The sequence below is a fragment of the Bradyrhizobium sp. 25ACV genome (genome assembly GCF_054863005.1).
In genome coordinates this window covers 57,672-113,069 of sequence record NZ_JAVAYO010000011.1, presented here as the reverse complement: position 1 = coordinate 113,069, position 55,398 = coordinate 57,672, and the positions used below count along the sequence as shown (strand labels likewise).

Sequence of the window (55,398 nt, the reverse complement as noted above, 5' to 3'; positions counted from 1 at the left end):
CGAATTTGCTGCGCCGGCGATCGACCCGGAACACGCCGACATACTCCCAGCCCAGGCATTTCGTGGTGCCTGTGGCCAGCAGTTCAGCAATGGCGCGTGCGCTCGCTGCCTTGTTCAAATCGTCCTTGAGTTTGCGCAAGGCGCGTGCCTGGGCATGTTCCATGGCGGCGTCTGCGGCCTGCAATATCTCCTCGACGCCGAGATTTTGCAGCGTGCGCAGATCCGAGGCGGTGTATTTGTGCTTGCGGGACAGCAGAGCCAGCGAACTTCCAAACCGGCCTCCGGCTTTGCGGATCGGCAATACGATCATCGACTCGAATTCGTCGGCGATGATGGCCTTGCTCACCGGGTTGTCCATTTCCTCCGGATTGAGGCGCTCGACGAACGCGGCCAAATTGTTGTCCCACGTCTTGCCCTGCTCGAGCCAATCGATCACGCCGGGCGGCACCTTGAACCAACGCGTGCTCCACTCCCAGCGGGGTCTTGGAAAGACAGTGACCGCTCGCCAATAATCGCTGAGATCGTTGTAGACCCCGAACGTGCTCATTTCGAATGGGATGACCTTGCCGATGACCTGGAGCGTTGCCTCGATGATCTCTTGCGGATCATCGTGCTCGGCTAGAATTGTCTTGAGTTCGCGACGGGCGCGATCTTCGGCAAGAGGAGCGAACAGCACCAATAACCCGGCCGAGCTGTTCGGTGCTTCCATGTAGGGCGTTCCGGTAACCCTTGCCAGAACAGAACGACCGTCTTTCGGGCGGAGCCTGACGAAGCTCGAGAAGCCTGTCTGCTTGGTGATCCATTCGGCGGACGGGTTCGTCGTTCCCTCGTCCTCGGGTCCGAATACGAGGGAGAGCGACATCTCCTTGAGTTCTGGCTCCGAGAAGCCGAGAACCTGCACCGCGCGCTCGTTCGCGAACCGGATCTTGCCTGTCAGGTCGGTGCGGAGCACGCCATCCTGCAAGGCGTCGAGGCGGCTCTGTTCAGCGCTCTGGTCGAGCAGGAGTGCGTAATTGCCCGGCTTTCCGTCTTCGTCGCGCAGCGGGCCGATCTCGACTCTGACCTGACGAACCGCTTCGTCGGTCTGGATGTCTGCGCGCAAGCTCGTGTTGTGATTTGCCCGGAGGGCCATGCACACATCGGCTGCACGGGATCCGAACAACCCGGAGAAAGCCGCGCCGCGCCTGCCGGGAATGAGCTTGTCGAATGCGGCGTTCGAATAGACGATGCGGCCATCGTTCGCCAGTTCGACGAAGGGAAGCTCGCTGTAATGTGCGGCTTCATCGAGCGCGTCATATCGATCCGACAATACGCTCAGCATGGTGTTTTGCGACTGCAGGATTTTAGCGACGGTCTGAGCGTCGAAACCAAACTCCGAAACGAGCATCCGCGCTTGCTCGTCGACCAGAGGCTGCAGCGCGGTCGTCAAGCTTGTCTGCCGACTACGGAGCGCGCCGATCACATGGCGTCGTATGCTCTCCTCCGACGTCAACAAGCCGGGGTCCCAGTCACCTGAGACCAGCGATGGCGTCGCACGGAGTTCCTCCATAACAACCTCGCTCGCTTACGCAACTGAAGGCGCCGAAAGGAGGTCGGGAAACAACTCTTTTCGGTCTACTCGATCTCGGCGAAACGGCGCCGACCGCGCGGTAATCAGGTCGCAAATAGTCTGGCTATCAATCCAGACTAGAAGCAACGAAGGCGGGCGAAGTATGAAATGGTTCACAATGGGGGCATTTGAATCGAGCGGTCGTACGCACGAGGCCCCGGCGGGGATAGCGATGACTATCCCGGCAGTCGGATCATCGATTGCAGGTTGTGGAGCGAAAAAGCGTCAGCCTGGCTGCGCCATGTTGGCTCACGTGCAATCAGCGCCGCTCAGTTCACGCGCGTCCAGGTCTGGCCGCCGCAGAACATACCGCCGAAGGCGCAGCCCTGAACGCGCAGGCGGTCGGTGCCCTTCATCGCGATCGTGGAATCGTAGGTCGAGCCGGAGTTCGGATCGAGGATGCGGCCGGACCATTTCTGGTCCTTGCCGGGCTTCATGTTGATCAGAACCTGCTCGCCATTCTGGTTCGATTTGCCATCGACCGAATAGCCGCAGAGATTGCTGCCGCATTGCTCGATGCGGACCTTGCCTTCCTTTTCCTCGGTGAGCCAGACGCCGAGCGGCGAGCTGAGATCGCGTGTGGCCGCGGCTGCCGGAGCCGGCGTGGCTGCGGCCGCCTGGACGGGAGCGGCGGCAGGCGCCGGAGCGGGCGGCGGAGGCGGCGCCGATGGCGCAGTAGCGACGGTCGGAGCGGGCGGTGACTCCACGGCGGGTGCTGCCTGCTGCTCAGCGGGCGCAGGGGCCGGAGGTGGCGCAGGCGGCGGCAGCACGGCCGTATCAGCCGGCGCGTTGGTGGCGGTCGTGGTCGGCGGTGGCGCCGGCGGTGGTGGCGCAGGAGGCGGCGCCACGGCCGCAGCCGCGGGCGCCTGCACGGCTGCGGGCGGCGCGGCGGGAGCGGGAGCTGGAGCGGCTGGTGCCTGTGGATCGACCGTGGCCTGCTGCGGCGCCTGCTCGTTCTTCTTGGCCTTCTTGGCCTTGGCCTGGCCGGTGTTGTCGTACACGCCGGGAATCTGCACCGTGCCGCGGTCCGGATCGATGCGGATGGTGCGCCCGCCATATTCGAAAGTGTACTGGGCTTGAGCAGCTGTGCTCGCCAACAGGAATGCGGCCGTGGCCAACAGCTTCCTCATTTCCATCTCCTAAGCAGATAGTCCCCGGACACGCTTACGCCCCGGTTCGATCTTCAAAAGTGATCTAGATCACTGTCCTCGGTATGAGTCGTGCGCGCGCCGATCTTGGTTCAATAACGCCGAACTCTGCCCGGAGTTGGGCAGGGCGGCCCCGCGCCAATGTGGCGCGCCCGACCGGCGAAAATTCAGCGCGCCGCGTCTACTTCCGCGGACAGCCCGCATTGGCGGCCTGGTGGGCGCGGGCAAGCGCTGCGTCGTTCGCCTTATCGGTATGAACATCGACCGAACCGACGAGGCAGGCCTTTGTGCCGCTGATCGCGAACACGGAGAGCTCCTGGAGCTCCTTCTCATCCTCGCCGACCTGTCGCCAGGTGCGGATCACCGCGGCCCTTGGCACGCCGGCTCGCATGATCCATTGCACCTTTTCGCCGAACGACTTGCCGGCGCCGCGCCATTGCGCGGTCGGCCCGGGCACCTTCTCGATCGCGCTCCGAGGCGCAATCGTGACTGATACGATGTTGCCTTCGTCGGCAAAGCTCACCACGTAACCGGCCGGACCCGGGCAGGTCCACAGGCCGAGTTCATTTGTCGACTCGTCCTTACAGGCCGGCCCTGTCGCGGGCGTGAACTCCGTCTTCGCGACCGCACCGTGGACACCGCCGATCCCGAGCGCGATTGCGATTGTCAATTCCCGCCGCATTGCTAGTCGAACCACGCTGCATAGATCTTCTTGTAGCTGCCGTCTTCCATCGAGATATGCAGCCATTGGTCGACGAAGGCCTTCAGCGCCATGTCGCGCTGGAGCCAATAGGCCTTCTCGGAGAAGTCGAACGGTTTTTCGGGATGCACCGCGCAGAGCACGCCGGCGTGCTGCTTCTGCTGGTAGCGCGTCTCGGAGGCGTCCGTCATCATCAGATCGGCGTTGCCCTTGGCGATCTCGTCGAAGATCACGGTATTGTCGGAGAAGACGGTGATCTCGGCGTCCTTGATGTTGGCACGCGCAAAGCGCTCGTTGGTGCCGCCGGGATTGACGATCACCCGGGTGCCCTTCTTGTCGATGTCGGGAAGCGACTGGTACTTGCCGACGTCGGCGCAGCGCGTGATCGGCGTCTTGCCCTCGCGCATGATCGGCGTCGAGAAGAAGCCCTTCTTTTGCCGGTCGAACGTGACCGACACGCCGCCCATGGCGACGTCGAACTGGTCGGCCTCGAAGTCCTTCATCAGCTTCGGCCAGGCCGTCGGCACGAACTCGACCTTGACCCCGAGGGCCTTGCCGAGTGCCTCAGCCATGTCGGCATCGAAACCGCTGAACTGCTGCGTCGCCTTGTCCAGATAGGTGAAGGGCTTGTAGTCGCCGGTCATGCCGACACGCAAGGTGCCGCGCTTGACGATCTCGTCGAGGCGTGAGGGCGCCTGCTGCGCGTGAGCTGAAAGGTTTGCCAGCAACGCCACGGCCGCAGCCGCCAAGATTCGAACAGCCATCATCTCTTTTCCACCCCTGCGCGAGCTGTCATTGTGTCGCTCGTTAAGGCGTGGATTTAGACCAGATGCGCGCTCCTGGCGAGGCGGAATTGAAAGGAATCTCGACGTGACGATCTCGATGTACGAGGCCTCTGTCGGCCTCTTCGTGCCGAATTTACGCAACCTGTCGGGACTGCTCGACAAGGGCGTGGCCTATGCGGAGGCCCGCAAGTTCAATCCGGCCGTTCTGCTCGGTATGCGGCTGGCCCCGAACATGTACGATCTGGCGCAGCAGGTCGGCGAGGCCTGCCGGCATGCGGTGGTCGCCCCGGCCTTGCTGGCGGAGCTCGAGCCGGTCGCGCTGCCGGCGCTGGAGCACGACATGGCCGGGCTTCAGGCGCGGATCGCAACCTCGATCGAGTTCATCGAAAGCCTGCCGCGCGCGGAGATCGATGCCGCGGCGGAACGGAATGTCTTCTTCAGGCTGAAGAACGGGACCGAGCTGCCCTTCACCGGGCGAGCGCTGCTACTGACGTTCAGTGTCCCGCAGTTCTTCTTTCACGTCACGACCGCCTACGACCTGCTGCGGCATGCAGGCGTCGAGCTCGTGAAGAAGGATTATCTGGGAAGGAAGTAGTTGCCGAGGCTCGGCGTACGCCTCTCCCTTCGGGAGAGGTGTACGGAGACCTGCGGCCGGAGCGCTAGGCTTCGCCCTTGCGCTCGTAATCAGCGAGCGAGCTGCGGCCGGCGATCTCGCTGCGCAACTGCTCGAAGCGCCTGTTCGCCTCGTCCTCCTGGACGTCGACGAAATGCACCGCGGCCTCGCTCGTCATGGGGCCGCTGACCACGGGCGTGGACTGTTCGCCGATGGTCTCGTGGACGTAATACTGGCCGTCATCGCCGCGATGGACCGTCCATTTCAGCCGGATCGCGACCATCGGGCCGGGGCCGACCTTGCTATAGCCGTCGGCGTCGGTGTGCTCCGGCACCAGCGGCTGCTCTTCGACCATTGGATGCTCGTCGACTGGCTGATGCTCGTCGACCGACGGATGCTCGTCGACAGCCGAATACTCATCGACGACCTGATGCTCGTCGGGGTCCACGTGCTCGCGCTCTCCGGCAACCACGATCTCCGTCTCGGTCTTGCGAATGACGAGGACGGGCTCGGGGTGCTCCAGGATGCTGGCGATGGTCGCCAGCGCGTGGTCGGTCGGGTCGATCTCTGACAAGGGTTGATCCTCCAGCTCGGCGCGGCCGGCTAGTCCTGTCCCGCTGCCGCCGCGCTTCCGTCACCATTACGCGCGCTTGATTAAGGCTGAGTTGGGGCTCGATCTGCACCAAAATGGGACGCATTCTGGCCTTCCGAAGGCGGGTAGATTAATCCGCCCGCCTTCGGCTTGTTCAGCCCAGCACGTCCTGATTGATGATGTTCTGCCGGATGGGATCGCCGTCCAGCACGCTCAGGATATTGCGCGCGGTCTGCTCGCTCATGCGGCTCACCGCCTCCACCGTGACGCCGGCGACGTGCGGGGCGATGATGACGTTGGGCAGCGCGAACAGCGCGTTGCTGACCGGCGGCGGCTCCACCTCGAACACGTCGATGCCGGCGCCGGCGAGCTTGCCGGAGACCAGGGCGTCGTACAGCGCGGCTTCCTTCACGATGCCGCCGCGCGCGGTGTTGATGAGATAGGATTTCGGCTTCATCCGGCGGATTCGCGCCGCATCGAACAGGCCGACCGTTTCCGGCGTCTTCGGGCAGTGGATGGTGACGAAATCGACGTGAGGCAGCGCGGCGTCGAGGTCAGCGACGGGCTCGCAGCCGGCAGCCTTGATCTCGGCGGCGGGCTTGTAGGGATCGTAGACCTGCACGGTCATTTCCATCGCCAGGCACCGCTTGGCGGTACGGCTGCCGATACGGCCGAAGCCGATGATCAGCACGGTCTTGCCGTAGAGATCGAACGGCAGCATGCCGAGCCGGTCGGCCCATTTGCCGTCCTTGACGCAGGCGTGCAACTCGTTCGCGCGCTTGGCCAGCGTCAGCATCATGAAGAGCGCCTGCTCGGCGACCGAGGGCGAGTTGGCGCTGCCCGCGACCATCAGCGGCACCTTGCGGCGGGAGAGGGCGGGCACGTCGACGGCGTCGTAACCGACACCGATGCGGGTCACGACCTTCATGTCCTTGGACGCCTCGAGCTCGGTCTCGCCGAAGGCGGTGGCGCCGAGCGCCACGCCATGGACTGGCGCATGGCTCTTCAGCAAGGCCTCGAAATCCCTGGCTGAGATCAGGTTCGCAAACTCGACGAGCTCGATATCGTCCCGCTGGGTGAGGAGGGCGCGTGCCCCTTGCGACAAAGTTTGTGTAACGAAAATCTTCTTCTTGTTGGTCGCCATCGTCCCCTGCCTGCGCGAGTTTCTTGGACCGGCGTCACAACACGACGCCGGTCGCCTCGTTTAGCAGGTGCATGTTATTGAGGTCCATCGCCAAACGCATGGGTGCCCCGTCCTTGGCGCCGGCGTTGGGATCGACGCGGCCGCAGATCGGCGTGCCATCGAGCCCGAAATAGACCAGGGTCTCCATTCCCATCGGCTCGGTGACGTCGAGCACGGTGTCGAAGCTCTCGACGCCCGGCCCCAGATGCGCATGCGACTCGGTGAGATGCTCGGGCCGGAGGCCGAGCAGCAGCTTGTCGGTGCGCGGCAGCGCGTTGTAGCGCGCCGCGCGGGCCGGCGGCAGCGCGAACGCGATGCGGTCGGTGAGCCGGATCTGGAGCGTGCCGCCGGCGTCCTCGAGCCGGCACGGGATGAAGTTCATGGCGGGCGAGCCGATGAAGCCGGCGACGAAGCGCGTGGCCGGCTTGTGGTAGAGCTCGTTCGGGGTGCCGATCTGCTCGATCTTGCCCTTGTTCATCACAACCACACGGTCGGCCAAGGTCATCGCCTCGACCTGGTCGTGGGTGACGTAGACCGTGGTGGTGCGCACCTTTTGGTGCACCTTCTTGATCTCGATCCGCATCTGCACGCGCAGCTTGGCATCGAGATTGGACAGCGGCTCGTCGAACAGGAAGACTTTCGGGTTGCGCACGATGGCCCGGCCCATCGCGACGCGCTGGCGCTGGCCGCCGGAGAGCTGCTTCGGCTTGCGGTCGATCAGGTCGGTGATGTCGAGGAGGCGGGCGGCTTCCGTCACCCGCGCCTTGATCTCGGCCTTGGGGTAGTGCTTCAGGCGCAGCCCGAACGACATGTTCTCGGCGACCGTCATGTGCGGATAGAGCGCGTAATTCTGGAACACCATCGCGATGTCGCGGTCTTTCGGCGGCACGTCGTTGACGACGTCGCCGTCGATCATAATGTCGCCGTCGCTGATGTCCTCGAGGCCTGCGATCATCCGCAGCGTCGTCGACTTGCCGCAGCCGGAAGGCCCGACCAGCACGATGAACTCATGGTCGGCGATATCGAGATCGATGCCGCGCACGGCTTCGACATCGTCGTAACGCTTAACTACCTTCCGCAAAGCAACGTCAGCCATGAGACATCAACCCTTTGTCGCGCCGGCGGTCAGGCCGGCAATGTAGTAGTCCATCAGGAAGGCATAGATGACCAGCGGCGGCGCAGCGCCGAGCAGCGCGCCGGTCATGATCTGTCCCCAGTTGAACACGTCGCCCTTGATCAGCGTGGTGGTGATGCCAACCGGCAGCACCAGTTGATCCACCGACGTCGTGAACACCAGGGGATAGAGGAACTGCGCCCAGGACACCGTGAAGGCGAAGATGGTGGCGGCGATCAGGCCGGGCAGCGCGACGGGAATGAAGATCCGCGTCAGCGTCTGCAGCCAGGAGGCGCCATCGATGAGGGCCGCCTCATCCAGCTCCTTCGGGATCGAGGCGAAATAGCCGATCATGATCCAGGTGCAGAACGGCACGGTCAGCGTCGGATAGATGAACACCAGCACGTACCATCTGTTGAGCAGCGTGATGCCGGTCAACTCCTGGACGCCCCCGAGCACCTTGAACAAGGGGATGAACAAAAGGCTGTCCGGAATCAGGTAGGTGAGGAAGACGCCGGTGGCCAGCGTCGCCGAGCCCCAGAACTTCATCCGGGCCAGCGCGAAGGCCGCGGGAATGCTGATCATCATGGTCACGATCACCACGATGATCGAAATTATCGACGAATTCCAGAAGAAGCGCAGAAACTGGTTCGAGCTCAACAGCTCGACATAGTTCGATAGCGTCGGGTGAAACACCCACCACGGGTTGGTCGCCGCCGAGATCTCCGCGCTGCTCTTGAGCGAGGTGATCAGCATATAGACCGGCGGCGTCAGGAAGAAGATGGCGAACAGCACCAGGAAGAAATAGGACCAGCGCAGCGCCCAGACGCGGTCGCGGCTCATGCTGCCGTATTTGACCTTGCGGGACGGTCCGGCCTTGTCGATTGCGAGAGTGCTCATCAGGCTTCGTTTCCGCGTTTGTTGACATCACGCAGGATGAAGATCGCAGCGACCGCCAGGATCGGCACCATGAACAGCGAGACGCAGGCGCCGAGCGGAATGTCGCTGCTCTGGATGCCGACCTGGAACGCCCAGGTGGCGAACAGATGCGTCGTATCCAGCGGGCCGCCCGACGTCAGGATGCGCACGATGTCGAAATTGGCGAAGGTGACGATCAGCGAGAACAGGGTGGTGATGGCGATGATGTTGCGCATCATCGGCAAGGTGATGTGCCAGATCTTCTGCCACCAATTGGCGCCGTCGATCTCCGCGGCCTCGTACAACTGATCAGGCACGGATTTCAGCGCCGCCAGATACATGATGAGGAAGAACGGCGCGCCGTACCAGACGTTGACCAGGATGACGGAGAAGCGCGCCCAGAAGGTGTCCCCGAGCCAGGGGATCGGGCCGACGCCGAAGAAGGACAGCGTGTAGTTGAAGGCGCTGTAGGAGGGATCGAACAGCCACAGCCAGGCCAGTGTGCTCATCGCGGGCGGAATCACCCAGGGGACCAGCAGCATGCCGCGCCATTTGCGCTGCTTCTTGCCCGGAATGTTGTGGACGAAATGCGCGACGATGAAACCGATCAGTGCCTTGAAGACCACCGCGGTGATGGCGAAGATGCAGGACTGCCGCACCACCATCCAGAACGTCTCGCGCTTGAACAGGAAGGTGAAGTTGCTGAGGCCGACGAACTTGGTCATCGCCTTGTTCAGCGTCGCGAGGTAAACCGAGTAGAAGGCGGGGTAGAGCACGAGCAGGGCGATCAGAAGGATCAGCGGCAGCGTCAGGAAGAACGCCACCGTCGATTTCCGCCCGAGCGCGTTGCGCAGGCTTGATCCCTTCCGCGCGCCCCTTGCACGGACGACGCGACCTTGCTCGACGACGACATCGGCCATCTCAGCTCCCTTGAGTCAGCGCTGTTGAGCCAGCTTCTTTGCAAACTGTCCAACCGCGAAGCCGGCCATTGGGTCGGCTTCCCGGTCATGCGAATCCGATGACGGGATGCAGGCGGCTCACGCAGATGGCGTGAACCGCCCGGCACACCCCGGCTAGCTCCGCATGAAGCCTTCGCACTCGCCCTCGGCCCAGGCGAGGGCCTGATCCATGGTCTCGCCGCGCGCAAAACGCAGCGCCATCTTGGTCAGCGTCGCCTGGAAATAGATCTGCTGCGCGATCTTGGGCGGTGCCGGGGAGGCCGCGATCGACAGCGTCTGATGCTTGTAGGGATCGGGATAGTGAAACAGCGTTCCCTGCGGCGGTCCTTCCTCGGCCCATGTCTTGAGCTTGGTCATGTTGGCGTAGGCCGGCAAGTCGTAGCCGCCGCTGACCGCGACGAACTTCTCGATCGACGACGGCGAGGACATGTGAACGAGCAGGCTCTTGGCCACCTCCTTGTTCTTGCCGAAGCTCCAGACACCCCAGAAGTAGGGCAGGTACGGTGCGAACCGGCCCTTCGGACCGGACGGGAAGCCGTGCGTCCAGCACTGCTCGGCAACCTGCGGCGCATCGCGCTTGGCGACGGCCCAGGCGCTCGGCGGATTGAGGATCATCGCGCCGCGGCCGGAGATCAGCCATTTGTTGTTCGACGCGTCGTCCCAGGACGGCGCATCCGGCGGCAGGAAGGCGATCAGCTTCTTGTAGAACTCCATGGCCTGGCGAACCTGATCGGTCTTCACCGTGATGTCGCCCTTGGCGTTGACGAGCTCGGCGCCGAACGACTGGAAGATCGCGCCGGCGGTGTCCACGCTGTCGGTGGTCTCGCCGAGACCGATGCCGAACGGAACGCCGGCCTTGTGGCAAGCCTCGGCAGCCTTCAGGAAGGTCTCCATGGTCCAGTTCTCGACCTTGGGCGGGCCGCCGGCCGGATACATCTCCTGCACGTCGATGCCGGCATGCTTCTTCATCAGATCGATGCGGGAGCAGGGGCCCTTGATCTGGCTACCGGGTGTCGCGGGCACCGCGAGCCATTTGCCGCCCGACTGACCGAGATATTTGACGGTGCCGTTCACCTCACCGTTCTGCTTGAGGAGCGGCTCCATGACGTCGTTGAGCGGCTCGAGATTCTCGGAATAGGCCTGCGGCCACCAGCTTGGCATCTGCAGGATGTCGTGACCGGACTTGGCCTGGGCTTCGGCCGCAGCGGTCAGCTCGATCTTCTTGTTGTTGCTGGTGATGTAGTCGATGGAGACTTCGACCTTCTCCTTCGCGGCCCATTCATTGACGAGATCGGTCGAGGCCTTGTTAGCGCCCGGCACCCAATGGTCCCAGAAGCCGATCGAGAGCTTGCCGGCGGCGTAAGCGCCCCGGACATAGGGCGCTGCGATCAGCGCCGCGGAGGACATTGCAGTGGCAGCCACAAATTGACGTCGCGTCAGTGTCTTGCGTGACATCTCGTTTCCTCGCCTGGGTGTTTGTTGTTGGAGTTTCCTCTAAAACTTCTTTTCCGAGTTCTTGTTGTTGGATTTTCTTATTGATGCCGTCGGCCCAAGTGAACAATTCACGCAAGCCGCAGCAAATTGGTAGCGCGATCAGATCATGATTGACCGCGTCTGTCGAGAAAGCCGAACGGCTTGCGCCTAGAACTAACGTTGCGTCCTCGAACGCGGCAGCGCTGTGCCGGCGGTGAGCTGCGATCGCTTGTTTTGCGACGCACACTTCGCGAGAACCGGCCTGGAACGATCCGTGCGCAATTACGCCGCAGTTTCGAATAAGCCTGCATAACCGCTTCGCGCGAAAGACTTTTCGGGCGTGGACAGCATTCAGCCTCGTCTGGACCGCGACGCGGCGGAAACGATAGAGTTGCAGCTGGCGGGTGACTCCGCCCCAACAGGCCAGTCAGATCGACGATGGAGACGAGAATGATCAACCCGGCGCCGTCTGCGCGGCTTCACATGCGGCGATGGCTCGCGCTGGGGGCCGTACTTACGCTGCTGCTCGGTGCGGCCGCGGTGGCCCAAGCTCAAGGCTTGGTCAAAGGCGTTCAGGACGGCGCGGCGGCCGGAAACAAGGCGGCTGGTCCCGTCGGTGGCGTGCTCGGCGGTGCAATCGGCGGCGTGGTCGGCGTTTTCACCGGCGTGCTCGGCGTCGGCAACAACAATGGCAATCAGGCCCCGGCCGCCAAGGATGCAGGCAAAGACGCCAAGCAACAGGGCGCGGCCAAGGACAAGGATGCCAAGGACAAGGATGCAAAGGGCGCCAAAGCAGGCAAGGGCGCCAAGGCGAGCAAGGAGGCCAAGAACGCACCGCAGGGCAAGGACAATAAGGATGTCACCGTCCTCACCCAGACCGGCGCGCCGCAGCAGACCGCCGAGCAGATCGTCGCCAACAGCGATTCCTATATCGAGCGGATCAAGACTCAGCTGAACCTTACGGCTGATCAGGAGAAGCACTGGTACGGCTTCTCGAGCGCAATGCACTACCTTGGGCATAATGGTGCAGAGCGGCTCAACTTGCGGGTTGCGCGCGCCAAGCGGGATCCGCCCGACGACATTATCGAGCAGATGCGCAACGAGGCGCAGTTCCTGATTGACCGCGCCGCCGACCAGCGCAATGTCGCCGACGCCGCTGAGCCGCTGTTTTCGAGCCTCGATGACAAGCAGAGGCAGGTCTTCATTCAGGAGATGGTGCGGCTGAGCCACGAGCGAGGATTGGATTGATCAAGTTGAATCGGATCGGGCGCGTGTGAATTAACGGCGCCCTCCACGAATTCGTGAATCTTCTCCGCAATTGAGTTATGATTAGTTTGGCAAGCTGACTGCGGGGTTGATATGGCGGACGGACTCTCCGTTTTCCTGGTCGAAGACGAGGCGTTGATCCGGATGATGATCGCCGACATGGTGGTGGAACTCGGCCACCACGTCGTCGCGGAAGCGGACAATGTCCGGGACGCGAGCGCGTTCGCCATGACCGCGCAATACGATATGGCCATCCTCGACATCAATCTGATGGGCGTCTACGTCGATCCCGTCGCCGACCTGATTGAACGTCGCGGAAAGCCGTTCATGTTCGCCACGGGGTACGGTCCGGAACTGCTGCCGTCCTTGCTCCGGCGCAGACCGATCCTGCGCAAGCCGATCGCAATGGATCAGCTCAAGGCGATGATCGATTCCATGTTTCCGGGAGCCCCGGTCAAAGCGCCGCACTAAGTGACGGCAAGGCACCGCACCGGTAACGGCGAAGACGCCGCACTGAGTGACGGCGACGACGCCGCACTGAGATAGCCCAACGAAAATGGCCGCCCGTCAGGGGCGGCCATTTGGCGAGGGAATCTGTCACGGTCTCACATCAGGCCAGCGCCGAGGTCGATGCCGTACGCCATCAGGCCGAACGAGGCGACCAGGCCCGTGCAGCAGACCAGCAAGATGGTCTTGAAGGACGAATCGGCGAAACGCGTTTCGACGACGGCCGGCATCGCGGCGATCGAAATCATGCTCATGTTCATTGCCCCCTTGTTGACCCTGAATTGCATCAGGTGAGGGAACCCTTAGAGCAAAAAGTTTGACGTCGGATTGCGAGGCATCGTTAACGGAAACGCAAACAAATCTCGCATTCGCAGCCGCCGTGATGGATTGCAAGTCTCAGTTGCGGCCGTTCTTCAGCACCCTGGCAATGGTGTGGGCCGTCATGGCCGCGCGGTCGGAAGCGCGCTGGGCGGCCAGCCGGTCTCGGGCCTTTTCCTCGATCAGAAGGTCGATCAGCGCAAGCCGCTTGTCTTCGTCATCCGCCTCGCTCAGCAGGCGATGATAGCGGTGGTAGTCGAAACCCAAATCCTGCTTACGCATGTCACGCCCCCGCAACTACGCCACACACAAACACACGGCAGGATTGTTTCTCATCCGGAACACGCAGGCAAGCACGTTCCTTCGTGGAACCGCGCGTGCGCGGCAATCAGCTGTGTATTAATGGAACCATGAGCAGGGAGGACGACCGACTTCAGTTTGGATTGGAATCGGCGAACATCTTCAAGCCGACGAAACTCGCGTCTGGCTTGGTCACGAGCTTGGTCGGGATGTTGCGCAGGTAGTCCTGGAAGCGCCCCTTTGCTTCGAAGCGCGCCCGGAACGCAGAGGCGAGAAGGAACTCGGGGAAGCGCGGCACGATTCCGCCGGCGACGTAGACACCGCCGCGGGCACCGAACGTCACCGCGAGATTGCCGGCGACCGACCCAAGGATGGCGCAAAACATCTCCAGCGTTGCGCGGCTGACGGGACAACTGTCCTCCAGCGCGGCCTTGGTGATGGCGGCGGCGTCGCGATGCGGCACCTGGGCGCCGTCAACCTCGGCCAAGGCCTCGTAGAGGTTTTGCAGCCCGGAACCCGAGAGCGCGCCACGCTCGATGGAGACGTGGCCAAGGCGTCGGCGCAAGCACGCAATCACACGTTCCTCGCGCTCGTTCTCCGCCGGCAGGGTCGCATGTCCTGCTTCGGTGACGACGGCGAGGCGCGCGCCATGGCGTTCGACCAGACAGGAGACGCCAAAGCCGGTTCCGGGGCCGACCACCAGCCACGGCTCTCCGGGCAGGCCATCCTGTCCGCCGAGCGGGATCAGATCGGCAGGCCGCAAGGCGGGCAGGGACCAGGCCACCACCTCGAAATCGTTGAGCACATGGACGCTGTCGAAGCCGAGAGCCGGCTGCAGCTCGTTGCCGTCGATGACCCAGGGACTGTTGGTCATGACGCAGCGGTTGTTGGTGACGGGACCCGCCACGGCCAGCACGGCTCTTTGCGGTTGCTCGCCGCCGGACCGGCGCGCCAGCACGTCCGCGATGGCTTCCCGGACGGTCGGGAAGTCGGCGACCTTCACATAATCGATCGGTCCGGTCTGGTCGCCGTTGCCCAACTCGCCACCCAGCTCGCCGTGGCCCAATTCGCTCCGGATCAGCGCGAAGCGCGCATTGGTGCCGCCGATATCGGCGAGAAGTATCTGTCCTGTCTTGCCGATATTCATGACTTCGTGGCCGCCGCCGCCTTGCGGCACGACAACCCTGTCCTCCAGTCCTTCGACCCGATCCGCGCAGTCACGGACAGTGCGAGAATCCGCCCTTGGGTGCGCCTAGTCAACACGGACGAGGCCAAACCGTTGCATCATGGCGGTCTTCCCATGACCAATTCGCGCGGGGCTTCGTACGGCGTGGGCGGTTGCGAAGCTGTGCAGGAAGGCCGACACTCAGGGGACTTGTCCGGCGCCGGCGCGCCGGGCACATCGAATGAGACCGGCGATGAAGATTTCCGACCGCGACGTGCTGCTGGTGATCGACGTGCAGAACGATTTCTGCACCGGCGGAGCGCTTGCCGTTCCCGGCGGCGAGAAGGTCGTCCCTGCCATCAACCGAATCGCCCAAAAATTCGCCAATATGGTGCTGACCCAGGACTGGCATCCGCGCGACCACGTCTCGTTCGCGCCGAACCATGCGGGCAAGCAGCCGTTCCAGACCATCGAGCTCGACTACGGCACCCAGGTGCTCTGGCCGGCGCACTGCGTGCAGGGTACCTCGGGTGCGGAGTTCCATCGCGATCTCGACGTGGTCAGGGCGAGCCTCGTGGTGCGCAAGGGCTTTCGCCGTGGCATCGATTCCTATTCGGCGCTGTTCGAGAACGACCAGCGGACGCCGACGGGCCTCCTTGGATATTTGCGCGAACGCGAGCTGAAGACCGTGTTCGTCGCCGGCCTCGCGCTGGATTTCTGCGTTCGCTTCTCGGCGGAGGATGCCCGCAAGGCAGGGTTCGAGGTTGCCGTCATCGAGGACGCCTGCCGCGGCATCGATCTCGACGGCTCGGTCGCCGCGGCCCATCGGAGTTTTCGCGACCTCGGCATCTCCATCGTGAGCCTCGAGGCGTTCCTGTGACAATCGTGAGATAGCCATGGTGAAGCAGGCCGGCAAACAGAGCGGCGCGCAAGGACCCGTCCCGGACGACCCGTTGCTGTGGCCGTTTGCAGCGGCGCGCCTCGCTATGGACAGCTGCTTCTGGTGGCTGGAGCGCGGTCCGGCGGAGCAGGACGATAGCACTCTGCCCTGGACGACCCCGAGCACCGTCGCGCTGGAGCTCACGACCATGCGCCTGCGCGATTGCTCGCAGGCGCGGTCCGGTCAGCCGACGCTGGTCTGCGCGCCCTATGCGCTGCATCGTGCCCTGATCGCCGATTTCGCCCCCGGCCACAGTGTGGTGCAGTCGCTGCAAACCCGCGGCATCGACCGGGTCTATCTCACCGACTGGCGGTCGGCGACGCCGGATATGCGCAATCTCTCGATCGACAGCTATCTCGGCGATCTCAACGTCGCCATCGATGAGATCGGCGCGCCGGTCGATCTGGTCGGCTTGTGCCAGGGCGGCTGGCTGTCGCTGCTTTATGCGGCGCGCTTTCCGGCCAAGGTGCGGCGGCTGGTGCTGGTCGGCGCTCCCGTGGATCTGTCGATCGAGTCCTCGTTGTGCCGGCTCACCCGCAACGCGCCCGAGATGGTCTACGACCAGCTCGTCGCACGCGGCGGCGGCAATGTCCGCGGCGAGGAGATGCTGCGCTTCTGGTCCAAGGCGCCGGACCGCGACGACATCGTAACGGCGTTGCAGAGAGACCTGTCGGACGAGGAGGGCGCGGCGCTGCTCGCGCGGTTCGACCGCTGGAACGCCGAGACGCTCGATCTGCCGGGCAAATATTATCTGGAGATCGTCAACCGGATTTTCCGGGAGAACCAGATCGCCGCCAGCAGTTTCGTCGCTCTTGGCCGCAGGATCGATCCGAAGGACGTCAAGGCGCCGGTCTTCCTGCTGGCCGGGCTCGACGACGAGGTCGTGCCGGCTGCACAGGCGCTCGCCACAGCCGGTCTCGTCGGCACGGCGCCGGCCCTCATTGCAGCGGCTTCCGAGCCGAGCAATCACCTCGGCCTGTTCATGGGCGCGCGCACCCACGCGCACGCCTGGCCGCGGATCGCGGCGTGGCTGCGCGACGATCTGTCCGGCGTGCTGGCCCGCAGCGCCTGAGCCCGCCAAGGGCGCTGGGCAGATGGCGCTGGGCAGACCGCGGCGCAAATCCGTTATGCATGACGGCGGATGGCCTGCACGGGACCGGGTCGATGGGCTACATAGGGTCTGGAGCTGACGGCTTCGGCAGCGAAGAGATTAAGGGTACTGCGCTCGATGACTTTCCACTCGATCTACGCCCACGGATTTGCGCGCGTGGCGGCCTGTGTCACCACGTCCCATGTCGCCGATCCCTCGGCCAACGCGAAGGCCGTGCTGGCGGCGGCCAATGCCTGCCATGAGCAGTCGGTGGCGGTCGCGGTGTTTCCCGAGCTGTGCCTGTCCGGCTATGCGATCGAAGACCTGGTCAAGCAGGATCCGCTGCTCGATGCGGTCGAGCGCGGCCTCGTAGGCCTCGTCGAGGCCTCCGCGGGACTGATGACGGTCCTGATCGTCGGAGCGCCGCTGCGCTTTGGGCATCGCATCTACAATTGTGCCGTCGTCATTCACCGCGGCAACATCCTCGGCGTGGTGCCGAAGACGTACCTGCCCACCTACCGCGAATTCTACGAAGGGCGGCATTTCGCCTCCGGCGCCGGCATGGTCGGAGAGACGATCGCGTTCGGCGGGCTGCATGCGCCGTTCGGCGTTGACCTCTTGTTTGCGGCCGAGGACGTTCCGGGCCTCACCATCGGCGTCGAGATCTGCGAGGACATGTGGATTCCGGTGACGCCGGCCTCGGAGCTGGCGCTTGCGGGCGCGAGCGTGCTGATCAATCTCTCGGGCAGCCCGATCACGATCGGCCGGGCGCGCTCGCGCGCGCTTCTGTGCCAATCGACATCGGCGCGCTGCCTCGCGGCGTACGTCTATTCGGCCGCTGGGGCCGGGGAATCGACCACGGATCTTTCCTGGGATGGCCAGACCTCGATCTACGAGAACGGCGTGCTGCTCGCCGAGGGCGAGCGGTTCCGCCAGGGCGGCCAGATCACGCTGGCCGACGTCGATCTCGATCTGCTCAGGCAGGAACGTGCCTCGATGGGGACGTTCGATGACAACCGCCGGCAGCGCGAGGCGTTTTTCCGCAAAGTGACATTCGCCCTGAAGCCGCCGGCCGCCGACATCGGCTTCCTGCGCAAGGTCGAGCGCTTTCCGTTCGTGCCGAGCGACGAAAGCTTGCTCGAGCAGGATTGCTACGAGGCCTACAACATCCAGGTCGCCGGCCTCGTGCAGCGCATGCGCGCGACCGGCACCAAGCGCGTCGTGATCGGCGTGTCGGGCGGGCTTGATTCCACCCATGCACTGATCGTCGCCGCCAAGGCAGTCGACCTGCTCGGCCTGCCGCGCGAAAACATCCTGGCCTACACCATGCCGGGCTTTGCCACCGGCAGTGAAAGCAAGACCCATGCTTTGGCGCTGATGCAGGCGTTGCAGACGAGTTGGCAGGAGCTCGATATCCGCACCACCGCGACGCAGATGCTGAAGGATATCGGCCATCCCTTCGGCAACGGCCAGAAGGTCTACGATGTCACCTTCGAGAACGTGCAGGCGGGCCTTCGTACGGATTACCTGTTCCGGCTCGCCAACCATCACGGCGGCATCGTCATCGGAACCGGCGATCTCTCCGAGCTCGCGCTCGGCTGGTGCACCTATGGCGTCGGCGACCAGATGGCACATTACAACGTCAATGCCGGCGTGCCGAAGACACTGATCCAGCACCTGATCCGCTGGGTGATCTCATCGAAGCAGTTCAGCGACGACGTCAACCGGACGCTTGGCTCGATCCTGGCCGCCGAGATCTCGCCCGAGCTGGTGCCGGTCGAGCCCGGCCAGAAGCCGCAGAGCACCGAAGCATCCGTCGGCCCTTACGAGCTGCAGGATTTCAACCTGTTCTACACGCTGCGGTTCGGCATGCGTCCGTCCAAGATCGCCTTCATGGCGCAGCACGCGTGGAAGGACGTCGCCAAGGGCGAATGGCCGCCGGCATTCCCGAGCGACCGGCGCAAGGCCTATGATCTCAAGGACATCCGCCGCTGGCTCGAGGTGTTCCTGCGCCGCTTCTTCGCCTTCAGCCAGTTCAAGCGCTCGGCGATGCCGAACGGCCCGAAGGTCTCGGCGGGCGGCTCGTTGTCGCCCCGCGGCGACTGGCGCGCGCCGTCGGATTCGAGCGCGGCGGCTTGGCTCGAGGATCTCGAGCGGAACGTGCCGAACTGATCGAAGCGGCGGATCGTTGGGGAGATGATCTGATGTCGGCAGGGGATGGAGCGGAAGCGGAAGAGGCCAGGGTCGTCAACGGCCTCTACATCTTCGACATCGAGATGCGCGACGGCAAGCGCGGGCAGGCGAGGGGCGTCGTCGTGCTGTGTGACGGACGCATCATGGGCGGCGACAGCTATTTCTACTACACCGGCACCTACACCTTCCGGAACGGCAAGTGGCGGGGCGACATGATCGTCAATCAGCACACCGAAGCGGTCGGCAGGACGCTTGCGTTCGGCGGCAGGGAGGTCACCTGCGGCTTCTCGGGCGACTACTCCGCCGGCGGCGCCGAGGTCGAAGGCATGGCACTGGTCGGCAAGACCAGCGTGACATTCACGGCCCGCCTCACATTGAAGGACGCGATGTAAATCCGCGTGATCGGCCCTCGTTCCTGCTCAGGAACCTTCGCACCCACTGAGCGTTCGCGTCTGTTATTGCGAATTGTCGAGGAGAGGGACCATGCGTCAACACTTGATGTTATCGACTGCGGCCGTCGGGCTCATGCTCGCGTCCGGCATCGCCTACGCCCAGGCGCCCGGTGAGCTCAGAGACGAGCCAAAACGGACCGAGGAACCGGCGAAAGGCGCCGCGCCCCAGCGCGGTGGTGGTGCAGCTCAAGAACGGGTCCAAGAGCGCGCCCAGGGCGCCCAGGAGAAGGTGCAGGGCGCCGGCCGCGAGGAGAAAGGCGGAGGCCGCCGTGCGGAGGAAGAGAAGGGACGACCGGGCACCGCCGCTGAACGCGGCCAGCCCAATGCGAAAGAGCAGGCCCAGGAGTCTCGCGAGCCATCGCGAGATCGCAACCGTGAAGCCGACACGGCGAAACAAGGTCGCGAGACCGGCAAGAGCAGCGCCGAGACGAAGCAGGACAAGTCTGCGCCGCAGAAATCAACCGCCGAGTCCGAGAAATCCAAGACCGGCCCGGCTGGCCAGCAGAACGAGCGGACGGGAGCTGCGGCCAACCAGAAAGAGCAGAACCAGCCTCCGCGCAATGCGGCCGAGCAACAGCCGGCGCAACAGAACAACCGGCCGGCCACCGCGACGGACACGAACCGCGCAGCTCCGACCAACAATGCGCAAACCGCGCCTTCCGGCACGCAAACCAATCAAGCCAATCAGACCACCCAGACCAACACGCAGGTTGGTCAGCAGACCAGCGTGACCACCGAGAAGCAGGTGCGGATGTCTGAAACGGTGAGTCGTGCGCGGTTGGCGCAACCCGAGCGCAACCTGAACATCTCGATCCGGGTGGGGGAGACGATCCCGCCGCGCGTGCGTCTCTACCGGCTGCCGCCGGAGATCGTCACGATCGAGCCCCAATATCGGGATTACGAGTATTTCGCGACCGACGATGACGTCGTCATCGTGGAGCCGCGGACGCATCGCATCGTCAGCCAGGTGCCGCGCGATCCGTCGCGAGCCCGCGCGCAGATGGGCGGCGCGGCCTCGTCTAACGTGGCAGCCGCTGGCAGCGCAACGAGCAATAGCGTGAATTGTCAGATCATGCGGCGTGATGCGTCGGGCAATGTCGCCCAGGCAGAGCCGTCAACTGTCGGCTCGACCGCGCGCACGGATTCGCTGAGCGTGACGGTTCAGATGCCGGATGGCAGCTCGTCCGCACCGGTCGCCCTTGGGGCGGCCGCCGGCAATATCGTGGTCGCGACGCAGGGGCAGGGCGATTGCACGGTGACGATCGAGCCGCAAACGCGCTGATCGAAAGACGACGCTGAAACGACAACGCGCCGCCCGGATGCCCCAACCGGACGGCGCGTTGCTGTGTTCAATCTGAAAGTTTCGAGGTCCGGAGTGCCTAGGAGTCCGGACCTCGTCACCTTGCCCCAGCCTTCAATCCCCCGCCCCATGTGGTCCCCCAACCCCATGTAGCGCGATCAGAGGGTGATGCCCGTGGAAGTGGCCGCCGATCGATGCACGCGATGTACGTGACATCGCCATAGGATTCCATTCCGGATCACTACGGACATAGATACCGCTTGCCATGTGCCCGTTCTGCATCGGTGGTCTGATCGCTGTTGCCTGTCCGCGGCACACGATCGGCAGGATGTCCACATCTCCTCGGCGCCGCGCAACCTCGATTTCACGGGCCTGTCATTGAACTGGTCTAGCGCTGCTCCCGTCATCGCTGACGGCGAAGGAGCAAGCCATGTCGAAGCCGGTGCTGGGCGCCGCATTGTCCATCAAATCGATCCCCGCGCATCGCGACTGGCTCCTCGACCGGCAGCGCGATCTCGAAATCCAGGATTTCTTCCGCGCCGATCTTCTCGACAGCGATTGGCGCAGCACGGCGGGCGAGATCAAGCAGATGCTGTCGGGCCATACCGGCCGACTCGGCATCCACGGTCCGTTCTGGGGCTTCAAGATCGACAGCCACGATCCGATGATCCGCCAGGCCGTGACCAAGCGCCTGCTCCAGGGCCTCGATGCCGCCGAGTTCCTCGGGGCGACGCAGATGGTGATCCATTCGCCGTTCACGACCTGGGATCACAACAATCTCGATCTCTATCCTGACAATCGCGGCAATCTCGTCGAACGCGTCAAGGCGACGCTCGCCGAGGTGATAGCCCGCGCCGAGACCATCGGCTGCGAGATCGTCATCGAGAACATCGAGGACAAGGATCCGCGCGACCGCGTCCGTCTCGCCAGGGCGCTCGAAAGTGCCAAGGTCCGCGTCTCGCTCGACACCGGGCATGCGAACTACGCCCACATCTCCACCGGTGCGCCGCCGGTCGACTATTACGTCGAGACCGCCGGCGACATGCTGACCCATGTGCATCTCCAGGACACCGACGGCTTTGCCGACCGGCACTGGGCGCCGGGCGAAGGCAACATCCCCTGGGTCGCCGTGTTCCGCGCCCTGGGACGGCTGAATTCCAACCCGCGGCTGATCCTCGAACTCCGCAACCACGACGACGTCCGCGCCGGCGCAGCCCATCTCGCGGCGCTCGGTCTCGCCGAATAACCGCATCATCTGGGGCTACCGCCATGAGCAAATTCACCCGTCGCACCATCCTGAAAGCCGGCGGCGCTGCCGCAAGCACGCTGCTGCTGCCGCGTTTTGCCATCGCGCAGGGCGACAACCGTCCGTCGGTGACGATCGCCGTGCAGAAGGTGACGAATGCGAACGTGCTCGACGTGCTGCGCGAGCAGTCCAATGTCGGCGAGCGCGTATTCTTCTCCTCGATCTGGGAAGGCCTGATCTCCAAGAACTGGCGCGGCAACCTCGAGGCCGTGCCCGGCCTTGCCACCGAATGGCGCCGCATCGACGACCAGACCGTCGAGGTGAAGCTGCGCCAGGGCGTCAAGTTCCACAACGGCGACGAGCTCACCGCCGAAGACGTCGTCTTCACCTTCAGCCGCGAGCGCATGTTCGGCGAGACCGAGGCCAAGAGCCGCTCAACCATCCAGGCCTTCGAGAAGATCCCGACGCCGCGTCCGGGCAAGGAATTGCCGCCGGACGTGCCGGCCGTTGCCCGCCGCATCTGGCCGGACCTCGTGCGCGTCGATGCCGTCGATAAATACACCGTGCGCTTCTACAACGCGACGCCCGACGTCACGATCGAAGGCCGGCTGTCGCGCTACGGCTCCGACATCATGAACCGCCGCGCCTGGGACGAATCCGCGAGCTATCTCGACTGGGCGCGCAAGCCGGTCACGACCGGCCCCTACAGGGTCGTCGAGCTCAAGCCCGACGTTTCGCTGACCCTCGAAGCGCATGACGAATATTGGGGCGGTCGTCCGCCGCTCAAGCGCATCCGCTTCCTGGAAGTGCCGGAGGTTGCCAGCCGCATCAACGGACTGCTCTCGGGCGAATACCAATTCGCCTGCGACATCCCGCCGGACCAGATCGCCGGCATCGAGAAGAACGCCGCGTTCGAAGTGCAGGGCGGCACCATCCTCAACCACCGCCTGACCGTGTTCGACAAGAACCACGCCCAGCTCGCCAATCCCTTGGTGCGGCGCGCCCTCACCCACGCGATCGACCGCCAGGCCATTGTCGACAGCCTGTGGGCCGGCCGCACCCTCGTGCCGAAGGGGCTGCAGTGGGAGTTCTACGGCGACATGTTCAACGCCGACTGGAGCGTGCCGGCCTATGATCCGAAGCTCGCGCAGGATCTGCTCAAGCAGGCCAATTACAAGGGCGATCCGATCCCGTATCGCCTGCTCAACAATTACTACACCAACCAGGTCGCGACCGCGCAGGTGCTGGTGGAAATGTGGAAGTCGGTCGGCCTCAACGTCCAGATCGAGACCAAGGAGAACTGGTCGCAGATCATGGAGCGCGCGCCCACACGCGCCGTGCGCGATTGGTCGAACTCCGCCGCCTTCAACGATCCGGTCTCCTCGCTGGTCGCCCAGCACGGCCCGAACGGTCAGCAGCAGCAGATCGGCGAGTGGACCAATGTCGAGCTGAACAAGCTCTCGGAGTTCCTGGAGACCTCGATCGACCGTGCCGCCCGCAAGAAGGCGTTCCGCCGCATGCTGGAGATCGCCGAGCGCGAAGACCCCGCTTACACGGTGCTGCACCAGAACGCGACGTTCACGGCCAAGCCGAAGTCGATCAAGTGGAAGGCGTCACCGGCGTTCGCGATGGATTTCCGCGCCGGCAATTTCGAGGCCTGAGGTGTCGCCGCTGGTCAGCATTGCAGGCCTGAGCGTCGCCTTCAGCGGCGTGCCGGTCCTGCGTGGTGTCGATATCGCTCTTGGCAAGGGCGAGGCTCTCGGCCTCGTCGGCGAGTCCGGATCGGGCAAGTCGGTGACGTGGCTTGCCGCGCTCGGGCTGTTGCCGCGGCACGCCAAGGTCTCGGGCTCGGTGCGGCTCGACGGACGCGAGATCCTCGGCGCGCCGGCCGCCGAGCTCGACCAGGTCAGGGGCGGGCGCGTCGCCATGATCTTCCAGGATCCGGCGAGTGCGCTCAACCCGGTCTTGACCATCCGCAAGCAGCTCTGCGAAGCGCTGTCGCTGCATCGCGATCTCCAAGGCAACGCCGTGAAGGCGGAGGCGCGACGGCTGCTCGATCTCGTCGGCATTCCCGATGCTGGCCGGCGGCTGGAGGCCTATCCGCACGAGTTCTCCGGCGGCCAGGTCCAGCGCATCATGATCGCGATGGCGCTCGCCGGAAATCCGGACCTCCTGATCGCGGACGAGCCGACCACGGCGCTCGATGCCACCATTCAGGCGCAGATCCTGGAGCTGCTCTCGACGGTTCGCCGCGAGCTCGGCATGGCGATGGTGCTGATCAGCCACGATCTCGGCGTCGTCGCGGAGAATTGCGACCGCGTCGCGGTGATGTATGCCGGCCGCATCGTCGAGCAGGCCCCCAGCAATCAGCTTTTCGCCGATCCCGTGCATCCCTATGCCCAGGGCCTGATCGGCGCATTGCCGCCGCTCGACGGACCACGCCGCCGTCTCACCGCCATTCCCGGCACCGTGCCCGATCCCGCGATGATGCCTGATGGCTGCGCCTTTGCGCCGCGTTGTACGCTGGTGTCCGAGCCGTGTAGCCGTGCCGCGCCGACCTTGGCGCCGATCGCGGACGGCCGCGCTGTTGCCTGTATCCGCGCCGAAGCTTCGCGCCGCGCGCTGCTCGGGATCGCCGCCGAATGAGCCCGCCGCTCGTCGAGGTGTCCGAAATCTCGCGCAGTTATTCGATGCGCTCCGGCATGTTCGGCCGCAGCACGGCGGTCCGTGCCGTTGATGGCGTGTCGCTCACGATTCCCAAAGGGCAAACGCTCGGCCTCGTCGGCGAGTCCGGCTCGGGCAAGTCCACCACCGGGCGTATCGTGCTCGGCCTGGAGCCGCCCGATAGCGGCGAGGTGAGGTTCGACGGCAAGCCGATGGCGGCGCCGGGCACGGCGGCCTGGCGCGCGCAGCGGGCACGCATGCAGATGATCTTCCAGGACCCGCTGGGCGCACTGGACCGGCGTTTGCCGGTCGCGGCGCAAATCCGAGAGCCCCTCGACATTCACGGCCTCGGCTCGCCCGGCGCGCGCGAGGAGCGCGTCCGCGAATTGCTGCGCGCCGTCGAGCTGACGCCTGCGCATGGCGCGCGTTATCCGGGCGCGCTGTCCGGAGGCCAGCGTCAGCGCATCGTGCTGGCGCGGGCGCTCGCCACAAAGCCCGATTTCCTGGTCTGCGACGAGCCGGTCAGCGCGCTCGACGTCTCGATCCAGGCGCAGGTGGTGAATTTGCTTGCCGACCTCCAGGCCCAGCTCTCGCTCACCTTGCTGTTCATCAGCCACGATCTGCGCGTCGTCAGGCAAATCAGCAATGTCGTCGCCGTGATGTATCTCGGCCGCATCGTTGAGATCGGCAGCGCGGACGATCTGTTCGCGCGCCCCGAGCATCCTTATACCCAGGCGCTGGTCTCCGCCTCGCCCGCGCCCGGCCGCCGCAGCGCAGGCCGCATCGTGCTCGCGGGCGATCCGCCCAATCCGGCCGCGCGACCGCAAGGCTGCGCCTTCCATCCGCGCTGCCCGCGTGCGATCGCGCGCTGTGCGCGCGAGGTGCCGGCGCTTGCGGCCGTCGGCGGCAACAGGCAGGTCGCCTGCCATCTCGTCACGGGCGCCGAGACACGGGACGCGGCGTGATGGGGCGGTATTTCGCCATCCGCATCGGACGCGCGGCGCTCACGATCGTGCTCGTCGTTACCTTCGCCTTCGTCGTGCTGCGTCTGTCGGGCGATCCTGCGCTGATGATTTTGGGACCCGAGGCGCCGCCCGAGGTGCTCGCGGCGTTCCGCAAGGCCTGGGGTCTCGATGATCCCATCTGGTTTCAGTATCTCGATTACTTCGGTGCCATCGCCAAGGGCGAGCTCGGCCGCTCCATGCGTGACGGGCGCCCCGCGATCGAGCTGGTGCTGGAGCGGATTCCGGCGACGCTGGCGCTGACCTTGCCGGCCTTCGCCTTCAAGGTCGCGCTCGGTGTTCCCGCCGGCATCTACGCCGCGCTGCATCGGGGCTCCGCAATCGACCGCGCCGTCATGATGACGGCGGTCGCCGGCTTCACCGTGCCGAGTTTTGTCCTTGCGCTGCTGCTGGTACTGGTTTTCGCCGTGCAGCTCGGCTGGCTGCCCTCGGGCGGGCAGGACAGTTGGCGCCACGCGATCCTGCCCATCGCAACGCTGAGCCTCGGCGGCGCGGCCGTGCTGGCGCGATTCACCCGCAGCGCGATGCTGGAGGTGCTGGGCCAGCCCTATATCCGCACCGCATCCGCAAAGGGCCTGCCGTGGCGCAGGGTGGTGACGTCGCACGCCCTGCCGAACGCGGCGATCCCGACCGTCACCATTCTCGGCTTCATGGTGGGCACGCTGATCGCGGGCGCGGTCGTGGTCGAGAGCGTGTTTGCCTGGCCGGGAGTAGGGCGGCTTCTCGTTGTTGCGGTCGCCAATCGCGACCTCGCCGTCGTGCAATGCATCCTGCTGCTGGTCGCGATGACCATGGTCACGTCCAATTTGATCGTCGACTTCCTCTACGGCTTCCTCGACCCGCGGCTGCGCGCGAAAGGAGCGCACGCATGACCGACGCGACGCTGAAGGATACCGCCGTCCGCCGCCGCATCAGCCTGCCGGCGATCCCGGTCTCGGTCGTGCTCGCGGTGACCTGGATCGTCGCGATGCTGGTCGTTGCAGCCTTTGCCGAGAAGATCGCGCCCTACGGCTTCACCCAGCTCGACCTGCGTAATCGGCTCGCAGCTCCCGGCAATGCCGCGCATTGGCTGGGCACAGATGAGCTCGGCCGGGACGTGCTGTCGCGGCTGCTCGTCTCCATCCGGATCTCGCTGCTGATTGCCTTCGGCGCGACGGCGATCTCGGCAGTGGTCGGCACCACGCTCGGCTTCCTCGCCGCGCATTTCCGAGGGGCCGTCGAGCAGCTCGTGCTGATGCTGACCGACTTCCAGGCCAGCATGCCGTTCCTGATCATGGCGCTCGCGGTGCTCGCCTTCTTCGGCAATTCGCTGCCGCTGCTGATTGGCCTGATGGGACTATTCGGCTGGGAGCGCTATGCCCGCATCGCCCGCGGCCTTGCCATCTCCGCCAATGCGCAAGGCTACGCCGCCGCGGTCCGCCAGTTAGGCGCAACGCCGCCCCGGATTTACCTCCGGCACATCCTGCCGAACATCGCCTCGACCCTGATCGTCTCGACCACGCTTGTTTTCCCCGAGGTGATCCTGATGGAGTCGGGGCTGTCCTTCCTTGGCCTGGGCGTGCAGCCGCCGATGACCAGCCTCGGCAACATGGTCGGCTACGGCCGCGAATATCTGACTCGGGCGCCCTGGATCATGCTGGCCCCGGCGACCACCATCGTGGTGACCACGCTGGCGGTTTCAGTGATCGGCGACTGGCTGCGCGACCGGCTCGATCCGACGCTGCAGTAGGACGTTCTCGTGTCCCGGACGCGCGAAGCGCGAGCCGGGACCCAGAGGCCGAGCACTCGCTGCCACATGGGCCCCGGCTCTGCAGCGCACCGTCGAAGAGACGCTGCGCTGCGTCCGGGGCACGTGAGAGACCCCGCGCCGGGAGCAGGGGAGCCCTGTCCGCCCCAAGTTCCCGTTGCGCGCGTTCCCCGCGTGCGCTATCCGGCCACAAAGGCCTGAGGCGGCACCAAATTTTCCCGCCCGGCCGGTCAAACCGAGGACGGAAACCGCCATGCCAGCCTATCGCTCCCGCACCACCACCCACGGCCGCAACATGGCGGGTGCCCGCGGCCTCTGGCGCGCGACCGGCATGAAGGACGCCGATTTCGGCAAGCCGATCATCGCGGTCGTCAACTCCTTCACCCAGTTCGTGCCCGGCCACGTCCATCTCAAGGACCTCGGCCAGCTCGTGGCGCGCGAGATCGAGCAGGCCGGCGGCGTCGCCAAGGAATTCAACACCATCGCGGTCGATGACGGCATCGCCATGGGCCATGACGGCATGCTCTACAGCCTGCCGTCGCGCGAGCTGATCGCCGACAGTGTCGAGTACATGGCCAACGCGCATTGCGCCGACGGCCTCGTCTGCATCTCCAACTGCGACAAGATCACCCCCGGCATGCTGATGGCCGCGCTGCGGCTCAACATCCCCGCCGTGTTCGTCTCGGGCGGCCCGATGGAAGCCGGCAAGGTCAAGCTGCAGGGCAAGACCAAGGCCGTCGACCTCATCGACGCCATGGTGGCTGCGGCCGACTCCAAGGTCAGCGACGACGACGTCAAGGTGATCGAGCGCTCGGCGTGCCCGACCTGCGGCTCCTGCTCGGGCATGTTCACCGCCAATTCGATGAACTGCCTGACCGAGGCGCTTGGTCTTGCACTGCCCGGCAACGGCACTGTGGTCGCAACCCATGCCGATCGCAAGCGCCTGTTCGTCGAGGCCGGCCACACCATCGTCGATCTCGTCCGCCGCTACTACGAGCAGGACGATGCTTCGGTGCTGCCGCGCAACGTCGCCAACTTCAAGGCGTTCGAGAACGCGATGACGCTCGACATCGCCATGGGCGGCTCGACCAATACCGTGCTGCATCTGCTCGCCGCCGCCCACGAAGGGCAGGTGGAATTCACCATGAAGGACATCGACCGGCTTTCTCGCCGCGTGCCCGTGCTGTGCAAGGTCGCGCCGTCGGTCGCCGACGTGCATGTCGAGGACGTGCATCGTGCCGGCGGCATCATGGGCATTCTGGGCGAGCTCGACCGCGCCGGCCTGATCGACACCTCGGTCTCGACCGTGCACGCGCCGACCATGAACGACGCGCTGGAACGCTGGGACATCAAGCGCTCCAAGAGCGAAGCGGTCCGCACCTTCTTCCGCGCTTCGCCCGGCGGCATCCCGACCCAGGTCGCCTTCAGCCAGGAGCGCCGCTACGACGAGCTCGATGCCGACCGCGAGAAGGGCGTGGTGCGCGACCTCGAGCACGCCTTCAGCAAGGACGGCGGCCTCGCCGTGCTCTACGGCAACCTCGCGCAGGACGGCTGCATCGTGAAGACCGCCGGTGTCGACGCCTCGATCCTGAAATTCTCAGGCCCCGCGCGCGTGTTCGAAAGCCAGGACGCCGCCGTCGAGGGCATCCTGGGCGGCAAGGTCGTCGCCGGCGAGATCGTGGTCATCATCTACGAAGGTCCGCGCGGCGGCCCCGGCATGCAGGAGATGCTCTATCCCACGAGCTACCTGAAATCGATGGGCCTCGGCAAAGCCTGCGCGCTCGTCACCGACGGCCGCTTCTCCGGCGGCTCGTCGGGCCTGTCGATCGGCCATCTGTCGCCGGAAGCCGCCGAGGGCGGCAACATCGGCCTGGTGCGCACCGGCGACCGCATCGCGATCGACATCCCGAACCGCAGCATCAGCTTAGAGGTCTCCGACGAGGAACTCGCCAAGCGCCGCGCCGCGGAAGAGGCGAAGGGCGATGCCGCCTGGCAGCCGGCTGCGCGCAAGCGCAACGTCTCGACCGCGCTGCAGGCCTACGCCGCGCTCACCACCAGCGCCGCGCGCGGTGCCGTGCGCGAGGTGAAGCGGCGTCCGAAATAACGCCTCGACACGCCTCAGGCGGGAGTCGCTTCCTCCGAAGCGCTCGCGGTCCCCCGCGAGCGCGCAGATGCGCTTTGCAGAACAGACAAATGAAGCCGGGACGGGGTCGCAAAGAAACGGCCCCCGCCTCCTGGGGTGTGGGCTATTGGGGGGTGGAGGCGAGAGCCGCTTTGCGAAGTGGGCACCCGACGCGCGGGCTCGCCCGCCAGGCCCTGTGAATTTAGTGTATTTGTGCTCACTTTGCTATTTAATTTTTATTTATTTTCGTTGTTTTTTTATTTAATCGTGCAATCCTAAGAAGAATAGCCGAAATCCATTTTTCCGAATCCGGCCAGGCGGTCGCCGTATCCTCCGCAACAGTCCGGATGCCATTAGCGGAGTAAGCCATGAGTCAATCTCCATCGCTCGTGCCGCACATGACGACAGACCGGGACGTCTATCTCGTGCTCGATGATTTCGGCCGGCGGCTCGGCCGCGCCTGGTGTGAAACTGCCGAGGAGGACGCCAATCGGGCGACCCTGCTCAGACATCTCGTCGAGGGGCAATATCTCCATCCGGCACGTGTCGTGGCCTTCAATACCGCGGAAGGATGGTCACGAGATGCCACCGCCGAAATAGCGGACGAGCTCCGCCGCCGCTTTGTCGAATTCGAGGAGACTGATCCCTCGCTGCTGGAGTTTTTGGAAAGAGCGGCGAGGCGCTGAAAGCTCGAGCTTGACGGAGGCGGATGAGCGCCTTTCGCGTTAATGCGCGTGGTCAATGAGTTCTTACCGATCGGCCGCGATCGGCCGTTCGCATTAAGGATGCCCCGACGAAGTTCGGCAGCCCTGGATTTTGCGGCGTATACTCGCGCGACCTTCGCAAATCCATTTTGGGCAACTGGGGCACCACCGCAATGTCTCGTACTCTCGCCGTCGTTTTTTCCACTGCCGTCGCCGCGATTTCCATGACGGGCGCAGCCTCCGCCGGCTGCTACAATTGCTACGCGCCGCCGCCGTGCCAGACCTGCTATCAGCAGCAATACGTCGCCCCGCAATACCGCACCGTCGACGAGACCGTGATGGTCTCCCCGGGCTCCGTCGTCGCGCACCGCACGCCCGCGCAGTACCGCACCGTGATGGTCCCGCAGACCGTGATGGTCGCGCCGCCGAGCGTTCAGTACGAGCGCATCCCCCCGCAATACGCCACGCGCCAGCGCGTCCAGATGGTCTCGCCAGGCTATTCCTATTACGCCCCGGTGCAGATGGGATGCGCGTCCTGCGGGTACTGAGCTAGAGGCAGTCACGAAGAACATTCGCGCGGCGCTCCTCAAGGGGCGTCGCTTTTTTTGCGCGGTGTAAAGGGAGCGGATCTTTGAACCGGTAAGCCCTTGTTGCCGAGCTACATGTATCAGAAGGCGGCAGTGTTTTGCGTGAGCTTGAGGCGTCGTCCGAGAGCTTCTATCAGGTCAGCGTCAGTACCATATGAACCGTATCAGGTTCGCGGCGTTCTGCGCGTTCGAACCCAAATCTGCCAAGGACCCTGAGCATCGCAGTGTTGTCCGGCAGCACTTCCGCGGTCAGTTCCTTCAGCCCGGCTTCGCGGGCAAGGCTGGTCAGGTGACGCAGCAGCAGTCCGCCGATGCCGCGTCCTTGCCAGGCGTCGATCACCATGAAGGCCGTCTCGGCGCAGCCCGGGCCGGCTGCGACATATCGCGCGCCGCCCACGATGGTGCTCCGACCTGCATTCGCCACGCACGCGACCAGCGCCACATGGTTCTTGAAGTCGACGTCGACGAAATAGGCGCGCTCCTTCTCGGAGAAATGACGTTTTAGCATGAAGAAGCGGCGCTGGAGGGACTGTGTGCCTACCTCGCCAAGCGCCGCCAGCATGGCGGCCTCGTCATCTGGCCGGAGAGCACGGATCTCCACGGCCGTACCGTCGCGGAGCTGTTCGTTTCGCGCGTAATTTGCTGCATTCGACATGCGTTCGCGTCGCAATTGTTGAGCCGCTACGTGACCACGGCACCCGTCCCATCAGGCCGCCTTCAGTCCTTTGCTGGTTGATTTGGATCAAGCCTGCAGTCCCGGTCCGGCCGCTAGGCTTTCCGCATGGAGCCAATCAGCCGGGCGCAGGCCTCAGACCTTGAAGACACTTCGCCAACTTTTTTCCACCAGCGACGTCGTTCAGCTCGTGATCCGGCTCGGCTTGCTTGCGCTGCTGATCCTGTGGACGCTCCTGATCATCCGTCCCTTCGTGCCGATCCTGACCTGGAGCGCGGTGCTTGCCGTGGCGTTCTATCCGGTCTTCAGCTGGCTCGCGAAATGTCTGGGCGGCCGCCCGCGGACAGCGGCGGTGCTCCTCACCTTCACCATGCTCGGCATCGTCATCGGTCCGGCGGCCTGGCTCGGCCTCAGTGCGGTTGACGGGGTCAGGGAGCTCGCAGGGCAACTCGGCAGCGGCGATCTCGTGCTGCAGGCGGCGCCGGAGCGGATCAAGGACTGGCCGCTGGTCGGGCCGCAGCTCTACGATCTCTGGAATCAGGCCTACACCAACATCCGCGCGGCCGTGCGCGAGGTTGCGCCATATCTGAAGCCGATTGCCGGCATGATGCTGTCATTCGCAGGCAGCGCTGGCCTCGGCACGCTGAAATTCCTGATGTCGGTGCTGGTCGCCGGATTTCTCTTTCCATATGGTCCGCAGCTCGTCAGTGCGATCCGCGGCTTCCTGTTCCGAATCGTGCCGGAACAGAGCGAACATTTCCTCGAGCTGGCGGCTGGGACCATCCGGGCGGTGTCGCAAGGCGTCATCGGCGTCGCCATTATTCAGGCGCTGCTCGCCGGCATCGGATTCAAGCTTGCGGCCATCCCGAGCGCGGGGCTGCTCGCCGTCATTGTTCTGCTGCTGTCGATCGTGCAGCTCGGTGCGGCGATCGTCCTCATTCCGGTCGTCATCTGGATCTGGATGGACAAGGACGTCACCACGGCGCTGCTCCTGACCGTATTTCTCGTCATCGTCGGTCTTCTCGACAACATCCTGAAGCCGCTGGTCATGGGACGGGGCCTCTCCACGCCGGCGCTCGTCATTCTGATCGGAGTGATCGGTGGCACGCTCGCGCATGGGATCATCGGTCTGTTCATCGGACCGATCATTCTCTCGGTCGCCTGGGAACTCGCAGCGGCCTGGGTCCGCATCGACCGGGCGGTGCCGCCTGCGCAGCTTGTCGCTGACCGTTGACTTAAATCAACGTCTCGGCGATGGCGGCGCCGCTTGAATGCCTTGCGCGACGATGAGGTCGAACATGGCGATTGAAAATCTAAAGCTCCCCGATGGCCCGCTGTCTGGGTTGGTCGCTTCGGCCGTGGAATACATGGTCGATGCAGGACAGCGCAGCGTCCTCTTTTTGGACATCATGCGTCAGCGCGGCGATCAGTATCGCGAGCATGTCGCGCAAACCGCGCCGCATGTTCTGCAATATGCCGCTGAATTGATCACGGATGGCCGGAAGCTTGATGAGCCGGTCAACTATGCGCTGGTGCGCATCGTTCCGCCCAAGGACGTCGAAATCGACATGAGCCGGCGGCCATTCGTCGTGGTCGATCCGCGCGCCGGCCACGGTCCCGGAATCGGCGGCTTCAAGGCGGACAGCGAGATCGGCGTCGCGATGAGAGCGGGACATCCCTGCTACTTCATCGGGTTCCTGCCCGAGCCCGTGCCCGGCCAGACCATCGAGCGCATCGCGCGGGCGGAAGCGAAATTCATCGAGACCGTCATCGACCGCCATCCGGAAGCGGACGGCAAGCCCTGCGTGATCGGCAATTGCCAGGCCGGCTGGGCCGTCATGATTCTGGCATCGTTGCGACCTGAGCTATTTGGCCCTCTTATCATCGCCGGCGCGCCGCTTGCCTATTGGGCAGGCGTGCACGGCAAATATCCGATGCGATATTCTGGCGGCCTGTTGGGCGGAAGCTGGCTCACCGCGCTGACGAGTGATCTCGGCGCTGGCAAGTTCGACGGTGCCTGGCTGGTACAGAATTTCGAGAACCAGAACCCCTCGAATACGCTCTGGACCAAGCAGTACAACGTCTATTCCAAGGTCGATTCCGAGGCAGAACGTTACCTCGACTTCGAGCGCTGGTGGGGTGGGCACGTCAACCTCAATGCCGAGGAGATCCAGTTCATCGTCGATGAGCTGTTCATAGGCAACAATCTTGCCGCAGGCCGGATCGAGATGTCAGACGGGCAGAAAGTCGATCTGCGCAACATCCGCTCGCCGATCGTCGTTTTCTGCTCCCAGGGTGATAACGTCACCCCGCCTCAGCAAGCGCTGGGCTGGATCCTGGATTGCTATTCCAGTGTCGACGAGATCAGGGCCTACGGCCAAACCATCGTGTACACCGTTCATGAGAGCATCGGTCATCTCGGCATCTTCGTGTCCGGAGGGGTGGCCAAGAAGGAGCACGCGGAATTCTCCAGCAATATTGACCTTATCGACGTGCTGCCGCCTGGGCTCTATGAGGCCACTTTCGAGGCCCGCGGTAACGAGACACTCAACGCCGATCTTGCAGCAGGGCAATGGGTGATGCGTTGCGAAGCACGAACGCTGGACGACATCCGAGCGATGGGCGGCAATTCTCCAGAGGATGAGCGGCGATTTGCTGCTGCCAAGCGCGTCTCGGAGCTCAATCTCGCGGCTTATCAGAAGTTCTTGCGGCCCTTCGTGAAGGGCATGGTGACGCCGCAGCTCGCGGAATCGGCGCGCAATATGCATCCGCTCCGTCTGCAATATGAGCTCTTCAGCAGCCAAAATCCCTGGATGTCCACGATCAAGGCGGCTGCCGATCGGGTCGAGGATAAGCGTAAGCCGGTATCGAAAGACAATCCGTTCCTGGCGTTCCAGGAGCAGATGTCCAAGCAGATCGTCCATGCGCTGGATAGCTGGCGTGATGCGCAGGAAGCGCTGAGCGAGACAATCTTCCTGAACGTCTATGGCTCGCCGCTGCTTCAGGCCGCCGTAGGCATTGATCCTAACTCGGTACCGTCCCGCCGCCGCGAGATGTCCGCCGAGCATCAGGCGATGCTCGCGAAGCGAATTGCCGAGCTGAAGTCACACATCGAGGAGGGCGGCCTGCGCGAGGCGGCGATCCGGGCGCTGCTCTATGTCGGATCGGCGCGTGGCATGGTCGACGAACGCAGCATCGAGGCGCTGCGGCGGGTCCGGCGTGACCAAGCCGGCCCGCGGATGACGCTCGCCGAGTTCAAGATGCTGGTGCGCGAGCAGTTCTTCATGCTGCTGCTCGATCGCGGTGCCTCGCTCGCGGCCATCCCCAAGCTGTTGCCTGACGACATGAACCAGCGTCGCGCGGCCTTCGTCGCGATGCGCGAGGTGCTATCGGCAAGCGAAGACCTTACCGGCGAGCGCGCCAACCGCCTGAGGCAAGTTGCCGAGTTGTTTGGGCTGGAAGGGGAAAAAGAGTGGACGTCAAACGTCGCCCCTTTCGACCCCAAGGCCAAAGCGTCGTGACGCGCATTGGCGGAAGCGGGAGTGACAGGATGTTGACTGAGGCAACGGACGTTAAATCCGGCAGCAAGTATGATCGCTTGATAGCGGCGGCCAGGGCCGCGCCGCCGACGCCGACCGTGGTCGTGCACCCCTGTGACGAAACCTCGCTGCGCGGCGCCGTCGATAGCGCGAGCGCCGGCATCATTCGGCCAATCCTGGTTGGACCGGAGCGGAAGATCAAGGATACCGCCGCCAGATTCGATCTCGACGTATCCGGCTTCGAGATCGTCGATGCCGCTCATAGCGATGATGCCGCGGCCAAGGGCGTCGAGCTAATCCATGCCGCGCGGGGCGAGCTGCTGATGAAAGGCAGCCTGCATACCGACGAGCTGATGCGAGCGGTGACGGCCAAGGTTGGCGGCCTGCGGACCGACCGGCGTATCAGCCATGTCTTCGTCATGGACGTACCCGCCTATGCCGAGACCATCTTTGTGACGGATGCCGCCATCAACATCTTCCCCGATCTCGACGCCAAGCGTGACATCATCCAGAACGCGATCGATCTCTTCAACGACGCCGGCTTCGGCAAGACTCCGCGGGTTGCAATCCTGTCTGCGGTCGAGACGGTGACATCGAAAATCCCCTCGACGATCGAGGCCGCAGCGCTCTGCAAGATGGCCGATCGCGGCCAGATTGCCGGCGGCTTGCTCGACGGTCCGTTGGCCTTCGACAATGCCATTGACCCCGAGGCTGCGCGGATCAAGGGCATCACGTCCGAAGTTGCCGGCAGGGCCCAGATCCTCATGGTTCCGGATCTGGAGTCGGGCAATATGCTGGCCAAGAACCTGGCGTATTTCGCCAAGGCGGACGGCGCCGGCATCGTGCTCGGCGCCCGGGTGCCCGTCGTCCTGACCTCGCGCGCGGATTCTCCGCGGGCACGGATGGCCTCCTGTGCGGTGGCTGCGCTCTACGCTTACGCGCGGCGCCAAAAGGCGCCGACAGTTGCGGCTTGACGGCTATGGACACCATCCTCGTCGTCAACGCCGGCTCATCAAGCGTCAAGTTCCAGGTCTTTGTCGTCGAGGGCGAAGGCCGGCTTCTTCGGATGATCAAGGGCCAGGTGGAGGGTATCGGTAGCCGTCCGCGTCTGCGCGCGAACGGCGCTGGCGGCGATCCCATGGCCGACCGGGCCTATCCGATCGAGGCGATTCCTGACGTTCCGGCGGCAATGAGCGTGGCAGGCGAGTGGCTGCGGAGTGAGGTTCGTGTCAATCCTCTCGCCGTTGGGCACCGGGTGGTCCACGGTGGGCCGGACTATGAGCGGCCGGTTCTGGTCGATCATGGTGTGGTGTCGCGGCTAGAGCGGTTCGTTGCGCTAGCCCCATTGCACCAGCCGCACAATCTGGCCCCGATCCGTTCGATCCTCGCCAATTTCCCGACGGTGCCACAGGTCGCATGTTTCGACACTGCATTTCATCGCACGCATGGTCCACTGGCCGATCATTACGCGATCCCGCACCGGCTCCACGCCGAAGGCGTGCGGCGCTATGGTTTCCATGGACTCTCTTATGAATACATCTCCAGGAGCCTGCCGCAGATCGCGCCTGATATCGCAAAGCGCCGGGTGATCGTCGCCCATCTCGGCAGCGGTGCCTCGATGTGCGCCATGAAGGACGGACTGAGCGTCGAGAGCACGATGGGCTTCACGGCGCTCGACGGGCTGCCAATGGGCACACGCCCAGGCCAGCTCGATCCCGGAGTCGTATTGTACCTGATCTCGGAAAAGGGAATGACTGCCCCTGAGGTGCAGGAGTTCCTCTATCGCGATTGCGGCTTGAAGGGTCTCTCCGGCGTCAGCAACGACATGCGCGAGCTTGAGGCGAGCACCGATCCGCAAGCGAAGCTCGCGGTCGACTACTTCACCTATCGCATCGGCCTCAATGCCGGCATGCTTGCCGCCGCGCTTCAGGGCCTTGATGCCTTCGTCTTCACAGCCGGCATCGGCGAAAACTCGAGCGGCATCCGCGCGCGTGTGGCAGAGCAGCTCCGCTGGCTCGGCGTGACACTCGATGAGGCCGAGAACGCGCGCCATTCGAGCCTCATCTCGGCGAAGAACAGTCTCATTCCTGTCTATGTCATTCCGACGGACGAGGAGTTGATGATCGCGCAGCACACGTTGTCGCTGCTGATGAAACGGCCATTCGCGTAACACCAGACATAAGAGGGTGTCATGATTCCAGTATTTCCGGACAGCAAGGTCGCCCTTAAAGGCAAGAAGGGCCTGGTGGTCGGTATCGCCAACGATCAGTCAATCGCATGGGGTTGCGCCAGGGCTTTTCGGGCGCTCGGGGCTGATCTCGCCGTCACCTATCTGAATGACCGAGCCAAGAAGCATGTCGAGCCGCTGGCGCAGGCGCTGGAAGCGCCGATCTTCATCCCGCTCGACGTCATGGTCGAAGGCCAGACTGAAGCCGTGTTCGAGCGCATCAAGTCGGAGTGGGGACAGCTCGATTTCCTGCTGCATTCCATCGCCTTTTCGCCCAAGGAGGCGCTGCACGGCCGCGTCGTCGACGTTGGCCGCGACGGCTTCCTGAAGACCATGGACGTTTCCTGCTGGTCGTTCCTCCGGATGGCGCATCTTGCCGAACCCCTGATGAAGAACGGCGGCACGATGTTCACAATGACCTATTACGGCAGCCAGATGGTGGTGGAGAACTACAACATCATGGGCGTGGCGAAGGCAGCGCTCGAAGCCTCGGTTCGCTATGCTGCCGCTGAACTGGGTCCGAAAGGCATCCGTGTGCACGCGATCTCGCCGGGACCGCTTGCGACCCGCGCCGCGTCAGGCATTCCCGAATTCGATGAACTCATGGACAAGGCGCAGTCCAAGGCACCGTCGCGTAGTCTGGTCAGCATCGATGATGTCGGCAACGCCACCGCCTTTCTCGCACTCGACGGCGCCAAGCTGATCACCGGTGGTGTGCTTTATATCGATGGCGGGTATCACATCATCGACTGATCACGCATACGCGCTGCATGAGGCTGTTTCCGACATGTCGTGTTCAGCGATAGTGCAGGGCGATCAGCTCGGCGACGCAGGCGGGCTTCTTGCCGCCCTCGAGCTCGATCACGAGGTGATAGTTCACGCGCAGTCCGTCCGGCGGCACGTCCTCGGCTTCGGCGACCGTGACGCGGCCGCGTAGTCTTGAGCCCGCCGGCACCGGGGCGAGGTACCTGATCCGGTCAGCGCCGTAGTTCAGCGTGTTGCGAAGGCCCTTCAGGCCGATGACAGAGCGGATGAACAGCGGCGCCAGGGCAAGTGACAGCAGGCCATGAGCGATGGTTTTGCCGCCGGGCATCTCCTTGCTGGCACGTTCCTGGTCCACATGGATCCATTGTTCGTCGCAGGTCGCCTCGGCGAACTGGTTGATGCGCTCCTGGGTGATCTCGATCCAGTCGCTGGCGCCGATCTCGGTGCCGATAGTGGATTTGATCTCGTTGAAATCGCTGAATATGCGCATGATTGTTCTGCTCAAAGTCTCATTTCCGGGACGGTGTCAGGAATGGCCAGTTCGGCCTCGGTGACAGCCATGACCTCTCCGACACTGATGCCGGGCGCCGTTTCCAGGAGGGTCGCCTTGCCACCAGGGAAGCCGATCACGGCCATGTCGGTCACGACAAGGTGGACGGGCCGCGCCGAGGTCAACGGCAGCGAGCATTTTGCCACGATCTTCGACTTGCCCTTGGCCGCGTGCTGCATGGCGACGATGACGCGCTTGGCGCCGCTGACGAGATCCATGGCGCCGCCCATGCCCGGCACCATCTTACCGGGGATCATCCAGTTGGCGAGATGGCCATGCGCGTCGACCTGAAGCCCGCCGAGCACCGTGACATCGACATGACCGCCGCGGATCAGCCCGAAGGACATCGCACTGTCGAAGGTCGAGGCACCCGGCAACGCGCTGATGGGACGCCCGCCGGCGTCAGTGAGCGTCGGATGAGCCATGCCCTGCTCGGGAATCGGCCCTGTGCCGATCAGCCCGTTCTCCGACTGGAAGAATACCTTCAGATCTGATGGCACGTAGTTTGCGACCAGGGTCGGAATGCCGATGCCGAGATTGACGAGATTGCCGGCCTTCAGCTCCTTGGCTACCCGTCGGGCGATGATGATCTGGGGATCCATGATGTCACCCGTTGGTGATGAGATAGTCGACGAGCGGCGCAGGGGTGACGACGTGATCGGGCGCAATCACGCCAACGGGCACGATATGCTCGGCCGTCACGATGACGGTGTCGGCCGCCATCGCCATGACCGGGTTGAAATTGCGCGAGGTGAGCGCGTAGGAGAGGTTGCCGAGATAATCGGCGAGGAAGGCGTGGACGAGCGCGAACTGGGCGCGCAGCGCCGTCTCCAGCAGGAAGGGCTTGCCGTCGATCTCGATCTGACGCTTGCCTTCGGCGACCAGTGTCCCGACGCCCGTGGGCGTCAGCACGCCGCCGAGACCGCATCCGCCGGCGCGGATGCGCTCGACGAAGGTGCCTTGCGGAACAAGATCGACAGCGATCAGGTTCGCCAGCATCTGCTGCTGCGCCTTCGGATTGAGACCGATATGCGTTGCGGTCAGCTTCGACACGAGAGCCTGATCGAACAGCTTGCCGACGCCCTTGCCGGGCGTTGCAGCGTCGTTGGAGACCAGGGTCAACCCTGTCTTCTTCTGACGCACGACTTCGTCGAGCAGGCGCTCCGGTGTCCCGACGCCCATGAAGCCGCCGACCATAACGCTGGCGCCCGCCGGAATCATCGCAACGGCTTCTTCGACGGAAACGGCCTTCATGCTTGATACTCCGGGGTCGGCCGACGATGTCAGAAGGCGGATGTTGGCGCCGGGCGACTCTCTTCCTTTGATCTGCGTCAAGACTCCCGGTCATTCCGATCAGGATGCCTCGATACCGATGTTCGCTAGTGTTTCGCGCCAGAGCTTGCGAACGCTGGCATGACGTTGCTCGAGGATAGCACTCACCGCTTCCCGATGCGGCGCAAGGTCCGTGCCCTTGAGGAACAGAATTTGGGCCTGGAGCAGCCGGCCGCTCTCGAACTCGATTCGCCGCAGCGCCATCACAAAGGGATCCTGCGCATTGGCCTCGGTCGGGAGCAGCGCGGCCGGCCGGATACCGGCGTGCACGGCATGGGCAAGCGTCGCAAGGTGAACCGCCTGGGCGAGGCGACGGTCCGGGATTTCGTCGATCGGGGCGGGCAACCAGGCGGTCTCCCAGGACGCAACCATGTACCCCAGGGCCAAATCCGGCACCCAGGTTGTGGCGCGCATCAGCAGCGAAACAATCTCGGTCTCGCGATAGAACTGCGCATTCAATTCGGTCTGCCACGCCGCGTCGAGACTTGCAGGCAGCGTGAAGGCGAATTGCCGGGCGAGGGCGCCATGCGCCGAGATCAGGAAGGCCGCGATCCGCGTCTGCTGCGCCGGTGGGACACGTGCGTCGGAGTCTAGCGGGCCGAGGAATCCGCTCATGCCAGCGCTCGCTTGACCGGGATGGCGCGCAGGTGATCGTAACCGTCAGGGAACGGTGTCAGCTCGCCGCCGGGCTCCTCGGGTGCGACCCATACGGCTTGATTGCCTTGCCAGCGGCCGGCCAGCACATCGTCGGCAAAGCGCGCGAGAAGATCGGCCGTCAGCGCGCCTTTCTCCAGTGTGAAAGCGTGATACGCCTTGGGAATGATCACCAGCGAGCTGTTCGGGATCTCAACCCGCAGGGTCTCGTGCAGATGACGCGGGGTCAGAAAATCGAACTCGCCATTGAGGATCATGGTCGGAGCCGAGATCGCTGACAGGCGCGGCGTTAGCGGTTGGAAGTCGAGAAAGGACTCCATCAGATTTTGAAGCGCGTAGACATCGTTCACCAGCCAGCCCTGGCGCTTGACGCTGTCGAGCTTGTCCAACAATGGCTTCAACCACTGGTCGGACAGGTTCATAGGCAGCAGCAAATCCTGGAGATAGCCTGTCCCTCCCAGGATCAGGCCGGTCCGCAGGGCGTTGCCGAGAAGCAAAAGCTGCGGCGTCAGCTCGGCGAAGCAGCTCATCGGCACCAGTCCGGACAGCCGCTGCCCATGCTCGATCGCATAACGGAGCGCGATCAGGCCGCCGAAGCTGATGCCGCTCAGGAAGACCGGCCCCTCGCCAAGCGCTTCAATCAGAAGCCTGAGCGCGGCAACCTGGTCGTCCTGACTGATAAATAGCGTCGGTTTGTCGGAGACCCCTTGACCGAGGAGATCGAAGGTTGCGACGCGAAAGCCTCGTGTCAGCAGCGCCTCGCGATAGGCGCCCCATAGCTCCGAATATTGTGTCAGTCCGTTGACGAAAACATAGGCCGGCGCTCTCGCCGGCCCATCGAGCTCGTAGCGTATTCGATACGAGCCGTGATTGAGAAAGGGCATCGCACAAGACTACCGACATCGCTGGCTACGATGCTCAACTGTCGCGAGCGGATTCCATTGAGCTAGATCAAAGATCCCCGTTGCGACCTTCCTAGCGTTTCAACAACTGTTCAGGGAGGAATCCGTCATGTCCGCGACCGGTTTCGTGAAACGTTGCTCCGTCGGCCTGATTGTACTGCTGGTCGGCACCGCTCTGGCAGTTGCACAACCCTTCACGCGCCGCTCGTCGCAGGTGCAGCATGACGGGCTGAAGAAGACCTACGAGATCGCCAACTTCCGCCTTGGCGGCAAGTACGACCTTTCCAATCCCTCCAAGTGGGAGAATGGCGGCGAGGGTGGTGTCACGCTCGAGTCCCTCGGCGCCGGCAAGTTGCGAACGGCCTACATCGCCATCGGCAACGCGCGACGCAACGCCGCAGGCGAGATTACCAATGCCGTCGTGATCAACTCCTATTATTCCGGTGATTCCACCGACATGTACGAGCAGTGGGTCAAGGGCGCTGCCTTGTCGGGGGGCGTCCCGATCATCGGTTCGGGACGGCCGATCGATACAGACCGCTATTATGTCATCATGGTCGATCCGCTCGGCACCTGGGGCGCCAGCAAGCCGTCCGATGGGCTCGGCATCAAGTTTCCGCAATACAGCTACTACGACATGGTGCAGGCGAACTATCGTCTGCTGCGCGACGAACTGAAGGTCGCGCGCGTTGCATTGGTCACCGGCGTGTCCATGGGCGGTACGCAGACCTATGTCTGGGGCGTCATGCATCCCGAATATGTCAGCGCCTTGATGCCGATCGGTGGCACGACGCAGTCGGATGGAGAGGATCCCGTCGGCAATTGGACGTTCCAGATGATGACGGCCGCGATCCAGGGCGATCCGGTCTGGCAAGAGACCAAGGGCGACTATTACAAGCTACCCAAGGAAAAGCATCCGGTGCCGGGTGTCGCGTTCGGCTGGTCGATCCTTGGCATGACCGGTTATGACTTCGCATTCCGCACAACCCAGAACTGGGGCGCCGTGCAGCCCGAAATCTTCTACTGGGATCCGCCGAACGAGAAGGCCGGTTTGAACGTCATCAATCGCGCCAAGCTCTATGACGCGGTCGATCTCGTCTGGCGGAACCGGGTTGGCGAGACCCACAACGTCAATCCCTATCTCGGCCGCATCCAGGCGCGCACGCTGGTGATGCACATCACCAACGATCTCTGGCTCAACTTCAAGTTGGCGCAGCAGGCGGTCGATCGCGTGCCCGGCGCGGACCTGATCGCGCAGGAAAGCCCGGTCGCGCATTACGGCGTGTTCCCGATCATCAACCAGCGCAAGAACGATCCGAAATTCGTCGCTTTCATGGACGACGTTGCAAGCCTCGATCGCGCGCAGAAATTCGCCGACAAGAACTATCGCGTGCCCGGCGTTGCCGAGAAGATCGATCCGGAAAAATCCTTCTGGAAGGATTTTGTGACATATCCCTATCCGGTCAAATTCTCCAACGCCAAGGACAAGAGCGGCAAATCCTGGCAGATCGGCTACATGGATGAATACAACGGCACCGACAGAGACCCGAAGGTGCTGGTCATCATCCACGGCAAGGGCGCCTTCGGCGGCCACTACGGCAACATCATGCAATATGCGCTGCGGAGCGGGGTGCGCGTGATCGTGCCCGACCTGCCGCATTATGGGATGTCCGGGCCAGGCAATCTCGACAAGAGCCCGGCGCGCACCATGCAGGACATGCGCGAGGTGATCTACGACCTCGTCGTCAACCAGCTCGGCGTGAAGAAGGCGGTGTATCTTGGCCACTCGCTGGGCGGTCAGTTCGTGATGGGCTATGCCCTGACCTGGCCCGACGCCGTGCAGGCGCTTGCGCTCGAAGCCCCCTCGGGCCTCGAGGAATATCCGCGCGACATCACGATCGCCAAGGACAAGAAGGCAAAGCTGTTCGACCCGGATCTCGGCCGCGATTTCGACAAGTGGAAGTCGGTCTGGGATCAGACTGGCATTCTCGCCGCTGAGAAGGCGCGCGACGAGCAGGGTGTCCGCGATTTCTTCTATTTCAAGAAGCGTGACCCGAACACCGGCGCAGTGTCGGCGGCGAAGAGCGGGTATTTCTACAGTGACAGTGAATATGCCCGCTTCCACACCGATCAGCGCGTTGGCCTCATCAGGGGTAACCCGAAGGAGCTCGATCAATGGTGCAACGTCTTCATTTTCGACATCTATACCATCGGGGCTGAGCTCCAGCAGGACGACCCGAAGAACCTCTACGAGCGGCTCACGCAGATGAAGGCGCCGATCTTCCTGGCCTTCGGCGACAAGGAGCCGTTCATCCCGACGCCCGCTTTCAACGGGCTGACCGATCTCGGTCGCGACGTGATCTCGCCGTTCATGACGCGGATGACCAATGCCGGCAACCGACCAATCCTCAAGATCTACCCGGAAACAGGGCACTTTATTCACACCGATAATCCGGTGGAGTTCTCGGTGGACGTCGTGGATTTCGTAACCAAGGGCAGCATCGACACGTCTTCGCCGGCGAGCATCGACCGCATGATCAAGGGAGCTGTGGTGTCTGCTCTGCCGGTGGCGCCGACTCCTCCCGGAGCCGCGCCCACCGCCGGCTTGAACAAGTAGAGCCGCACATGGCAAGGGTGCAGGCGGGTGAGGTCCAGCTCGGCTGGCGGGAGTGGGGGCGGGGCGACGTCACGGTCGTCTTCATCCACGGCAATCTCGCCAGCAAGGATTGGATCGAGCTCGCCGCGCCCCTGTTTCCGACGGGCCTGCGCGTCGTCGCCATCGACTGGCGCGGTTGCGGCGACAGCGATCGGCCGAAACCGACCGCGGGCTATGCCAACTATTCCATGCAGCAGCATGCCGAGGACATGTTGGCGGCCCTCGATACGCTCGAGATCAGCTATTGCCATCTTGCGACGCATTCGACCGGCGGCATCATCGCCGCGCGCATGCTCTTGATGCAGCCGGAACGCTTCGGCCGTGTGTTCTCGCTCGATCCGGTGACGCCGCTCGGCATGACCTTCAATGCCGATCAGATCGGCCTTTTCCGCGCGATGATGGCGAGCAAGGAGTTGACGCGGACGATCATGGCAACGGCGGCGTCCTCGCTGTTCGTGCCCGAGAGCATGGCGCCGAACGCGATCCCGCGTTTTCGCGAAGGACTGCCTGAGATCCAGGCCCTGTTCGATCGCATCATCGACCAGACCTTTGGCGTCTCCGAAGGAATCTGGATCGGCACTCCCGTCAATCTCACACGGGAGAAGGAAAGCCGTGAGCTGGAGCGCCGGATGCAGCAGCTACGGCATCCACATCTGGTGCTGTGGGGCGAATGGGACGGCTGGATTCTTCCGGCCGACCTGCGTGTCATGGCTGAGGCGATGCCGGATTGCCGCCTCGTCATCGTACCCGGCATCGGGCACTCGATGAATCTCGAACGGCCGGCACTCTATGCCGGCTATTTCGGCGCCTGGTTCGGAGGACTTCCCGCATGAGCGAAACCGTCTGAAAGGAGCGACATCATGGCCGAAATCAATGTGTCCGCCGAGAGCATGCGTGCGTCACTGAGCGAGGCGCTCGGTCGCCTGCGCAAGGCCAATTCGGACTATTTCGAATTGCTGGAGCGTGCTCTCGGCTCGTCGCCGCTGCCGGTCGCGAACCAGGCGAAGGAGTTCTGCGCCTTCATGCAGCACAATGTCACCGCAACTTTCGATCTCGGCGACAAGCTGATCAACGCAAGGGACATGCAGGATGCGCTCAAGCTTCAGGCCGATTTCTTCCAGGACCAGATGCGCTCGCTGACCGACCAGGGCCGGGCCATGAGCGAGTCTGCGATGAAGGCGGCGGGAGGCATGTTCAGTCCGAAGGCCTGACGCGCTGTCGTTGTCTGCGGGGCGGGGGATCCACGTTCTTAGAAGGAGGACGGATCATGCTCAAATATTTGCTGGCGGCGTTCGCTATTCTCATTCTTGTCGGCGCCACGCTTATGCCCGATGACGCCTATGCTCGCAGGGGGGGCGGCGGTCGTGGCGGTGGGTTTCATGGCGGCGGCGGGCGCGCGCATTTTGCCGGCGGCGGTCATGCCGGACGCTTCCATGGTGGCGGCGGACATCGCTACGCTGGCCGGCCCCGGCCGAGCCACCCAATTGCCGGCCGTCCCGGAGGCCGACCCATTGCAGGTCGCCCGGGACGTCCGACGCACCCAATCGCGGGCCGTCCGGGCCGTCCAGGCTATCCGATTGCGGGTCGGCCCGGTTATCCCGGCTATGGCGGACGCTATCCCTACTATCCCGGCCGCGGCCTCGCTTACGGTGCGGCAGCCGGAGCTCTTGCGGCAGGCGCCTACTACGGAAGCGGCTCCTATAATAATCAGGGCTGCTATTACGACACTTATGGCAACTGGACCTGCCCGCAGGGTAATCCCTACTATCCCTATTGATGAACGCAGACGCGCAAGTGAGGTCGGTTATGGCCGGAACGAACAAGCTCTCGGTCGAGAAAGCTCTCGAGAAGTTGCGTCAAGATGATCAGATCAAATCGAGCGGAGAGCAGCGTGACGAAAAGAGTGAAGAGCTGCGTCGAGAGATCAAGCGCATGAGGGCGCAGCGATCGCGGCTTGATCGCGCGCCCTCCAAGTAAGGCGGGGATGGCGGCAGTAGCCTGCTGAGGTGTGTCCAGGCGCGACCATCCAAGTGCGCGCAGATCGAGCCGGCCAAAGCTGGAGCAAAAGCGATGTGGGTGCTGATGTATGTCTTTTCCTACTCGATCAGTCCTGCCGCGACGAACGACAAGGCGGAATGGCGACTCCTTCCGACGGTTGTCTTCCAGGAGTTTTCCAACGAAGAGCGGTGCCGGAAGGCCAAAGTCACGCTTGAAGGAAGCTTGAGCGAGGCGGGCACCAAGCTCCGAAGCGGCTTGGAGGATCTCAAGAGCCTGGGTAAAGCGGATCCAGCTCAGATCATCATCGCGTACAACGTGGAATGCCTGCCGAAATAGGCCTCATGCCGCGGTTTAGCCCGGGTGCCCCATCTGTGGACGCGAATCGGGTATCGGTATGAGACCATGGGTCCAAAATTGGGTCCAAGTTCGCGTTGCGCTCGGTCCGAAGCTAAGCTAATTCCCTGGCATTGTTACGAGGGAAGGGTGGCCGAGTGGTTTAAGGCACCGGTCTTGAAAACCGGCGTGCCCGCAAGGGTACCGTGGGTTCGAATCCCACCCCTTCCGCCAAAATATCAGCAAAATCAATTAATTAAACTCACGTCAGCTGTTCAATGTACAGTCGAACGTACAACGATCAATTGGCAGCGTCGCCGTCGTAACCAACAACTGAGTCAGAGGTCGCAGCCTGCCAACAAATGGCAGAGGACGATGATGCGGTGACCGGCGCAGCTCTCCTCGAGATGACGGAGAACGAGCAACCGGCGATTGAAGGGGAAGGGCGATGACTTCTTCAGGCCCCTCATAGAAAGCGGGCCCCACCATCACAGCGTTGCTATCGACTCCCTGGCGAGCACGGCCATCGCCCATTTCGGCGGCGGCTTTTGCACAGCCGTCGGGGCAACAACGGCTACGGCAATGGCGGCGGGGCGCCAATTCAGGCGACCTCATTGACGGAGGGGCTTGTCTTCCCGGTTGAGCAGCCCCAAACGTCGCTCAAGCTCTTCCTTCTTCGCCACAAGCCTCTCAGCGAGAATATCATTGATGACTGTGTGAAGTTGCCAGAGCTCTTCGAGAGACATGCTCTCAAAAGGCTTCGGTTTCATGAATCCCCCGACTCACGCATTGAGTAAGGCTAGCGCCGGAAAAGAAACATTGCCACTTGTTCCCGGCCGGATTCACATATGCGAATGAAGGTACAAGGCTGAGCGCCCTCCCTGCTACGTGCTGGGGAAATCGAGCGCGCTTCATTGACCGATGACGTTCCGTCGCAGAGTAAGTTGATTCGTCTTACCTTGGACTCTGCCTTGGCCTGGCCGGCCTTCTCGAACGAGGCCAATGCGGCGTCCATCTCGTCGATCCGCTCCTTGGCCCAATTGAGCTAGACGTGCATGCTCTCCGCTGTGACATGGCCGTCTCCATCTGCTTGCCGACGTGCCCGAGCTTCGGCTTGCTCGTATTGACCTGTCTCAATGACATCGTGGTCTTACGACTTTGCGATTGCGACGCCGCACAGACACTCTCGACGTCTGGGCTGGCTTTAGGCCGCGCGTCCCGGAAAAACGAGGGCTCAGCAGGAACGCCAGGGAAAGCGAGACATTAGCCGGCAGAAGGCTTCACGGCGGGCAACGCATGTTCTTCTTTTTCTCGAACCGGCTTGGTTGTCTCGGTTCGCTGCTGATCTCAGGCTTGATCACCGTCGCGCTGCTCTTCATGTTTGGGATGCTGCGGTTCTGAGCTTCAGGAATCTGATCGTTGCTGACCTGTTGTTCGCACTCCGCCCAGCCACGGAGAGTGCTCTTGGAAACGACCATTATCGGAGAAATTGACACGCGCCGCGGCGCCGAGCTTGCGGTTGAGCATGTCGTGCAGGAATGCGGCGTGCAGCGAAGCGATGTTTTCGTTCAGCCCGCCTGCGGTGCGAATACCGTCGGAACGCGTACAGCAGGTAGCGACCTCAACGCTGCGCCTGCGCCGGACGGACATCAGAAGCTGGAAGGTCTGATCGAAGTCTCCGTGGAATTTCACGGCGATCCTCCCGAGACAATAGCGGATGCTTTCAAAGGCGCCGGCTCGAAGACCGTCCGAACGAAATAACCGCCCGATAAGCGAACTGTGCCGAGCGGGCGCGATGTTGCATGCATCGCTGCGCAAACAACGTGGAACCCCTTGAGCGTTCAGCGCGTTTAGACGCGAATGCGAATTGCGAGGTCCACCTGCTTCAGAGCTCATCCACCCTGATCCCCGGCGACATCGTCTGGCGGCGGTGCAAGGCGCGGCACGTGGCGGTTCTGAACGATGCTGCCGCTTATTTCGCGGCCCTGCGCGAGGCGCTGCTCGAGGCTGAAGATATCGTCTACATCATCGGGTGGGACATCCACAGCGAGACCAGGCTGGTCGGATCGTCGGGGCGGGCGGATGACGGCTTGCCGGAACAACTCGGCCCATTTTTGCGCGCCCTTGTTCACCGCCGGCCGGACCTGCGGATCAACATTCTCGTCTGGGACTTCGTCTCGTTCTACGCCTCCGAACGGGAATGGAATTCCGCGGCCAAATTCACCGCCGACACGGACGGCCGCGTCCGATTTCATCTGGATTCCACGCTTCCGTTCGGTTCGGCCCAGCACCAGAAGATCGTCTGTATCGATGGTTCACTGGCGTTCGTCGGCGGGCTCGATCTGACGATCAGGCGCTGGGACACGAGCGATCATCGCGCCGATCACGAACTGCGCTGCGACCCCCAGGGCAAGCCATACCCGCCGTTTCATGATGTTCAATGTTTGGTCGACGGGGATGCTGCCGCCTCGCTGTTCGAGCTGGCCGAGGAGCGCTGGCGTGCGGCAGGCCAACAGATGCAGGATCGGCGTGCGCAAAAGAGCATGCGCTGGCCGGCGGATGTGCCGGTCGAGGCTGAGCTCATGCCCGTTGGGATCGCCCGGACCGAAGTGGTCTGTCCTGCAGGTTCGACCATCAGGGAGGTCGAACGCTCCTTGATTGCGGCGATCCGGTCCGCGACGAGCTTCATCTACATCGAGAACCAGTTCACCAGCGCGATCAAGATCGCGCGTGAGTTGGCGGAGCAGATGCAGCGCGTGCCCTCGCTCCGGGTTCTGGTCGTCGCTCCGAAACTGCATTCCTCGTGGCTGGAATCCCAGGCCATGCAGAACGGCCGCGGCGCGTTCATCGACTGCTTCAGCGAAGCTGGCGTGGCAGATCGCATCCGCTTCGTCTATCCGGTCTCACGAGAGGGAGACATGGAAGCGGCCGTGATGGTGCACAGCAAGCTCATGATCGTCGATGACAGGATCTTGAGGATCGGCTCGGCCAATTTGAACAACAGGTCGATGGGCGCCGACAGCGAATGTGATCTGATCTTTGAGGCCGCATCCGACGAACATCGGGAGTTCGTCGCTTCAGTTCGGCATCGCCTGATAGCCCATTTTTGTGGCCTCGACGAACAGAGCGTCAGGCAAAACGACGATCGTCTTCTTGCTCTTATGGACGAGGTGTCGAAAGCCGATGGCCCGAAGACGCTGCGGGCCGTGGAAGCCTCAATCCTGACCAGCACCCTTGCCACGATGGTTCAGCCGGTGGCGGACCCTGAGCGGCCCCTTCATCTCGAGCGGGCGGCATCGCGCATGTGGAGCACGAAGACCGTCATCGGGATCGTATCGATCGCCGCGGCGCTCTTTGGCTTGGCGATAGCCTGGTCGTACACCTCCTTAGGCGATTTCGCGGACACGGGCCGCATCTCGAATTTGCTATCGACTTACTCCCAATCCGTCTGGGGGCCGCCACTCGCAATCGCGGCTTTTGTCGTCGGCGGGCTGGTGGTGTTTCCGGTGCTCGTGCTCATTGCAGCAACGGCTGCCGCGCTTGGGCCATGGCTGGGTTTCGCCACGGCGATCGCCGGCGTCTTGCTCAGCGCCTTCATCCTTTTCGTGATCGGGCGCGCCCTCGGACGGCAGCGGCTTCAGCAGTTGCTCGGACGACGCGCCGCGCGGATCCAGGACCGCGTTGTCGGCAAGGGCGTCCTGGCTGTCGTCGTCATCCGGATGATTCCCATCGCACCGTTCTCAGTCGTGAATGTCGTGGCTGGCGCGAGTACGCTGCCTTTACGCGACTTCCTGCTCGGAACCCTGCTTGGCATGACGCCCGGTATTCTTGCCATGGCCGTGCTGGGGGCTCAGATCGCGGATTTGGCCCGCAATGCATCCTGGAGCAGCATGTTGCTGTTGGTGCTGGCGTTCCTGGGGTGGCTCGGCGTCTGCGCGGGCGCGCAATTCCTCGCGACCTGGCTCGCCGGGAGGCGCTGATGGCGCCGGTGCGTTTCATGACGTGGAATGTGCACGGCACGTTCAATCTCAATCCGAAGTTCGATCTGGAGGGGGTCTGCTCCATCCTTCGCAAATGGGCCCCTGATGTCGTCGCGCTTCAGGAGGTGGATTCGCGATCGAGGTCCGACGATCCGTTCGCGAAGCTGGCGAGCGTCGTCGGCGATCACCGCGTTCACGCCAAGTCGATCGTCACTGCGGATGGCGACTACGGTCAGATGCTCCTGAGCCGCTTTCCGTTCTCCGGGGTGCCCGAGATCGTCGACGTGTCGTACCGGGAGCGCGAGCCGCGCAGGGCCATTGCCACTGGCCTCCTGACGCCGGTCGGTGACGTGCGCGTAGTTGCCACGCATCTCGGCCTGAGCATCCACGAGCGGTATGCCCAGGCACAAACCCTGGTGAGCCTGGTGAAACCCGGAAGGACCGTCGTCCTCGGCGATTTCAACGATTGGTTTTGGGTCAAGTCGGTGCGGCGGGTGCTCGCGCAGGCCTGCCCCAACCGTACGCGGCTGCGCACCTTCCCATCGCGCTTACCCCTGATGCGGCTTGACCGGATTTATGCGACGTCTGATAGCCGGATCGAGAAGGTCTGGACCGACGTGGAGGCGAGAGCCTTCTCGGACCATCTGCCCGTCATTGCCGATGTTGAGATCCAGGGGCCTTCGAGAACCTAGAAAAATCCTTATTGTCCAATAGTATAGCTACTGTGCATGGGGTTGTTTTTCGATATTTTGTTGGGCGGGGCGGTCAACTCGAGTTCCAATTTGCGGGACCGCGGGGTCCACCTTGTGGAACCCTTTCGCCGCGTCTGCGTTGTCTCCGCATGACTGAAGACCTTTCCTTCCGACGCAAACCCCTGACCCCCGAGCAGCGCCAGGCGCGCGATGCGGCACGCCGGATCGAGGCCGAAAAGGCCATGCGCGACCATGAAGAGGCGCAGAAGGCGTTTTACGCCAACAAGGAGCGGCTGAAGGCCGAACGGCTGGCGCGCGAAGCGGCGGCACCAAAGGCCTGATCCAACGCGGGTCCCGCCGGCAATCTTCTGACGTGACCTGTCCGGGCGATGCCGCCGGCTAGTGCCGGTTCGGCGTCCGCGTCGCGCTCCAAGCCAGCCTCAGCGCCTGGACGGCCCCTGTGAACGCGCCACGGGGCGATTGCGCCTCGATGGCTTCGGCTGCGATGCGGCAATCGTCGGCGACCTTGAGCAATCCGCTTCGCGCGAGGTCCATGGTGGAGAGGGCGGCCTGCTCCAGGCAGACCCGTTCAAGCCGTCGAAACTCCCGCAGCTCTTTGTTCATGCGTCAGCTCTCGGTATGCCCCAAGCCATGCGGCGCTGAGTCTGCTTAACGATCGGTAAACGATCTCTGCCTAGCCAAGTCCTAGCCAAGTCGGCTGGCGCCGGGCTCGTGCGGGCCATGCACGCGCCCGGCGCGGGGGCCATCGGCGGGCTTGACGGCGTTTGGCTTCCGCCGGAAGCTTCAACTGATCCGAACTGACGTGAAGCACGGAGACGTTCGCCCCCAGCCAGTCCGACACCATCAGCGCAAGTGCAAATGGAGCTGACCATGACCACGTTCGACAAGCGCGAGCAGGGCTTTGAGGCCAAATTCGTCCACGACGAGGAGTTCATGTTCAAGGCCACCGCCCGGTCCAACAAGCTGCTCGGGCTCTGGGCTGCAGGCCAGCTCGGGCTCAGCGGCGATGCCGCGGCAAGCTACGCGACCACGCTGGTGACGGACCATCTGGAGAGCCGGGCGATCGCCGATGTCGTGGACAAGGTGTCAGGCGATCTCGCCGCCAAGGGCATCGCGCGTGAGCAGGTCGCGCTGAAGCTTCAGGAGTGCCTGCACCAGGCGCTGGTGCAGCTCGAAGTGGACAAGCAATAAGGCCGACGTTGGTAACCTCACTCGGCATGCTTGCGCGTGCCGGAGTCACCAAGCTTGTCGACATAGGCAATGCCGATCGCCGAGGCGATGAAGGTGAGGTGGATCAGCACCTGCCACATCACGCCGGTCTCGGTGAAGCCGGCGCGGTTCGAGCCGAGATTGCCGGCCTCGATGAAGGTGCGCAGCAGCGCGATCGAGGAGATGCCGATGATGGCCATGGCGAGCTTGATCTTGAGCACGCTCGCATTGACGTGGCCGAGCCATTCCGGCTCGTCGGGATGGCCCTGCAAGTCGAGCCGCGAGACGAACGTCTCGTAGCCGCCGACGATCACCATCACGAGCAGATTGGAGATCATCACGACGTCGATCAGCGCCAGCACGCTCATCATGATCTGCTGCTCGGTGAGATCGATCGCGTGCCAGGAGAGGTGCCAGAGCTCCTTGAGGAACAGCACGATGTAGACGCATTGCGCCACGATCAGTCCGAGATAGAGCGGCAGCTGCAGCCAGCGCGAGCCGAAGATGATCATCGGCAGCAGGCCCAGGCGCGGCGAGGGCGAACGGGGTTCGGTGCGGGGCTCGGATTGGGGTGAAGGCTCAACCGACATTCAGGCTGCGTCCTCGCAATCGAACGATCTCGCTTTCATCTAGCCCGATAACACGGCCGGCGGAAGACGCGCCGCGCGTCCTGCCGTCGGCGGATCGCGCCATTTCGTGCTAGCGTGCCGAACGGCCATCGCGCGACAATGTGGATCGGGAGGCGGGGAGTGACGAGCAGCGGCTTTCGCAGATGGTCCGGTGGCATCGCGCTCGCCGGCGCGATCATGATTGGCGCGAGCACCGCGGAGGTCTCGGCGACACCGCTGACGCCGTTTCGCTACGAGGCGCAGGCGCAGCGTCATTGCCCGCACGACAAGGTGGTCTGGCTCGACTTCAGGAAGGGCATCTACTACCGCAAGGGTCAAAAGCGGTACGGGCAGGGGGTCGACGGCAGCTTCGTCTGCCTGAACGAGGCCCGCGACGGCCGCTATCGCCGCTCCGTGCTGGGCCTGCGCTGAGCGGCGCCTGACGCCGGCTATTTCTGCGCCGGCAGCCTGACCGGCACGTGCGGGGAGGTGCTGATGACCCGGGGGCTGCCGTCAGGATAGGTGCGGTCGCCGCGGATCAGGGATTCCAGGACCAGGAAGAATTTCTCGGCAAGCATTTGCGTCACCCTCGTTGGTGATGGCCTCTGGAAATGGGTCGAGGCACCGAACGCGGGAATTCAATCAACAGATCGGGAGCGGGGACATCGGCGCGTGATGCGCCGCGCTGGAGCTGTGCTGGAAGCGGGGCTCAGGCGAACGCCAGTGCCACGAGGCTCGAGCAGAGCAGAACCAAGCCGCCGGCGGTCAATGCCAGGAAGCCGTCAGATACCAGGTCATGGTTACGCATGTGACACCTGCCGCTCTCGTTTTCGATGCTCGGTCGGATCGATCAAAATTGTCCGAACGCGCCGCTTGAAAGAGGTGATGCTTGCCGATCGCGCGAGTGCCCCTAGGCCCTCGTGCGGTAACCTTCAAACGCATGGGCCAGGAAGATCCCCGCGCTTACCAGACCCATCAGTGCCGAAACCGTCTCGATCATCGTTAAATTCCAAATCCCGCCCTTGCATCCGAGAGAACGCGTGCGGCCTTGCACAGTCAAAAGAATTCCAGTGAAGGCAGCGACAATGGGGGTGGAGTGAGGATTTGGCGCAACAGAATGTCCAGCCGTGGCACAGAGTTGGCGCCATCGCTCCGTAGAACAACGGAAAAATGCGAACGTCTCGTTTACCATCCCGGCGGGATCGCTGTGGGCTCCCCATTTCCGCCGTGTTCGGGTTGCGTTATCGTTACCGCATCCGACGCGGTGGTGGGCCGCCTCGGATTAAAGGACCGGACAGCGCTCCCCGTAGCCAAAGCGGGGTGGGTACGCCTCCGGCAAAGTGGTATTTGGGGCGCATGGGGATCCGACGGTCAGATTCGGTTTTGCGGGCCGCGCGTGGTGCTGCGGCGGTCGCGGCCTGCGTTGCGCTGGCCAATTGCGCCTCCTCCAACAAATTCGCCAACCGCGTCGATCCGAAATACGGCGTGTCCTCGAGCCCCCGGGTCGTGGCATTCGGGGACCCGGTCCCGAAGGGCGGCGGCACCTACCGCGTCGGCAAGCCCTATGTCGTGGCCGGCCGGACCTATGTGCCGGAGGAGGACGTCAACTATCGCGCCGAAGGCATGGCGTCCTGGTACGGCGATGATTTCCACGGTCGCCTGACCGCCAATGGCGAAGTGTTCGACATGACTTCGCTGACCGCGGCGCATCCGACCCTGCCGATGCCGTCCTATGCGCGGGTGACCAATGTCTCGAACGGCAAGTCGCTGATCGTCCGCGTCAATGACCGCGGGCCCTATCACGGTAACCGCCTCATCGACGTCTCGAACAAGGCCGCCGAACTGCTTGAATTCAAAGGCAACGGCGTCGCCAAGGTCCGCGTCGAATATGTCGGCCGGGCGCCGCTCGAAGGCTCCGACGACCGCCAGCTTCTGGCGACCCTGCGCACCGGCGTTCCGGCGCCGTCGCCCTCGATGGTCCGGGTCGCCTCGGCCAAGCCCTTCGTGCCGGAATTGCCGGGATCGAGCCGCGGTGCCATTCGCGGCGACGTGCCGATGCCGGAGGGGCGGCCCTATAATCTCGGCACCACCTCCGCCGACATGGCCTCGCTCAACGCGACCTCGGAAATGTCGGCCTCGAGCCGCAGCCGGGGTCGGGCGGTCCACAACGCCCGCGCCGTGTCCTATGACGAGGACGGCCGCTACGCCGCCGAGAACGCGCCGTCATCGGCGGACGGGGCCGCCGAGGCCCGCAGCATCCTGAGCGGCCGCGGGCTCTACTAGGCCGCGCTTTCCTTCAGGAATTGCACCAGCGCCGCATTCACCTCGTCGGGCCGTTCCTGCTGTACCCAATGGCCGGCGCCCTCGATGATCAGCTTCTGCTTCAGGTTGGGTAGCACGCGCTCGAGCTCTTGGACGCGCTTGGCGCCGATCAGGCCGGTGATGACGGCGTCCCGGGAGCCAGCGATGAACAGCGAGGGCTGATGGATCTGCGCATCCTGCCAGGGCGCCGTCAGCTCCCAATTGCGGTCGATGTTGCGGT

The 55,398-nt window shown here is 63.7% G+C and carries 58 protein-coding genes, 1 tRNA gene and 1 pseudogene (2 of these 60 running past the window's edge); 36 read left to right on the top strand and 24 right to left on the bottom strand.

Annotated features, from left to right (window positions below; all coding sequences use genetic code 11):
* From RAD04_RS24690 to RAD04_RS24675, 4 genes are all read right to left on the bottom strand, one after another.
* Positions 1–1,429 carry the 5' portion of a PAS domain-containing protein gene (locus tag RAD04_RS24690; protein ID WP_461625849.1) on the bottom strand. 1,364 nt of this gene lie to the left of the window's left edge, so only the first 1,429 of its 2,793 coding nucleotides appear in the window; its start codon is at positions 1,427–1,429; its stop codon lies beyond the left edge, outside the window.
* Positions 1,430–1,878: 449 nt separating this feature from the next.
* The gene (locus RAD04_RS24685; RefSeq protein WP_461625848.1) at positions 1,879–2,739 is read right to left on the bottom strand and encodes a DUF2147 domain-containing protein; all 861 of its coding nucleotides are present in this window, start codon (positions 2,737–2,739) and stop codon (positions 1,879–1,881) included.
* A gap of 199 nt (positions 2,740–2,938) precedes the next feature.
* Positions 2,939–3,427, bottom strand: coding sequence for a hypothetical protein (locus RAD04_RS24680; RefSeq protein ID WP_461625847.1), 489 nt, complete (start codon positions 3,425–3,427; stop codon positions 2,939–2,941).
* A gap of 14 nt (positions 3,428–3,441) precedes the next feature.
* Positions 3,442–4,221: a transporter substrate-binding domain-containing protein gene (locus RAD04_RS24675; protein ID WP_461625950.1), complete on the bottom strand. Its 780-nt coding sequence runs from the start codon at positions 4,219–4,221 to the stop codon at positions 3,442–3,444.
* Positions 4,222–4,339: 118 nt separating this feature from the next.
* Between RAD04_RS24675 and RAD04_RS24670 the strand changes: the two genes are divergently transcribed.
* Positions 4,340–4,837: a DUF1993 domain-containing protein gene (locus RAD04_RS24670; RefSeq protein ID WP_461625949.1), complete on the top strand. Its 498-nt coding sequence runs from the start codon at positions 4,340–4,342 to the stop codon at positions 4,835–4,837.
* Positions 4,838–4,901: 64 nt separating this feature from the next.
* Here RAD04_RS24670 and RAD04_RS24665 read toward each other — a convergent pair whose 3' ends face one another.
* The 6 genes from RAD04_RS24665 to RAD04_RS24640 all read right to left on the bottom strand — a co-directional run bounded on the left by RAD04_RS24665 (position 4,902) and on the right by RAD04_RS24640 (position 11,076).
* Positions 4,902–5,429, bottom strand: coding sequence for a hypothetical protein (locus tag RAD04_RS24665; protein ID WP_461625846.1), 528 nt, complete (start codon positions 5,427–5,429; stop codon positions 4,902–4,904).
* A 172-nt stretch (positions 5,430–5,601) separates the two neighbouring features.
* Positions 5,602–6,591 carry a hydroxyacid dehydrogenase gene (locus RAD04_RS24660; RefSeq protein ID WP_461625845.1) on the bottom strand — a complete coding sequence of 330 codons (990 nt, stop codon included), beginning with the start codon at positions 6,589–6,591 and terminating at the stop codon, positions 5,602–5,604.
* Positions 6,592–6,625: 34 nt separating this feature from the next.
* The gene (locus RAD04_RS24655) at positions 6,626–7,726 is read right to left on the bottom strand and encodes an ABC transporter ATP-binding protein (protein WP_028144588.1); all 1,101 of its coding nucleotides are present in this window, start codon (positions 7,724–7,726) and stop codon (positions 6,626–6,628) included.
* A 6-nt stretch (positions 7,727–7,732) separates the two neighbouring features.
* On the bottom strand, positions 7,733–8,644 hold the full coding sequence (locus RAD04_RS24650; RefSeq protein WP_091963585.1) for a carbohydrate ABC transporter permease: 912 nt from the start codon (positions 8,642–8,644) through the stop codon (positions 7,733–7,735).
* A complete protein-coding gene (locus tag RAD04_RS24645) occupies positions 8,644–9,582 on the bottom strand; it encodes a carbohydrate ABC transporter permease (RefSeq protein WP_104464616.1) in 939 nt (312 codons plus the stop codon). The genes RAD04_RS24650 and RAD04_RS24645 overlap by 1 nt, the downstream gene beginning before the upstream one ends.
* 153 nt (positions 9,583–9,735) lie before the next feature.
* The gene (locus tag RAD04_RS24640; RefSeq protein WP_461625844.1) at positions 9,736–11,076 is read right to left on the bottom strand and encodes an ABC transporter substrate-binding protein; all 1,341 of its coding nucleotides are present in this window, start codon (positions 11,074–11,076) and stop codon (positions 9,736–9,738) included.
* A 468-nt stretch (positions 11,077–11,544) separates the two neighbouring features.
* Between RAD04_RS24640 and RAD04_RS24635 the strand changes: the two genes are divergently transcribed.
* Positions 11,545–12,342 (top strand): Spy/CpxP family protein refolding chaperone, encoded by a 798-nt coding sequence (locus tag RAD04_RS24635; RefSeq protein ID WP_461625843.1) that lies wholly within the window; start codon positions 11,545–11,547, stop codon positions 12,340–12,342.
* Positions 12,343–12,453: 111 nt separating this feature from the next.
* Entirely contained in the window at positions 12,454–12,831 is a 378-nt protein-coding gene (locus RAD04_RS24630) for a response regulator (protein ID WP_028144593.1), read from the top strand.
* Positions 12,832–12,965: 134 nt separating this feature from the next.
* Here RAD04_RS24630 and RAD04_RS24625 read toward each other — a convergent pair whose 3' ends face one another.
* From RAD04_RS24625 to glk, 3 genes are all read right to left on the bottom strand, one after another.
* On the bottom strand, positions 12,966–13,121 hold the full coding sequence (locus RAD04_RS24625; RefSeq protein WP_461625842.1) for a hypothetical protein: 156 nt from the start codon (positions 13,119–13,121) through the stop codon (positions 12,966–12,968).
* Positions 13,122–13,263: 142 nt separating this feature from the next.
* A complete protein-coding gene (locus RAD04_RS24620) occupies positions 13,264–13,467 on the bottom strand; it encodes a hypothetical protein (RefSeq protein WP_028136378.1) in 204 nt (67 codons plus the stop codon).
* Between the two features lie 151 nt (positions 13,468–13,618).
* On the bottom strand, positions 13,619–14,632 hold the full coding sequence (glk, locus tag RAD04_RS24615) for a glucokinase (protein WP_461625948.1): 1,014 nt from the start codon (positions 14,630–14,632) through the stop codon (positions 13,619–13,621).
* Between the two features lie 259 nt (positions 14,633–14,891).
* On the opposite strand from glk, the gene pncA reads away from it, so the two are divergent.
* From pncA to RAD04_RS24545, 14 genes are all read left to right on the top strand, one after another.
* Positions 14,892–15,530 carry a bifunctional nicotinamidase/pyrazinamidase gene (pncA, locus tag RAD04_RS24610; RefSeq protein ID WP_461625841.1) on the top strand — a complete coding sequence of 213 codons (639 nt, stop codon included), beginning with the start codon at positions 14,892–14,894 and terminating at the stop codon, positions 15,528–15,530.
* A gap of 16 nt (positions 15,531–15,546) precedes the next feature.
* On the top strand, positions 15,547–16,662 hold the full coding sequence (locus tag RAD04_RS24605; protein ID WP_461625840.1) for an alpha/beta fold hydrolase: 1,116 nt from the start codon (positions 15,547–15,549) through the stop codon (positions 16,660–16,662).
* 156 nt (positions 16,663–16,818) lie between these two features.
* On the top strand, positions 16,819–18,852 hold the full coding sequence (locus RAD04_RS24600; protein ID WP_461625839.1) for an NAD(+) synthase: 2,034 nt from the start codon (positions 16,819–16,821) through the stop codon (positions 18,850–18,852).
* Between the two features lie 32 nt (positions 18,853–18,884).
* Positions 18,885–19,265: a GrlR family regulatory protein gene (locus RAD04_RS24595; RefSeq protein ID WP_271591386.1), complete on the top strand. Its 381-nt coding sequence runs from the start codon at positions 18,885–18,887 to the stop codon at positions 19,263–19,265.
* A gap of 91 nt (positions 19,266–19,356) precedes the next feature.
* Entirely contained in the window at positions 19,357–20,607 is a 1,251-nt protein-coding gene (locus tag RAD04_RS24590) for a DUF1236 domain-containing protein (protein ID WP_461625838.1), read from the top strand.
* 448 nt (positions 20,608–21,055) lie between these two features.
* Positions 21,056–21,871: a sugar phosphate isomerase/epimerase family protein gene (locus RAD04_RS24585; protein ID WP_461618787.1), complete on the top strand. Its 816-nt coding sequence runs from the start codon at positions 21,056–21,058 to the stop codon at positions 21,869–21,871.
* Positions 21,872–21,894: 23 nt separating this feature from the next.
* Positions 21,895–23,532 carry an ABC transporter substrate-binding protein gene (locus RAD04_RS24580; RefSeq protein WP_461625837.1) on the top strand — a complete coding sequence of 546 codons (1,638 nt, stop codon included), beginning with the start codon at positions 21,895–21,897 and terminating at the stop codon, positions 23,530–23,532.
* A 1-nt stretch (position 23,533) separates the two neighbouring features.
* The gene (locus tag RAD04_RS24575) at positions 23,534–24,517 is read left to right on the top strand and encodes an ABC transporter ATP-binding protein (RefSeq protein WP_461625836.1); all 984 of its coding nucleotides are present in this window, start codon (positions 23,534–23,536) and stop codon (positions 24,515–24,517) included.
* Positions 24,514–25,500 carry an ABC transporter ATP-binding protein gene (locus RAD04_RS24570; RefSeq protein WP_461625835.1) on the top strand — a complete coding sequence of 329 codons (987 nt, stop codon included), beginning with the start codon at positions 24,514–24,516 and terminating at the stop codon, positions 25,498–25,500. The genes RAD04_RS24575 and RAD04_RS24570 overlap by 4 nt, the downstream gene beginning before the upstream one ends.
* The gene (locus RAD04_RS24565; protein WP_461625834.1) at positions 25,500–26,429 is read left to right on the top strand and encodes an ABC transporter permease; all 930 of its coding nucleotides are present in this window, start codon (positions 25,500–25,502) and stop codon (positions 26,427–26,429) included. The genes RAD04_RS24570 and RAD04_RS24565 overlap by 1 nt, the downstream gene beginning before the upstream one ends.
* A complete protein-coding gene (locus RAD04_RS24560) occupies positions 26,426–27,286 on the top strand; it encodes an ABC transporter permease (protein WP_461625833.1) in 861 nt (286 codons plus the stop codon). Before RAD04_RS24565 ends, RAD04_RS24560 begins: the two co-directional genes overlap by 4 nt.
* A 271-nt stretch (positions 27,287–27,557) precedes the next feature.
* Entirely contained in the window at positions 27,558–29,408 is a 1,851-nt protein-coding gene (gene ilvD, locus RAD04_RS24555) for a dihydroxy-acid dehydratase (protein WP_461618781.1), read from the top strand.
* Between the two features lie 386 nt (positions 29,409–29,794).
* Complete coding sequence (locus RAD04_RS24550) at positions 29,795–30,112, top strand: hypothetical protein (RefSeq protein WP_028144607.1); 318 nt, start codon at positions 29,795–29,797, stop codon at positions 30,110–30,112.
* A gap of 242 nt (positions 30,113–30,354) precedes the next feature.
* Entirely contained in the window at positions 30,355–30,678 is a 324-nt protein-coding gene (locus RAD04_RS24545) for a hypothetical protein (protein WP_091963737.1), read from the top strand.
* A gap of 172 nt (positions 30,679–30,850) precedes the next feature.
* Here RAD04_RS24545 and RAD04_RS24540 read toward each other — a convergent pair whose 3' ends face one another.
* Positions 30,851–31,372: a GNAT family N-acetyltransferase gene (locus RAD04_RS24540; protein ID WP_461625947.1), complete on the bottom strand. Its 522-nt coding sequence runs from the start codon at positions 31,370–31,372 to the stop codon at positions 30,851–30,853.
* Between the two features lie 160 nt (positions 31,373–31,532).
* Here RAD04_RS24540 and RAD04_RS24535 point away from each other — a divergent pair, with 160 nt between their 5' ends.
* The 5 genes and pseudogenes from RAD04_RS24535 (at position 31,533) to fabI (ending at position 37,909) form a co-directional block, all read left to right on the top strand.
* Positions 31,533–32,624, top strand: coding sequence for an AI-2E family transporter (locus RAD04_RS24535; RefSeq protein ID WP_461625832.1), 1,092 nt, complete (start codon positions 31,533–31,535; stop codon positions 32,622–32,624).
* A gap of 64 nt (positions 32,625–32,688) precedes the next feature.
* On the top strand, positions 32,689–34,911 hold the full coding sequence (locus tag RAD04_RS24530; protein ID WP_461625831.1) for a DUF3141 domain-containing protein: 2,223 nt from the start codon (positions 32,689–32,691) through the stop codon (positions 34,909–34,911).
* Positions 34,863–35,903, top strand: a complete 1,041-nt coding sequence (locus RAD04_RS24525; protein ID WP_461625830.1) for a phosphate acetyltransferase — start codon at positions 34,863–34,865, stop codon at positions 35,901–35,903. The genes RAD04_RS24530 and RAD04_RS24525 overlap by 49 nt, the downstream gene beginning before the upstream one ends.
* A gap of 5 nt (positions 35,904–35,908) precedes the next feature.
* Positions 35,909–37,124 (top strand): annotated as a pseudogene (locus tag RAD04_RS24520) (acetate/propionate family kinase).
* Entirely contained in the window at positions 37,121–37,909 is a 789-nt protein-coding gene (gene fabI / locus RAD04_RS24515) for an enoyl-ACP reductase FabI (protein ID WP_461625829.1), read from the top strand. Before RAD04_RS24520 ends, fabI begins: the two are co-directional and overlap by 4 nt.
* Before the next feature lie 43 nt (positions 37,910–37,952).
* Here fabI and RAD04_RS24510 read toward each other — a convergent pair whose 3' ends face one another.
* The 5 genes from RAD04_RS24510 to RAD04_RS24490 all read right to left on the bottom strand — a co-directional run bounded on the left by RAD04_RS24510 (position 37,953) and on the right by RAD04_RS24490 (position 41,341).
* The gene (locus RAD04_RS24510) at positions 37,953–38,411 is read right to left on the bottom strand and encodes a MaoC family dehydratase (protein WP_461625828.1); all 459 of its coding nucleotides are present in this window, start codon (positions 38,409–38,411) and stop codon (positions 37,953–37,955) included.
* Positions 38,412–38,422: 11 nt separating this feature from the next.
* The gene (locus RAD04_RS24505; protein ID WP_461625827.1) at positions 38,423–39,073 is read right to left on the bottom strand and encodes a 3-oxoacid CoA-transferase subunit B; all 651 of its coding nucleotides are present in this window, start codon (positions 39,071–39,073) and stop codon (positions 38,423–38,425) included.
* 4 nt (positions 39,074–39,077) lie between these two features.
* Positions 39,078–39,725, bottom strand: a complete 648-nt coding sequence (locus tag RAD04_RS24500) for a CoA transferase subunit A (protein ID WP_461625826.1) — start codon at positions 39,723–39,725, stop codon at positions 39,078–39,080.
* A gap of 99 nt (positions 39,726–39,824) precedes the next feature.
* Entirely contained in the window at positions 39,825–40,418 is a 594-nt protein-coding gene (locus tag RAD04_RS24495) for a hypothetical protein (RefSeq protein WP_461625825.1), read from the bottom strand.
* Positions 40,415–41,341: an alpha/beta fold hydrolase gene (locus RAD04_RS24490; protein WP_461625824.1), complete on the bottom strand. Its 927-nt coding sequence runs from the start codon at positions 41,339–41,341 to the stop codon at positions 40,415–40,417. The genes RAD04_RS24495 and RAD04_RS24490 overlap by 4 nt, the downstream gene beginning before the upstream one ends.
* A 127-nt stretch (positions 41,342–41,468) precedes the next feature.
* Here RAD04_RS24490 and RAD04_RS24485 point away from each other — a divergent pair, with 127 nt between their 5' ends.
* The 7 genes from RAD04_RS24485 (at position 41,469) to RAD04_RS24455 (ending at position 46,580) form a co-directional block, all read left to right on the top strand.
* Positions 41,469–43,976, top strand: a complete 2,508-nt coding sequence (locus RAD04_RS24485) for an alpha/beta hydrolase (RefSeq protein ID WP_461625823.1) — start codon at positions 41,469–41,471, stop codon at positions 43,974–43,976.
* 8 nt (positions 43,977–43,984) lie between these two features.
* Positions 43,985–44,848, top strand: coding sequence for an alpha/beta fold hydrolase (locus RAD04_RS24480; protein WP_461625822.1), 864 nt, complete (start codon positions 43,985–43,987; stop codon positions 44,846–44,848).
* 27 nt (positions 44,849–44,875) lie between these two features.
* The gene (locus RAD04_RS24475) at positions 44,876–45,226 is read left to right on the top strand and encodes a phasin (protein WP_461625821.1); all 351 of its coding nucleotides are present in this window, start codon (positions 44,876–44,878) and stop codon (positions 45,224–45,226) included.
* 56 nt (positions 45,227–45,282) lie between these two features.
* Positions 45,283–45,792 (top strand): hypothetical protein, encoded by a 510-nt coding sequence (locus RAD04_RS24470; protein WP_461625820.1) that lies wholly within the window; start codon positions 45,283–45,285, stop codon positions 45,790–45,792.
* Positions 45,793–45,821: 29 nt separating this feature from the next.
* On the top strand, positions 45,822–45,992 hold the full coding sequence (locus tag RAD04_RS24465) for a hypothetical protein (protein WP_461618767.1): 171 nt from the start codon (positions 45,822–45,824) through the stop codon (positions 45,990–45,992).
* 93 nt (positions 45,993–46,085) lie between these two features.
* A complete protein-coding gene (locus tag RAD04_RS24460; RefSeq protein WP_461618766.1) occupies positions 46,086–46,349 on the top strand; it encodes a hypothetical protein in 264 nt (87 codons plus the stop codon).
* Between the two features lie 141 nt (positions 46,350–46,490).
* Positions 46,491–46,580 (top strand) — tRNA-Ser (locus tag RAD04_RS24455).
* A 377-nt stretch (positions 46,581–46,957) separates the two neighbouring features.
* Here the strand turns inward: RAD04_RS24455 and RAD04_RS24450 are convergent.
* Positions 46,958–47,116: a hypothetical protein gene (locus RAD04_RS24450; RefSeq protein WP_461625819.1), complete on the bottom strand. Its 159-nt coding sequence runs from the start codon at positions 47,114–47,116 to the stop codon at positions 46,958–46,960.
* A 694-nt stretch (positions 47,117–47,810) separates the two neighbouring features.
* Between RAD04_RS24450 and RAD04_RS24445 the strand changes: the two genes are divergently transcribed.
* The 4 genes from RAD04_RS24445 to RAD04_RS24430 all read left to right on the top strand — a co-directional run bounded on the left by RAD04_RS24445 (position 47,811) and on the right by RAD04_RS24430 (position 51,359).
* Positions 47,811–48,107 (top strand): hypothetical protein, encoded by a 297-nt coding sequence (locus tag RAD04_RS24445; protein WP_461625818.1) that lies wholly within the window; start codon positions 47,811–47,813, stop codon positions 48,105–48,107.
* Between the two features lie 185 nt (positions 48,108–48,292).
* Positions 48,293–50,326, top strand: coding sequence for a VTT domain-containing protein (locus RAD04_RS24440; RefSeq protein ID WP_461625817.1), 2,034 nt, complete (start codon positions 48,293–48,295; stop codon positions 50,324–50,326).
* Entirely contained in the window at positions 50,326–51,018 is a 693-nt protein-coding gene (locus RAD04_RS24435; protein WP_461625816.1) for an endonuclease/exonuclease/phosphatase family protein, read from the top strand. Before RAD04_RS24440 ends, RAD04_RS24435 begins: the two co-directional genes overlap by 1 nt.
* A 149-nt stretch (positions 51,019–51,167) precedes the next feature.
* Entirely contained in the window at positions 51,168–51,359 is a 192-nt protein-coding gene (locus tag RAD04_RS24430; protein ID WP_461618761.1) for a hypothetical protein, read from the top strand.
* Positions 51,360–51,417: 58 nt separating this feature from the next.
* Here the strand turns inward: RAD04_RS24430 and RAD04_RS24425 are convergent, their stop codons facing one another.
* Positions 51,418–51,642, bottom strand: coding sequence for a hypothetical protein (locus RAD04_RS24425; RefSeq protein ID WP_028144631.1), 225 nt, complete (start codon positions 51,640–51,642; stop codon positions 51,418–51,420).
* Between the two features lie 267 nt (positions 51,643–51,909).
* Here RAD04_RS24425 and RAD04_RS24420 point away from each other — a divergent pair, with 267 nt between their 5' ends.
* Entirely contained in the window at positions 51,910–52,230 is a 321-nt protein-coding gene (locus RAD04_RS24420; RefSeq protein WP_461625815.1) for a DUF1476 domain-containing protein, read from the top strand.
* Between the two features lie 17 nt (positions 52,231–52,247).
* Here RAD04_RS24420 and RAD04_RS24415 read toward each other — a convergent pair whose 3' ends face one another.
* Positions 52,248–52,838 carry a TIGR00645 family protein gene (locus tag RAD04_RS24415; protein ID WP_461625814.1) on the bottom strand — a complete coding sequence of 197 codons (591 nt, stop codon included), beginning with the start codon at positions 52,836–52,838 and terminating at the stop codon, positions 52,248–52,250.
* A 159-nt stretch (positions 52,839–52,997) separates the two neighbouring features.
* Between RAD04_RS24415 and RAD04_RS24410 the strand changes: the two genes are divergently transcribed.
* Positions 52,998–53,288 (top strand): hypothetical protein, encoded by a 291-nt coding sequence (locus RAD04_RS24410; protein ID WP_461625813.1) that lies wholly within the window; start codon positions 52,998–53,000, stop codon positions 53,286–53,288.
* Positions 53,289–53,305: 17 nt separating this feature from the next.
* Here RAD04_RS24410 and RAD04_RS24405 read toward each other — a convergent pair whose 3' ends face one another.
* Complete coding sequence (locus RAD04_RS24405; RefSeq protein WP_018320480.1) at positions 53,306–53,434, bottom strand: hypothetical protein; 129 nt, start codon at positions 53,432–53,434, stop codon at positions 53,306–53,308.
* Between the two features lie 778 nt (positions 53,435–54,212).
* Between RAD04_RS24405 and RAD04_RS24400 the strand changes: the two genes are divergently transcribed.
* Positions 54,213–55,139, top strand: coding sequence for a septal ring lytic transglycosylase RlpA family protein (locus tag RAD04_RS24400; RefSeq protein ID WP_461625812.1), 927 nt, complete (start codon positions 54,213–54,215; stop codon positions 55,137–55,139).
* On the opposite strand, the gene RAD04_RS24395 is transcribed toward RAD04_RS24400, so the two are convergent.
* A protein-coding gene (locus RAD04_RS24395) for an alpha/beta fold hydrolase (RefSeq protein ID WP_461625811.1) crosses the window boundary here: on the bottom strand, positions 55,136–55,398 show its 3' portion. Its footprint extends 691 nt past the window's final position; 263 of the gene's 954 nt are visible here — the last part of the coding sequence; its start codon lies off the right edge, out of view; the stop codon is at positions 55,136–55,138. The genes RAD04_RS24400 and RAD04_RS24395 overlap by 4 nt on opposite strands.

Excerpts from the sequence above, each read along its gene's own strand:
- RAD04_RS24685 (WP_461625848.1), bottom strand. The coding sequence starts at position 2,739 with ATGAGGAAGCTGTTGGCCACGGCCGCATTCCTGTTGGCGAGCACAGCT.
- RAD04_RS24675 (WP_461625950.1), bottom strand. The coding sequence starts at position 4,221 with ATGGCTGTTCGAATCTTGGCGGCTGCGGCCGTGGCGTTGCTGGCAAAC.
- RAD04_RS24670 (WP_461625949.1), top strand. The coding sequence starts at position 4,340 with ATGTACGAGGCCTCTGTCGGCCTCTTCGTGCCGAATTTACGCAACCTG.
- RAD04_RS24660 (WP_461625845.1), bottom strand. The coding sequence starts at position 6,591 with ATGGCGACCAACAAGAAGAAGATTTTCGTTACACAAACTTTGTCGCAA.
- RAD04_RS24655 (WP_028144588.1), bottom strand. The coding sequence starts at position 7,726 with ATGGCTGACGTTGCTTTGCGGAAGGTAGTTAAGCGTTACGACGATGTC.
- RAD04_RS24650 (WP_091963585.1), bottom strand. The coding sequence starts at position 8,644 with ATGAGCACTCTCGCAATCGACAAGGCCGGACCGTCCCGCAAGGTCAAA.
- RAD04_RS24645 (WP_104464616.1), bottom strand. The coding sequence starts at position 9,582 with ATGGCCGATGTCGTCGTCGAGCAAGGTCGCGTCGTCCGTGCAAGGGGC.
- RAD04_RS24640 (WP_461625844.1), bottom strand. The coding sequence starts at position 11,076 with ATGTCACGCAAGACACTGACGCGACGTCAATTTGTGGCTGCCACTGCA.
- RAD04_RS24635 (WP_461625843.1), top strand. The coding sequence starts at position 11,545 with ATGATCAACCCGGCGCCGTCTGCGCGGCTTCACATGCGGCGATGGCTC.
- RAD04_RS24630 (WP_028144593.1), top strand. The coding sequence starts at position 12,454 with ATGGCGGACGGACTCTCCGTTTTCCTGGTCGAAGACGAGGCGTTGATC.
- RAD04_RS24625 (WP_461625842.1), bottom strand. The coding sequence starts at position 13,121 with ATGAGCATGATTTCGATCGCCGCGATGCCGGCCGTCGTCGAAACGCGT.
- RAD04_RS24620 (WP_028136378.1), bottom strand. The coding sequence starts at position 13,467 with ATGCGTAAGCAGGATTTGGGTTTCGACTACCACCGCTATCATCGCCTG.
- glk (WP_461625948.1), bottom strand. The coding sequence starts at position 14,632 with ATGAATATCGGCAAGACAGGACAGATACTTCTCGCCGATATCGGCGGC.
- pncA (WP_461625841.1), top strand. The coding sequence starts at position 14,892 with ATGAGACCGGCGATGAAGATTTCCGACCGCGACGTGCTGCTGGTGATC.
- RAD04_RS24605 (WP_461625840.1), top strand. The coding sequence starts at position 15,547 with ATGGTGAAGCAGGCCGGCAAACAGAGCGGCGCGCAAGGACCCGTCCCG.
- RAD04_RS24600 (WP_461625839.1), top strand. The coding sequence starts at position 16,819 with ATGACTTTCCACTCGATCTACGCCCACGGATTTGCGCGCGTGGCGGCC.
- RAD04_RS24595 (WP_271591386.1), top strand. The coding sequence starts at position 18,885 with ATGTCGGCAGGGGATGGAGCGGAAGCGGAAGAGGCCAGGGTCGTCAAC.
- RAD04_RS24590 (WP_461625838.1), top strand. The coding sequence starts at position 19,357 with ATGCGTCAACACTTGATGTTATCGACTGCGGCCGTCGGGCTCATGCTC.
- RAD04_RS24585 (WP_461618787.1), top strand. The coding sequence starts at position 21,056 with ATGTCGAAGCCGGTGCTGGGCGCCGCATTGTCCATCAAATCGATCCCC.
- RAD04_RS24580 (WP_461625837.1), top strand. The coding sequence starts at position 21,895 with ATGAGCAAATTCACCCGTCGCACCATCCTGAAAGCCGGCGGCGCTGCC.
- RAD04_RS24570 (WP_461625835.1), top strand. The coding sequence starts at position 24,514 with ATGAGCCCGCCGCTCGTCGAGGTGTCCGAAATCTCGCGCAGTTATTCG.
- RAD04_RS24565 (WP_461625834.1), top strand. The coding sequence starts at position 25,500 with ATGGGGCGGTATTTCGCCATCCGCATCGGACGCGCGGCGCTCACGATC.
- RAD04_RS24560 (WP_461625833.1), top strand. The coding sequence starts at position 26,426 with ATGACCGACGCGACGCTGAAGGATACCGCCGTCCGCCGCCGCATCAGC.
- ilvD (WP_461618781.1), top strand. The coding sequence starts at position 27,558 with ATGCCAGCCTATCGCTCCCGCACCACCACCCACGGCCGCAACATGGCG.
- RAD04_RS24550 (WP_028144607.1), top strand. The coding sequence starts at position 29,795 with ATGAGTCAATCTCCATCGCTCGTGCCGCACATGACGACAGACCGGGAC.
- RAD04_RS24545 (WP_091963737.1), top strand. The coding sequence starts at position 30,355 with ATGACGGGCGCAGCCTCCGCCGGCTGCTACAATTGCTACGCGCCGCCG.
- RAD04_RS24540 (WP_461625947.1), bottom strand. The coding sequence starts at position 31,372 with ATGTCGAATGCAGCAAATTACGCGCGAAACGAACAGCTCCGCGACGGT.
- RAD04_RS24530 (WP_461625831.1), top strand. The coding sequence starts at position 32,689 with ATGGCGATTGAAAATCTAAAGCTCCCCGATGGCCCGCTGTCTGGGTTG.
- fabI (WP_461625829.1), top strand. The coding sequence starts at position 37,121 with ATGATTCCAGTATTTCCGGACAGCAAGGTCGCCCTTAAAGGCAAGAAG.
- RAD04_RS24510 (WP_461625828.1), bottom strand. The coding sequence starts at position 38,411 with ATGCGCATATTCAGCGATTTCAACGAGATCAAATCCACTATCGGCACC.
- RAD04_RS24505 (WP_461625827.1), bottom strand. The coding sequence starts at position 39,073 with ATGGATCCCCAGATCATCATCGCCCGACGGGTAGCCAAGGAGCTGAAG.
- RAD04_RS24500 (WP_461625826.1), bottom strand. The coding sequence starts at position 39,725 with ATGAAGGCCGTTTCCGTCGAAGAAGCCGTTGCGATGATTCCGGCGGGC.
- RAD04_RS24495 (WP_461625825.1), bottom strand. The coding sequence starts at position 40,418 with ATGAGCGGATTCCTCGGCCCGCTAGACTCCGACGCACGTGTCCCACCG.
- RAD04_RS24490 (WP_461625824.1), bottom strand. The coding sequence starts at position 41,341 with ATGCCCTTTCTCAATCACGGCTCGTATCGAATACGCTACGAGCTCGAT.
- RAD04_RS24485 (WP_461625823.1), top strand. The coding sequence starts at position 41,469 with ATGTCCGCGACCGGTTTCGTGAAACGTTGCTCCGTCGGCCTGATTGTA.
- RAD04_RS24480 (WP_461625822.1), top strand. The coding sequence starts at position 43,985 with ATGGCAAGGGTGCAGGCGGGTGAGGTCCAGCTCGGCTGGCGGGAGTGG.
- RAD04_RS24475 (WP_461625821.1), top strand. The coding sequence starts at position 44,876 with ATGGCCGAAATCAATGTGTCCGCCGAGAGCATGCGTGCGTCACTGAGC.
- RAD04_RS24470 (WP_461625820.1), top strand. The coding sequence starts at position 45,283 with ATGCTCAAATATTTGCTGGCGGCGTTCGCTATTCTCATTCTTGTCGGC.
- RAD04_RS24465 (WP_461618767.1), top strand. The coding sequence starts at position 45,822 with ATGGCCGGAACGAACAAGCTCTCGGTCGAGAAAGCTCTCGAGAAGTTG.
- RAD04_RS24460 (WP_461618766.1), top strand. The coding sequence starts at position 46,086 with ATGTGGGTGCTGATGTATGTCTTTTCCTACTCGATCAGTCCTGCCGCG.
- RAD04_RS24450 (WP_461625819.1), bottom strand. The coding sequence starts at position 47,116 with ATGAAACCGAAGCCTTTTGAGAGCATGTCTCTCGAAGAGCTCTGGCAA.
- RAD04_RS24435 (WP_461625816.1), top strand. The coding sequence starts at position 50,326 with ATGGCGCCGGTGCGTTTCATGACGTGGAATGTGCACGGCACGTTCAAT.
- RAD04_RS24430 (WP_461618761.1), top strand. The coding sequence starts at position 51,168 with ATGACTGAAGACCTTTCCTTCCGACGCAAACCCCTGACCCCCGAGCAG.
- RAD04_RS24425 (WP_028144631.1), bottom strand. The coding sequence starts at position 51,642 with ATGAACAAAGAGCTGCGGGAGTTTCGACGGCTTGAACGGGTCTGCCTG.
- RAD04_RS24420 (WP_461625815.1), top strand. The coding sequence starts at position 51,910 with ATGACCACGTTCGACAAGCGCGAGCAGGGCTTTGAGGCCAAATTCGTC.
- RAD04_RS24415 (WP_461625814.1), bottom strand. The coding sequence starts at position 52,838 with ATGTCGGTTGAGCCTTCACCCCAATCCGAGCCCCGCACCGAACCCCGT.
- RAD04_RS24405 (WP_018320480.1), bottom strand. The coding sequence starts at position 53,434 with ATGCTTGCCGAGAAATTCTTCCTGGTCCTGGAATCCCTGATCCGCGGC.
- RAD04_RS24400 (WP_461625812.1), top strand. The coding sequence starts at position 54,213 with ATGGGGATCCGACGGTCAGATTCGGTTTTGCGGGCCGCGCGTGGTGCT.